This window comes from Thalassospira sp. UBA4513 (genome assembly GCF_002388495.1).
Classification (GTDB): Bacteria; Pseudomonadota; Alphaproteobacteria; order Rhodospirillales; family Thalassospiraceae; genus Thalassospira; species Thalassospira tepidiphila.
In genome coordinates, this window is record NZ_DGMR01000025.1 from 63,291 (window position 1) to 120,177 (window position 56,887).

The following is a 56,887-nucleotide window of genomic DNA, read 5'->3' on the forward strand; positions in this document are numbered from 1 at the left end:
GTGTAGCGAACACCAACGCCAAATCCCCATCCATCAAGAGGGCCTTGATTGAAGTTGTAGTTTGCCCAAGAGGATGCAGCCTTTTCCGGTGTCACAAGTGGGGTATTACCGCGATAGGAACCTTTGACGATTTTGGCATTGTTGTAGGCAAGGTTGCCAACCAGGCTAAGATTTTCAGTTACATTGGCACTGCCTTCAATCTCAAGTCCGCGCGATTCAACTTTGCCAATTGAGTCATAATACGAACCGATAGAGCCACTGTAGCCAGCATAGCGTGCGACGTTGTCCTCGGTCAGGCGATAGGCGGAAACCGTGAAGAAGCCATCAAACCCGACCGGTTCGAACTTGATGCCGGCTTCATACTGCTCACCCTCGGTCGGGTTGAGCATTTTGCCTTCAGAGTCCTGACTAGTGCTAGGCAAGAAGGATGTGCCCCAACTGACATAAGGCGAGATGCCATTGTCAAAGGCATAAAGGGCGCTAACGTTAAAGGTCGTTGCGGTATTGTAGTCGGTTGAACCCGTATTGGTTAGTCGGCTGATACGTTTGCGTTCTGCATAATCAAAGCGCACACCGCCATTAAGATGCCAGTTGCCAAGTTCAATCTGGTCCTGAACATAGATACCGGACTGATTGTAGGTTACGTCATCAAATGTTGTGTAAGCTGGTGTCGTGCCCGAAATCGACCGATTTGGGTCATTGAGATAGAAGATGTAATCACTGAGTACACCGCTTGAGCCAAAACGGTAATCCGACTTTGAATACATCAGATCAAGACCGGTCATTACTTCGTGTTTGGCGTCAGCGGTCTCGAAAGTCGTGATGACTTGGTTGTCGACCTGCGCGCTCCAGAGGGTTTCCTCAACAGCTTGTGCTGCGCGGTGATATTCCGTGTTTGAGTTCTTCCAGCCGCCGCCGGTCACGCCGCCAGTCAGGTACCGCGCTTCAAGATCGAAGTATCCAAACCGCGCCTTCTGGGCCAAGGTAACAGGCAGGTTGCTTAGATCATGGGTCAGATCATAGCCGACCTGAAACTGATCCTGTTTCTGATAGTCGTAATCCGCGTCGCTGGTGCGGTAATCAAGGATTTCGCCATTCAGGTTCAGAAGGGTTGCCGAGGCATCCGTTTCGTCATGCTGGAACAAGGTATAGATAGTCAGATCTGTATCTGCATTGGGTTGCCAACGAATTGTTGGCGCGAACATTTGCCGATCATCCTGAATTTCGTTGCTGGTTTCGCCAAAGCGGGTCATGCCAACAATGCGTGATGCCCAGGTCCCGTTTTCTGTCAGGCCGAGATTGTAATCAAACCCGCCTTCGTATGAGTCCGTGTTGGTGAAACGGCCATAGACATTGTTCTTTGCACCAAGATGAGGGCGTTTGGTAACGCTGTTGAGTAAGCCGCCTGGTGTTGATTGCCCGTAAAGTGCCGCTGTGGGGCCCTTTACGATTTCAAGCTGTTCAAGGCTGTAGGGTTCGGTGCGAAACGTTGCATAGACGCCTGTCATCTGGCGTAAGCCATCTCGGTAGTCGCCGTAGATATGTACCGGATAGCCCCGCACATAAACCTGATCAAAGCGCGGATCATATCCGTAATTGTTGGTTGCTACCCCTGCGGTATAAGCAACTGCATCTTCGATGCTCGCAACGGCGCGGTCCTCGATTTCCTGGCCGGATACGACGGAAATGCTTTTGGCCGTTTCAATCAGAGCTTTGCTGGTTTTTGTACCAGCACTGCTTCGCGTAGCGACATAGCCATGTGCGAGATCCTCTGAGTCCTGGGCGTTTGCCTCGACATAGAGCGGGTCAATGACGGTTGCTCCACTGCTGTCTGATATTTCTAGTTTGGTGAGGGAAACCGTGTTCTTGCCTGTAAAGCGATAGCTGACGCCACTGCCGGAAAGCAGGATACTCAATGCCTCAGCAGGGGAATGCGTGCCGATAAGGGCAGTGCTCTGCAATCCGGCAACCCGATCGACATCATAAAAGAGTTGCAGATTGGTTTGATTGGCAAAGGTCAAAAGCGCCTGGTTAAGGTCCTGTGCCGGGATGGAAAAATCGATTGCGGATGCTGCGTCACTTTGTGTTTCTGTATTTTGCTGTGCGGCTGCAGGCGTGGATACTCCAGCAACAACAATACCCGCAGCCAATGCGACCAAGCTGACACTATGTGCCAGACGATGGCCAAACACGTTTACCAATCCAGCTTTGCCGGTTTTTATTACCTGCATTACGCAGACCCCCATTCTCGAAAGTTTTTTCCAAAACGCAAATGATTGTCATTTGCTTGTGTTGGGTGAGACGGGATTTGCGGTCAGACTCAGTAAGATTAATTTCAGTTTTTTTGATTTTTGTGTCGGTAAGGACCGGAAACCGGAGAAATCCGGGCTTTTCAGATCGCTGCTATGCTCAGTAAATAACGGTCATTAGGGGGGTAATCGAGATATTTTGGACACCAAGTTCCCGTGAAATCAGTTCAAGTCCAGCCTGAGGATCGGTCATATCAAAGACACCACTGACAAGCTTGCGTGCCGCAGTCTCGTTCGCAATCATGATTTTGCCGCGCTGATACCGTGAGAACTCCGAGACAACTTCGCGCAGAGTAACGCGATCAAATATCAGCTTGCCTTTTTGCCAACTAAGCGCCCTTTCAGGATTGATTGTCGAAATTGGGCTGATTGAATGGCGGTTATAACGAGCGGCCTGATTTTCCGCCAAAATCGCTATTTGTTTTGATGTTGCCGAGTTCGGTTTGACTTCAACCTGATGTTCCAGCACGGCCACATTGGTGTGGCCATCAAAACTGTTAACGATAAACCGCGTGCCCAAAGCCTGCACCTGGCCATGCGGCGAGGTGACGGTGAAAACACGCTTGTCCGCATGTTCCATCGGGGCCGCTTGAAAGTCTGCAAGTCCGCTAATCAATGCGATATTTCGGGTTTGATCGGTAAACTGAACCGCTATTGCACTATCGGGTCCCAGGGTGACGATGCTACCATCCTCAAGTGTAATGGCCCGAACTTCCCCAACAGCAGTGTGGTAATCAGCACTTAGGAAAACGATCGGATCACCAACCATAACGCGGGTTGAAGCAATCGCCAGCAGAAAGCTTGCGGCAAGTGCGACATAGCCCCAGCGACGTTTCTTTGCCAGCGAGGCTTTGGATGGCGGTTTTGCCAGATGCTTAAGCTCAACAACCTCTGATGAAGGACTCTCGGTTGTGCGATCTGTCGATTTGATCGCATCATCCATTACAGCAAGCGCGTTATTGGCCTCTATGAAAGCTTGCTGGTTTTCCGGCGCTGCATCCAACCAAACATTGAGCTCTTCATGCTCAAATGCGCTGAGGTCACCATTGACCATTTTCGCAACCCAATTGGCCGCGGTCAGATCAATGTTTTTCTGTGTTTTTCGCATTTGGCTCACGTTACCAACCTGCACTTGCCGACAATTCGGACAAAGCGTCCTTATCTGTTGGACGATAAAACTGCAAGAAATGCGTAAAAACTTTGTGCAGTTTCATGACCGGCTTTCCCGCATGCGCTTCATCACATGGGCAATTGCGCGCGCGACATGTTTCTGAACAGAACTGTCAGAAATACCTAGTTGTTCGGCCGCTTCGCGATAGGTCAGCCCTTCAATGCGTACAAGAGTAAAAATTTCGCGCGTTTTGTCAGGTAGCTCATCAAGCGCGCGACGTACATATTCAAGTTCCGATTGCCCCCCAACGATCTGTTCTGGTGAGGGTGAATTATTGGGAATGACATCAAGGGGAATGTCTTTGGCGCCTGCGATTGGGTTTCGCTTTTGCGCCCGGACATGATCAATCGCAAGATTATGGGCAACGCGGTACAGGTAGGAACGGGCATAGGTGACTTTGTTTGCCTTATCGGGGCTGGCATGTTCCGACATACGCAAAAATGTCTCCTGTGTCAGATCCATTGCTGTATCCGCATCACGCAAAAGACGCGTCAGATAAATCTGCAATTCCCTTTGGTGAGACTGGAAGAGTTTTTTGAGGTCAGTTATTGCCAAGTCACATACCTGACTAAGGTGATGGGTTTTTAAGGGGTTATCAAAAATAATACTCATTCGCAATTAATTAGTTGTGCTGGGTATATGAAGTTTGCATCCTGCACCTGTGTACAGAGAATGTGTGTGGTTCCCTGAATGAAGCTTGGGAAAGCAACCGTTTGCGTCGGGCCATACAGAAGCAGTCTGAAAAGTATGAGGTTAAACACCATGTTTCCGGAAAGTTGCGTCGTGCGAAAACTGGTATTAACCCGGGATGGATCTTTCGGAAGCTTTGCAGCCACGGACATTTTGAAAGCAACCATTGCGATAATATACAGGCAACGCCTTGGTCAGGAGGAAACCGAAAGTCTGGCGAACAGATATCTGCACACACAGGAACAGAAAGTACGGCTGGGCTTCGAGTTTCCTCAACGACGCGACAGTTTCACGATAGGACGGTTGGCTGCGAAGCTTGCTTTGGAATGTCATCTGGATGATGTGTTACCAAATGATGTCGCCATAGGCAGTGGTGTCTTTCACCAGCCTATTATTATGGGCGCATCTGTCAGATGTTGTGAACTTGGTGTTTCGATTTCTCATTCGGACCAGATTTGTGTTGCCGTTATTCACCATAAAGGCCACCCGATCGGCGTTGATGTTGAAAACCTGGCTGAGGCCGATGTTGTGTCCGTGTTGAGTGATGTTAACGCGCGCTTAAGGCAGCAGTTCTTCAAACTGTCTCTGAATGAGTATGAGGCTGCATCCATACTTTGGGTCGGACGGGAAAGCTTGGGAAAGGTACTAACAACGGGTATGACTGTGCCGCTAAAACTGTATGAGCCGACGTCAGTATCGGAAGTGGAGGCAGGGTTCAAATTGAGCTACAAGACCTTCACGCAATACCAGACCCAAGTTATGGCAATTGACAAAGCATGGTTGGCGATGACGTTTCCGGCACAGACAAAAATTGATTTCGGTTGGCTGCGGGGCACTTAGTCATTGGCGTAAGCCTAATATCTCTTCCCGAAGCGCGAAACGGCTCCAGGCTGGAGGAAAGGTGCCAGACTTTATGGTACGTGACAGCAGTGTTTACAGAATGTCATCACTGCTCCATCGTTCTTCATCTTCCCCTCCAAAATCAGTCAGAAGTACTTACTCGCCTGAATTGTCATAATTCGGGGTATTCAAGCATTTTCTTCGGATTTCTCGACAGAATCGCGTTCTACCATAACGCATTCGACCTTGATCTGGTTTGGCGTTGCCAAAAGGCCGCCAACGCTGTCGATTAGCAGTTCGGCACTGATTTCGCCCATTTCGTAGTGAGGTAGAATAAGCGTCGTGAGGGCAGGGTGTGTGTGTTGGGCGATTTCGCGGTCGTCAAAGCCGATCACAGCCACATCGTCCGGTATACTTCTCCCCAGTTCGCGCAGCGCGTCAAAACAACCAAGCGCCATCAGGTCATTGGCACAGAAAATCGCGTCCGGTGGATTATCGAGTGCCATGAGCTCATGGGTCATCGAATAACCGGTTGAGGGCTCCCAGTTGCCTGGCCTGACAAGCGCCGGATCAAACGGTATATCGTTGCTTGAAAGTGCCTGACGGTATCCCTTGAGACGGTCGCGCGAGGCGTCGACACCTTTTTGCCCGTTAATGATCGCAATGCGCTTGCGACCGGCTTGTATCAGGCGTTCAGTTGCCGCCCGTCCCCCCAAAAGGTCGCCTGGCAAAACAGACGGGAGGGTGCGGGTGCTGTCGTAGCAATTGACAAGCACAGTGGGCTTTTTTGAAAGGATCGGAGGCAATTCCACCAGTCGGGTAAGAATTGTACCGTAAATGATCCCGATGACGTTCGAGTCTGCCAGCTGATTGACGATGCTGGCTTCGATGTTCGCATTGCCGTGGCTGACTGCGAGGCAAACATTGATCCCGTATTCGAGGGCCTTGTTGTGCGCCCCTTCAAAGGCCAGTGCCATCCATGGATCGGTGCTGATTTCATCTGCGATGAAGATAATGACGGATCGTGACTTGTTGCTTGGCGCAACCTGGTTTTCACGTCGAACAAGCTGATAGCCAAGTTTGTTCGCAGAATCGATCACGCGCTGACGCGTTGATTCAGTCAGTTTGGCCGGGCTCCCGTTCAGGACCAGTGACACTGTTGCCTGCGATACGCCCGCCATCGAGGCAACATCCATCATCGTCGGGCGATTTTTGCCACCGTAATGTTTCTTTTGCGACATTGAACTCGTTTTGCCTCTGGTCTTTTAGCCAACCGATATTTCGCAGTGATTGCGTCAGATGGTGCAAAAACGACCGATAGACAGCGTTTTCGCCCTTGGAGTTGAACAGGTTGGCGCACGTCTGAACCACCAAGCCGATATTGGTAATACCTTATTCAAGACGATCAAGACAAGCCGTCTGCCGCGCCTGCGGCATAATTAGTAATCATTCTTCCAGTTGAATTTATATCGGCATTCTATCCTGAGGTCACTTGACTCCATATTATTAATTAATATTATTAATTCAATAGGGAGGATAATTAATGAAAATTTTGATTACCGGTGCAACCGGTAAGGTCGGTAAGGCATTTTTGGCGGCATTTCTTGATAACCCTAGGTATGCACCGGCCAAGGTCGTGGCGCTGTGTCATAACCGCAAGATCGAAGCTGGTGAACGGGTAGAGGTCATTACGGGGTCTCTGTCGGACCCTGAAGCTGTTGCGTACGCGATGGAGGGGGTCACCCACGTTCTTCATATGGCGGCGGTGAAAGAAAGCCCCGATCTGGTCATTGATGTTGCAATCAAGGGGATGTTCCTGCTTCTGGAAGCCGCGCGCCAGTCATCGACGCTTAAGCAGTTCATTCTGATAGGTGGCGATTGCTCTGTTGGGCACATTTTCAAGGATTATCCGGCACCAATCACAGAAACCTCCCCGCGGCAGGCTTATAGCGGCTGTTATGCGCTGACCAAGGTGCTTGAAGAGGTGATGATCGAACAATATCAGATCCAGTATGGCCTGAATGGTACCGTTTTGCGTGCGCCCTGGATCATGGAAAAAGATGATTTCAAATATGCGCTTTCGTTTGGTCCGGACCAGTTTGGTGGTCCGGTCTGGGGCGACTTGATAAGCGCGGAAAAGGCTGCGCGCCTTGCCGAGGGCAGTTTTGTGCCGTTGATGCGTGATAAAAAGGGCGCAGCTCTTAAGCGTAACTTTGTGCATGTCGATGATCTGGTCGCTGCGTTGATGGCGGCCCTCGATCACCCTGCTGCGCTGCAGGAGCTTTTCAATATCTCTATGGATGAGCCGGTCGATTACGCGCAGGTCGCAGATTACCTGGTGCGAACGCGCGATATGGAACCCGTGGAAATCCCCACACCGTTTCACAGCAACTGGCTTGATAACACCAAGGCACGGCACGCACTAGGTTGGCGGCCGCAAGTAGATTTCGAGGAGATGATCGAGCGGGCCTGGGCATATGAAAGAAGCCCGAGCGATCCTCGGAAAATCTGGTATCCGGGGTAATCAATTCCGGGCCAGACCAACTAGGGAGAGCTAAACGTGAAACATAAAATGTTACTAACTCTCACATCTGCGCTCATTCTTGCGACAGGTGTTGGCGCTGCAAATGCCGATGGGAAAAAGACATTGGCCATTGTGGTGAAAGGCTTGGATAACCCGTTCTTCGAGCAAATCAATCTGGGTTGTCAGAAGTGGATGTCGGAGAACATGGACTCTGAATATGAGTGTTTGTACACTGGGCCTGCATCCAGTGCTGATGAGGCTGGTGAAGTTCAGATCGTCGATGATCTGTTGACCCGCGGTGTTGCCGCAATCGCAATTTCGCCGTCAAATGCGCCGGCGATGGCAAACCGAATTCGTCAGATCAACCCGAATGTTCCGGTGATGACGATTGATGCCGATTTCCTTGAAAAAGATCGCGACTTGCGTGCGACCTATCTGGGGACTGACAACTATCTGATGGGTGTCAAAATGGCCGAAGAAGCCATGATGCTTAAGCCGGATGGGGGAGCGGTATGTTTGCAGTTGGGGAACGTTGCGGCGGACAATATCAACGCGCGTGCTTCTGGCTTCCGCGACACGATTTCAGGGGCTAAGGGCACGGAGCGCCTTGCGAACAGCAATGGCTGGACGGAAATTGAAGGGTGTCCACTCTTTACCAATGATCAGGTCGATCTTGCCAACCAGCAGATGGCCGACACCTTCACGGCAAATCCCGATCTTGATGCCTTTATTCTGATTGGCGGCTGGGCACAGTTCGCACCGCAAGCCTATGCCCAGGTTACAGATCAGGTCATGGACCGGCTGAAATCCAAGGAGCTGATCCTGATTGCGGGCGATACACTTCCTCCGCAAACCCAGGCATTCCGCGACGGACGTAGTCATGCGCAGGTCGGTCAGCGTCCGTTTGAAATGGGGTATCGGGCACCTGATGTGATGATCGAACTTATCAATGGCAAAAAGGTAGATGATCCACTCTATACGGGGCTGGATGTTTGCAATCAATCGGATCCGGGTTTTTGCGCGGATAACTAATACCAATCCTTGATGAACTGGGCCGGATTTGTTGATCAGATCCGGCTCGATTTTTATCCGGACTTACACAGGGCGGAAGACAACGTGACAAAAACAAAAATCAACTGGGGCATTCTTTCGACGGCCAATATCGGCGTGGAGAAAGTTATTCCGGCAATCAAAAAATCACCCTCGTCGAATGTGCTGGGGATTGCATCGCGCAATGCAGGGCGATCGGCGAGGGTGGCCAATGACCTTGGAATTCAGAAGTCTTACGCGTCCTACGAGGCGTTGATTGCTGATCCGGAAATCGACGCGATTTACAACCCGTTGCCAAACCACATGCATGTCGACTGGACGCTGGCTGCGGCACAGGCGGGTAAGCATGTGCTGTGTGAAAAGCCTATCGGGTTGAATGCGCGCGATGCAGAACGGCTACGTGCGTGTCCGAAAAATGTGTCGGTCGCAGAGGCCTTTATGGTGCGCTACCACCCGCAATGGATACGTGTGCGCGAGATGGTCAGAAGCGGCGAGCTTGGTGAGGTCAGGGCGATCCAGGCGGCATTCAGTTACTTTAACGATGATGGCCAGAATATCCGCAACAGGCCAGAGGCCGGCGGTGGTGCCATCATGGATATCGGATGCTACCCGATCACGGCGGGCCGGTTTTTGTTCGAAGACGAGCCGGTGCGCGTCATGGCCCTGATCGATCGAGATCCCGCATTCAAAACCGATCGGATGGCGAGTGTGGTTGCGGACTTTGGCGGCGGCCGGCAATTGTCATTCATGGTTTCGACGCAACTGTGCCCGTATCAGACCTTGAATGTGTTTGGCACGAAGGCACGGGCCGAAATCATGATCCCCTACAATGCGCCGGCAGATAAAGAAACCGCCCTGATTGTCGATGCAGGCGAGAGCCTGGATGGCAGTCTGGCTGGCTGCGAGATCGTGCCTGCGTGTGATCAGTATACCGAACAGGCGGAAATGTTTGCGCAGGCCATTCTGACACGAAGAGGTTTGCCATACGGCATCGAGGATTCGATTGCCTCCATGCGTGTTCTTGACGCGGTTTTTGCGAGCGAAGAGCAAAAAACGTGGGCCAATCTGTGATTAAAACCATCAACTTACACAGCCGTGGGTGAAAAACGCTTGATCCAAAATTATTAATGATATTATTAATTATGAGCCGCACAGATAATTTATAAATACAGTCGTGCGGATTGTTAATCGGGAGGATTAAACGCATGAAATTTGCAACAACATTCGCAACCCTCGGCCTGTCAATGGTTCTGGCTGGCGGGGCGTTCGCACAAGAAAAGCAGCAGCTTGCATTCGTGGTGAATGCTGCTTCGGACTTTTGGAAACTGGCAGAAGCAGGGGTCGAGGCCGCACAGGCAGAACTCCCCGAATATGAGCTGCAGTTCCGGTATCCTGCACAGGGAACCGCAGCACTTCAGAATGCGCTGATGGATGATTTGGTCGCCGGGGGAACGGATGCGATAATGATTTCGTCGGCCGATCCAAAGAACTCTATTGATGCGTTCAATCGCATTGCGGCCCAGGTGCCGCTCTTTACCACCGACAGTGATGCCCCGCAAAGTGATCGCATCGCCTATCTTGGGTCATCCAACGTTGCTGCTGGCGTTCAGGCTGGTGAGATTGCCGTGAAAGCACTGCCAAACGGTGGAAAATGCATGGGCTTTGTCGGGTTCCTTGGTGCCGACAACGCGATCGAGCGTATCGCCGGTTTCCGTCAGGCGGTTGAAGGCAGCGGTATCGAGCTTGTCGATGTGCGTGGTGATGATGTCGACTTTGCACGTGCGCGGTCAAACGTCGATGACGTGCTTGCGGCAAATCCCGACATTGATTGCATGGTCGGGTTCTATTCCTACAACCCGCCCAAAATTTACGAAGCATTGCAGGCTGCTGGCAAATTGGGGCAGGTGACGGTTGTTGCCTTTGATGAAGACCCTGTAACGCTTGGCGCGGTTCGCGAGGGCAGCTTTGCTGGCACGGTTGTTCAGGACCCGTACCAGTGGGGTTATCAGGGCATGCACCTGATGGCGGATTATCTTGAGGGCGATATGTCGAAGGTGCCCGCAGATGGTTTGATCATCGTGCCGACCCAGGTGATCGACAAATCCAATGTCGATGAGTTCGAGGCTGTCGTTAAGGAAAGAATAGGCGGGTAATTTTCTTCCCCCTGCCTAGCGAGCGGGCGTGTGAAATCTGCGAGTGCGCCTGCTCGCACCTTTCCAACGATGTCGAATGGACATTGGGGAGCCGAGTATATGAGTGCAGTGCATGGGCTTGATCTGCGACTTGAAGGCGTCACCAAGGTTTATCCCGGTGTGGTGGCCCTTAATGATGTTTCATTGCAGATCAAAGCTGGCGAAGTTGTTGGACTTCTGGGTGAAAACGGGGCCGGAAAATCGACCCTGATGAAGATTCTCGGCGGGTTGATCGCGCCGACATCCGGGAAAATTATTCTTGATGGACAGCAGTATGACGCCTTTGACGTCAAACAGTCCCAACAAGCAGGGATCGCGTTCGTCCATCAGGAACTGAATGTTTTCGATAACATGGATGTTTCCGCAAACATCTTCCTTGGCCGGGAACTGGTGCGCGGGCCTTTGCGGCTGACGGATCGCAAAGCCATGAATAAAATGGCGGAGCCGCTGATAGAGCGTGTTGGCGCGCCGTTCAGGCCAGAAACACCGGTTTCCACATTGTCCTTGGCGGAGTGCCAGTTACTGGAAATCGCCAAGGCGTTGTCGATGAATGCGCGGTTGGTCATCATGGATGAGCCGACATCAAGTCTCACACTTTCTGAGACCAACATGTTGCTTAAGGTCATTGCCGACCTTAAGGCGCAAGGGATTGCCGTCATCTATATTTCACATCGCCTGAGCGAAGTGGAGGAATGCGTCGACCGTGCGGTTGTCCTGCGCGATGGCCATAATGTCGGGGTGCTTGAGCGTCAGGCAGTTACGCATGACGCGATGATCCGCATGATGATCGGACGAGAGCTCAAGGCTCTTTACACGCCACCTTCGGTGCCTGCGACCAAACCCGTTCTTTCCGTCAAAAATTTTGCGATCAAAGGCAAACCTGATCGCACGGCAAGCTTTGATGTGATGGCGGGCGAGATCCTTGGCGTTGCGGGCTTGATCGGGGCAGGACGTACAGACTTGGCCGAGGCAATCTTTGGTGTCGGTGACAAGCTTGGTGGCGAAATTCTGATTGATGGCAGAAAGACCGAGATCCATAGCCCGGCCGATGCCATCGCAGCAGGGCTTTATCTTGTGCCCGAAGACCGCAAGCGGGCCGGGTTGATCCTTGAATTTCCGACATTGGAAAATGTCACGATGGCCAACTTGCCGGCATACACATCACGCGGGCTTGTTTCCCAGAAGCGTCAGATCGCTGTGGCGGAATCCCAGCGCAGTGCGTTGGCGATCAAGACACATGATGTTCGCCGGGCAGCAAATGAAATGTCTGGTGGAAACCAGCAAAAGGTCGTTCTGGCAAAGTGGCTGTCCATGGATCCCAAAGTCATCATTTTCGATGAGCCGACCCGGGGGATCGATGTCGGTGCAAAAGCCGAGATTTATGGATTGATGCGATCGCTGGCCGATCGCGGAGTAGGGGTGATGATGATATCGAGCGATATGGAAGAGGTAATCGGGGTTTCAGACAGGATTGTCGTGATGAAAGACGGGCTGATTACTGGGGAATTGCCGCGCTTTCGCTTTTCCGAGAGCAATGTGCTCAATCTTGCCGTCGGTAAAGTGCTGGAAGAGGCCTGAGAAATGCAAAAAAAAGATATCGGTCTTGGCATTCTGATTATCGTGGTTGGCGCAATTGTTTATATGCGCAACCCGCTGTTTCTATCGCCCATCAACCTCGGCAATACCGCAAATCTTATCGGCCTGTTTGGGTTGTTTGCCATTGGACAAGGGTTTGTCATTATGACTGGCGGTATTGATCTTTCCGTTGGATCGGTGATCGCGCTGCTTGGTGTGTTGTTTGTCGACATGGTCGGTAAGTTCGGTGTTCCCTGGCCATTGGCCGTAGCGATCATCATAGGCCTTGGTGTTCTGATCGGACTGGCGCACGGTATCCTGATTACACGATTTAGGCTGCAGCCATTTGTCGTTACCTTGTGCGGGCTTTTGATTTATCGCGGCATCGCACGTGGATACACAGCGGAATCAACGGCTGGCTTTCCTTTTGGTTCCAGTTATCCTCAGCTTGAATGGCTTACAATCGGGCGGAGTTTCGGCGTCCCGCACTCGTTCGTCGCGATGCTGATTGTAGCGGCGGTGATGTGGGTTGTTTTGCATCACACAGTTTTTGGTCGTCATCTTTGCGCGGTCGGCAAGAACGAGGAAGCCGCACGCTTTTCGGGGATAAACACCCGTTTCGTCACGGTGATGGCATATGTGATCTGTGCCGTGCTCGCATCGATTGCGGCGATATATTTCGCAATGTTCACCAAGTCCGTCCAGCCGTCTTCGCACGGCAATTTTTACGAGCTTTATGCAATTGCGGCGGCTGTTTTGGGTGGATGTTCTTTGCGCGGCGGCGAAGGTTCAGTGATCGGGATCGTTCTTGGGGCCGTGTTGCTACAAGAACTGCAGAACCTGGTGAATTTGCTGGGTATTCCATCTTCGCTGAATTTCGCAGTGATGGGCGCTGTGATTTTGCTGGGTGTTCTGGCAGATCAACAATTTGCAGCCTATCGCACCAGAAAAAATACCGAAAGGGCGCTGGGCTTGCTGCAAAAACCATAAATCACAAAAGAAAACCGTCTGCTTGTTACCGCATTAGGTGGATCGGCAGATATGGGGGGTGTTCATGAATGTGCTTGAACTTAAAAACATATCCAAACGTTATGGTGCCATACAGGCGCTTGATAGCGTGTCACTTGCCATTGCGCCGGGCGAAGTTGTCGGACTTATGGGCGATAACGGTGCGGGGAAATCCACCTTGGTCAAGGTGATTGCGGGGAACTTTGCCCCGACGTCGGGCGATATCCTTATTTCCGATAAGAAAGTGGCATTTAACAAACCATTGGATGCACAGAAAGCCGGTATAGAGGTCGTTTATCAAGACTTGGCGATTTGCAACAATCTGAGTGCAGCGTCTAACGTATTTCTGGGACGTGAACCAACCCGCAGGATAGGGCCGATCAAGGTTGTGGATTATGCCTTCATGCGCAGCAAATCCGCCGAACTGTTTGCGCGATTGAAATCGGAAACCCGTCCCCGTGATCTGGTGCACAAAATGTCCGGCGGGCAGCGCCAGGCTGTTGCGATCGCACGGACCCTTTTGAGTGATGCCAAGATCGTTTTGATGGACGAGCCAACGGCTGCGATCTCTGTTCGGCAGGTGGCGGAAGTCCTCAACCTTATCCGGCAGCTTAGTGATCAGGGTATCGCCGTTGTTCTGATCAGCCACCGAATGCCCGATGTCTTTGAGGTCGCCGACAAGGTTGTTGTCCTGAGGCGCGGCGAACTTGTTGCAGACAAAAAAGCATCGCAGTCTTCGCCAGAAGAAATTACGGGCCTGATTACCGGCGCGATTGAGCACGCATGAGTGGACCTAAAAAAGGAAACAATGAACATGGCAACGCCGACTCTTGCTGAAGTCATCAATCGTTCTCAGCATCATGGGCTGATTGCACGGATCACAAGCCAGCAGATTTTTTGGGTGTTTATGGCGGCTGTCTTTGCCTGCTTGGCATTGACGATCCTGACCGACAGTTTCGCAACAGAGCGCAACCTGTTTAATGTCACCCGCAATTTTGCGTTTGTCGGGATCATTGCGCTTGGCATGACGGCGGTTATTGCATCCGGCGGGATAGACCTTTCTGTTGGCTCCACGCTGGTGATCTCCGCGATGACGGTCAGCGTCATCATGTCTGCGGGAATGCCATTTTGGCTCGGTTGTATTGCCGCACTTGGTGTCTCGCTGCTTGTGGGGGCGGTGAATGGCGTGCTGATTGCCTATGCGAAAATGCCGCCATTTGTTGTGACGCTTGGCATGCTGTCGGTCGCGCGCAGTCTAGCAATGGTGCTTTCTGATAACAAAATGATCTATGAGTTCGGGCCGGATCACGACTTTTTGCTTTGGCTTGGTGGCGGTTCAACCCTCGGTCTTCCGCATCCGTTGATCATCATGGTGATTCTGGCCTGCCTGACGGCGTTCGCGTTCAGACATTTGCGTTGGGGCCAGCACTTGTTCGCGATTGGCGGTAACGAAAATGCAGCGGTTCTGACCGGTATTCCCGTCGCGCGGATCAAAGTCAGCGTTTATATGTTTTCAGCCCTGATGGCAGGTATTACCGGGATCCTGGAAGTTGGCTGGCTCGGTGGGGTTACGACCAATCTTGGTCAGGCCATGGAGTTGACCGTCATTGCAGCTGCTGTCATCGGCGGTGCCAATCTTGCGGGTGGTGGTGGCACTGCGTTTGGTGCCGTGGTCGGTGCATTGTTGATTGAAGTGATCCGCAACAGCCTTATTTTGCTTGGTATAAGCACATTTTGGCAGGGAACTTTTGTTGGATCGTTCATAGTAATTGCCGTAGCGTTTGACCGTTTCAGGCAGAGAAAGTCATAGACCTGCAAAAGTACTTTGAGAGAAATGGCAGCTTTTTGAGGCAATCGGAAATGCCAAGTAATTGATTCTGCTGTATCTCGAATGTCACCTTTTGCGGCACGTGACAGCTATACCTCAGACAGCGAGACCCTTGTCCCGTCAGTCGCGGATTTCGCGATTGCATGAATGACCTTTTCGAATTCGTAAGCGTGTTCGAAATCGGGGTAGGCCGGACTGTCATCGCGGATCGCACAAAGCAGTGCGGCGGCTTCGATGACCTTGAGATCGTTAAAGCCAAGCTGATGTCCCGGTGCCGGGCAGAATTCGCCGTAGGGCGGATGTGCCGGGCCGGTCAGGATGGTGGTGAAACCCTGCTGCGCCTTGTCTCCTGAATTGCGATAAAGCTGCAACTCGTTCATGCGCTCCTGATCAAAGCAGATCATGCCCTTGGTGCCATGAACCTCCCAAGCCAGCCGGTTTTTTCGCCCCCATGCCGAGCGCGATGTCGAAAGGCTGCCCTGAGCGCCATTGGCGAACCGGACCAAGGCGGATGCCGTATCCTCGTTTTCGACCTTGGCCCGCCCGGTTCCATCAGGGAGAGGGCGCGTGGTGTGAACGGTTTGCATATCGGCAATCAAACTGTCGATTGGTCCGGCAAGGCCATATGCCATTGATACCAGATGGCATCCCATATCCCCCAATGCCCCAAGACCAGCATCGGCAATCTTGGCCCGCCATGTCCAGGGCAGTGCCGGGTCAGCCTGATAATCCTCGTCCACCCAGCCACGGAAATGGACGATCTCACCTATTTCACCGCCCTGGATCAGCCGACAGGCATGTGTGAATGCTGGGTTTTTGATGTAGTTGTACCCGACCATGGTTTTGACACCCGCTATGCGCGCGGCATCGCGCATTTCACGCGCCTGATCCAGCGTGAGAGCCAAGGGTTTCTCGCAATAAACATGTTTGCCTGCCTTGATGGCGGCAATAGCCATTTCGAAGTGAAGCGCATTCGGCGTGGTGATCGAGACGATATCGACATCCGGATCTGAAATCAGCGATGTCCAGTCGGCAGTACTTTTGGCAAAGCCAAACTGGTCGGCCATCTGTTTGGCTTTTTCGACAGGCGTATCACATAAAACCGCAAGATGAGACTCCGGCACATCGCCCATAACAGCCCGTGCTGCACCAAATGCAAGCGCATGCGCCTTTCCCATGAAACCTGTGCCAATCAGGCCAATGCCAAGAGATTTCATTTGCCGGAACTCCTCACCTAGTCAAAATAGAATTTTTGTTCTATTTAATGGATGATCATGGAACGCGCCGTGCGTCAAGCAGAAACAAAACAAGGAAGAATAAACGCCATGAGTGATCAGACCGCACCTGTTTCGCTTGAGGAATTCAATCACCGTCTGGCTGAAATATCGGAAACCATGCCCAAAAGACTGCGCCAATGTGCGGAGTTTGTTGCGCAAAATACGGACCGCATCGCTGTTTCCACAGTTGCCGAACTATCGGTCGGTGCAGGTGTGCAACCCTCGGCCTTCATGCGGTTCTGTCAGTTGATGGGATTTTCCGGATTTTCTGAAATGCAGAAAATGTTTCGGGAAACCTATGCGCAAAAATGGCCGGACTACGCCACACGGCTTGAGAACCTGCGCGCAACAGGGGATGACAGCCCCAGTGCCCTGCTGGCCGAGTTTGTCGAAGCCGGGCGGCTGTCCCTGGAAAATCTGGCGTCAACGGTTGATCTGGAAACGCTGGAAAAGGCGGTCGATGTCTTGGCTGAAGCCCCGATGATCCATGTGGTTGGTTTCAGACGTGCCTTTCCGGTCGCGAGTTATCTTTCCTATGCCTTTGAAAAGATGAACATTGCCGCCGTTCTACATGACGGTGTGGGTAACCTCAATCCACGCCACGCGATCCGCGAGGGTGATGTGGTGATTGCGATCACCTTTGCGCCCTATTCACAGGAAACGATTGATCTTGCAGCCTATGCGCATGACCTTGGAAACAAGGTTGTGGCGATCAGTGATTCGCTGAGCGGGCCGATGCGCAAAACAGAAGCCTTGATGTTATCGGTTTCCGAAGTCGATGTCGGGGCGTTCAGGGCACTTTCGGCGACAATCTCGTTGGCGATTGCCTTGGCCGTCTCTGTCGGGGCAAAGCGCGAGAAACTGATCGATGGAAAATAATTATTGAAAAACAAAAATAATGGAATAAAAATTCCATAGCGTATTCCAAGCAGAATATGCGTATCAGCATAAACGGGTGCGAGAGACATCCGCGTGATCATCCCGAAATCATCGATCTGCCAATTGGTCTGCCAGATTTTTGCTGGCGTGTTGCAGGCAATTCGGGCGGTCATCGTAAGTCAAGGCGGGAACGCCGAAGGGAAGGAACATCGGAATGCTTAAAATAGGTTTGCTGGGCGCTGGACGCATTGGGCAGGTCCATGCGGTGAATATTGTCGCGCACCCGCAAAGTGAACTGGTCGCGGTGTCGGACAAATTTGACGAGCCTGCCGAGAAGCTCGCCCAGATGCATGGCGCTGCTGTGCGTAGCAGCGAGGACATCATTGCCGATCCGGCGATTGATGCCGTGTTGGTCGCAACACCGACCGATACCCACGCGGATCTGCTGGAGGCAGCCACAGCAGCAGGGAAGGCGGTTCTGTGTGAGAAGCCGGTTGATCTTGATCTTAAGCGTGCCCTGGATTGTCTTGCGCGATGCGAGCCGCACGGCAAACCCATCATGGTTGGATTTAACCGCCGCTTTGATCCGAACTTTGCCCATCTCAAAGCGGCCTTTGATCAAGGCGAAATAGGCAAGGGGGAGCTGCTTTCGATCACTTCCTTTGATCCGGCACCACCGCCGGTAAGCTATGTGAAGGTATCTGGCGGGATTTTCCGCGATATGGCGATCCATGATTTTGATATGGCCTGCTGGATGTATGGGGCGCTGCCCGACAAAGTCACCGCCATCGGATCAAGCATTGTCGATCCGGAGATCGGAAAGGCAGGTGACTTTGATACTGCCGTTACCACGCTTGAGTTTTCTGGCGGGCGTATCGCCGTGATAAAAAACAGCCGTCGTGCGGCATATGGCTATGACCAGCGCATCGAGTTTCTGGGCTCGGACGGGTTGCTTGCCGCACATAACGTTCTGGAAAACACAATTGAGAAAATCACCGCGCAAGGTGCAACCAAAGCCAAGCCGGAGCATTTCTTCCTCGAACGCTATGCCAAGGCCTATCAAATTGAATGGAACTGTTTCATTGAGGGTGTGCAGGGGGCATCGCCCCTTCCGGTGACCCTGAAGGACGGGATCAATGCCCTGGTCGTCGCCGAGGCAGCCGCGCTTTCCGCGCGCGAGGGACGAAGCGTTGATGTCGCAAAAGAAATTCTGCCCTGATTAAACGCGTCCAGATCAGGGCTTGGACATTAACCGGCGTGGCCCATCAGCTGCGCCGGTTTTCTTTTGGCGATCAGGGATCTGTGCCATGCGAGTCGTCCCGAAAACTTAAAACGACCGATGGCGACTACCTTTATTTGCAAGGACGTTGTTGCCCATCGCATTTGGTTCGGGGTGGGGTGAGCGGCGGTTTCAGGTGGTTTGGCAAGGCCTTGTGGCAGCGACAGAGGGTTATCTTGCAGTGCAATAGAAAAAAAATGTTGATTTTGGTACAAAATAGAACAAAAATTCTATTCAACGGTTTCAACGGGTCATATCAACCCACGCCGCCAGAAGCAGAAAGGTTGCACAAAGACGACTGACTGCCAGAAGAACACATAAATTCAATGGGAAAATCCCAATATTTCAGCCGACTAGGGAGGCAACAGATGAAAAAGGCGCTTACTGCCATCGCGGCAGCAGCATTTGCATTTGCCGGTTTGTCCGCAACCGCATCCGCAGAAAATGAAAAATTCGTTCTCATCAGCCACGCACCGGATTCTGATAGCTGGTGGAACGTGATCAAAAACGCGATCAAGGTCGCGGGTGATCAGATGGGTGCAGAAGTCGAATACCGTAACCCGCCGACCGGTGACCTTGCCGATATGGCGCGTATTGTCGAACAGGCTGCTGCCACCAATCCGGATGGCATCATCGTGACCATCGCGGACTTCAACGTCCTTAAGGGGCCGATCACCGATGCCGTGGATAAGGGCATTCCGGTCATCACGATCAACTCCGGCACGCAGGAACAATCCGAAGAACTTGGCGCGCTGATGCATGTCGGCCAGCCGGAATATGATGCCGGATTTGGTGCCGGTAAACGCGCCGCCGCAGCGGGTGCGAAAAGCTTTGTCTGTGTGAACCACTACATCACCAACCCGGCGTCTGTTGAGCGTTGCCGTGGCTTTGCCGACGCACTTGGTGTCGAGCTTGGCAGCCAGATGATCGATAGCGGTCAGGACCCGTCGGAAGTAAAGAACAAGGTTAGCGCGTATCTCAATACCAATCAGGATGTTGATGCGGTGCTGACACTGGGTCCGAACTCTGCCCATCCGACCCTTGCAGCCCTGCGTGACGCCGGTCTTGCTGGCGAAATTATGTTTGGCACGTTCGATCTGTCATCCGAGATTGCCGAGGCCATCAAGGCTGGTGAAATCAACTTTGCCATCGATCAGCAGCCTTACCTTCAGGGTTACCTTCCGGTCGTCATTCTGACCAACTATGCGCGCTATAGCGTCCTGCCGTCCGGGCATATCAACTCGGGGCCCGGTTTCATTACCAAGGACAACATCGCGCAGGTCGAAAAATACGCCGGCGAATATCGTTAAGATTTCCTCCCGCCAAGGGCGCGCCTCAGGCCGCCCTTGGTACCCACCTGATAGTTAAAAGAGTGATGCCATGTCGGACGAGCGGCTCAAGCAAGTCTCAGCCATTCGCCGTGCCATGATCAGGCCCGAACTCGGTGCGATCTGCGGTACGATCCTGGTCTTTGTTTTCTTCTTTATGATTGCCGGTGATAGCGGCATGTTTTCCCCGGAAGGCATTCAGAACTGGGGTGTCGTTTCGGCCCAGTTTGCCATCATCGCAGTCGGTGCCTGCCTGTTGATGATTGCCGGTGAATTCGATCTTTCGGTCGGCTCAATGATCGGCTTTGCAGGCGTGGTGATTGCCATTCTGTCTGTTCAATGGGGCCTGCCGGTTTGGCTGTCTATTATTGCGGCCTTCATCGTATGTACGGCACTGGGCGCACTGAACGGTTTTCTGGTGATCAAAACCGGCCTGCCAAGCTTCATTGTTACCCTGGCATTCTTATATATTCTGCGTGGTCTGACCATCTGGCTTTCCATCCTGACAACCCGACAGACCATTATTGGCGGGGTTAAGGAAGTTGCCGAAGGAGACCCGCTTGCCTGGCTGTTTGGCGGCGTGATCTTCAAGGGCTTTTTCCAGTGGCTTGGCGATATCGGTGTCATTGATACTTTTACCCGTGGCTCACGCATCGGGCAGCCGGTCGTTGAAGGTCTGCCGATGCTGGTCATCTGGGCACTGGCATTGATCATTTTCGGTCATTGGCTTTTGACCAAAACACGTTTCGGCAACTGGATTTTCGCATCCGGCGGGGATGCGCAGGCCGCACGTTATGTTGGTGTTCCGGTCAATCGCGTTAAAATCCTGATGTTCATGTTTACCGCATTCTGCGCCACCGTATTTGCGACCTGCCAGGTCATGGAATTTGGTTCGGCTGCAGCCGACCGTGGTTTGCTCAAGGAATTTGAAGCCATCATCTGTGTGGTGATTGGCGGCGCACTTCTGACAGGTGGTTATGGTTCGGTCATTGGTGCTGCGCTGGGAGCTTTGATCTTTGGTGTGGTTCAGCAAGGCTTGTTCTTTGCTGGTGCGGAAAGTTCGCTTTTCCGGGTGTTCCTGGGCGGCATCCTGATCTTTGCTGTGATCATGAATACCTATATCCGCCGCATGATTACGGGAGAACGGTAATGAGCACGCCATTGATTGAAATGGACAATATTGAAAAGCATTTCGGACCGGTAATCGCGTTGGGCGGTGTTTCCTTCAATGTGATGGAAGGCGAGTGCCACTGTCTTCTGGGTGATAACGGTGCGGGCAAGTCGACCTTCATCAAGACCATGTCAGGCGTACACAAGCCAACCAAGGGTATCATGCGGGTCAGTGGTCAGGAGACGGTTTTCGACAGTCCGCGTGACGCGATGGAAGCCGGGATCGCCACCGTTTATCAGGATTTGGCGATGATTCCGCTGATGTCTGTGACGCGCAATTTTTGGATGGGGCGTGAGCCACGCAAAAGCTTTGGTCCGTTCAAATGGATCGACTTCAAGCATGCCAACAAGGTTACCTTGGATGAAATGGCATCCATGGGCATCAATCTGCGCGAACCTGAACAGGCGGTTGGCACGTTGTCGGGCGGGGAGCGGCAAACAGTTGCGATTGCGCGTGCCGTGTATTTTGGCGCCAAGGTCCTGATCCTTGATGAACCGACATCGGCACTTGGTGTGCGCCAGACGTCAAACGTCCTGGCGACCATCGATCGGGTGCGCAAAGCCGGAATTGGCGTCATCTTCATTACCCACAACGTCCGCCACGCCATGGCAGTGGGCGACAGGTTTACGGTTTTGAACCGCGGCCAAACCCACGGCACGGCGAAGCGGGGTGAAATCAAATCCGAAGAGCTTCAAGACCTTATGGCGGGCGGTCAGGAACTGGCCGAACTCGAAGGGTCCCTTGGAGGGACGATTTAATGAAGCGGCTTGATGTCATTACGATTGGACGATCATCCGTTGACCTTTATGGCACCCAGATTGGCGGGCGCCTTGAGGACATGGCATCGTTCAAAAAATATATCGGGGGTTCCCCGACCAATATGGCGTGCGGGACTGCGCGACTGGGATTGAAATCTGCGCTTATTACGCGGGTTGGCGACGAGCATATGGGGCGGTTCATCCGCGAAAAGCTGGTTGCCGAAGGCGTTGATGTTCAGGGTGTTATAACCGACCCTGAACGCCTGACGGCACTTGTGCTTTTGGGCGTGCGCAATAAGGAACAGTTTCCGTTGATTTTCTATCGCGAAAACTGTGCCGATATGGCGCTGTGTGAGGATGATATCGATCCCGATTTCATTGCCACTGCCCGCTGCGTCACGGTCACGGGAACGCATCTTTCCCATCCCAAAACCCGTGCGGCCGTTTTAAAGGCCGTCCGGCTTGCGCGCGAAGCCGGCTCCAAGACGGCACTCGATATTGATTACCGGCCGAACCTTTGGGGACTTTCCGGGCATGGGGATGGTGAGAACCGTTTTATTGCCTCGGACGCGGTCACCAAAGAATTGCAGGCGACCCTGCATCTGTTCGATCTGATCGTCGGGACCGAAGAAGAATTCCATATTGCCGGTGGCGTGACCGATACGCTTGAAGCGCTTGAAAATGTTCGGGTGATTTCGAATGCGACGCTGGTTTGCAAGCGCGGACCCATGGGGGCCGTGGCGTTTGCGGACAAAATTGGCAAAAGCCTTGATGACGGTATTTCCGGGCCGGGGTTTGCGGTTGATGTGTTTAACGTTCTGGGGGCGGGTGACGGGTTCATGTCAGGCCTGTTGAAAGGCTGGCTGTCTGATGCGGATTGGGAAACATCCCTGAAATACGCCAATGCCTGTGGTGCATTCGCGGTGTCGCGCCATGGCTGTACACCGGCCTATCCGAGTTGGGAAGAACTGCAATTCTTCTTTGATCGTGGCATTAAAACCCCGGAACTGCGCAACGATGCAGAGTTGGAGCAAATCCACTGGTCAACCAACCGTACCGGCAGTTGGCCTGAAATGCGGGTTTTTGCATTTGACCACCGGATGCAGCTTGAAGATCTTGCCGATGATGTTGGCGTTTCGCATGACCGCATTGGTCCGTTCAAGGAGCTGTGCCTGCGCGCGGTCCAGAATGTTTCCGGCGGCAGGGATGGATACGGCATCCTTTGCGACCGCCGACTGGGGCGTGATGCCCTTTATGCGGCGGCGGGAACCGGGCTTTGGATCGGGCGACCGGTTGAACTTCCGGGATCGCGTCCGCTTGAACTGGAAATTGGTCCCGATCTTGGCACGCAACTGGCCGAATGGCCGGTGGAGCATGTGGTCAAGGTTTTGTGCTTCTATCATCCCGATGATGATGATGTGACCAAGGCCGATCAGGAAGCCACCATCATTCGGCTTGCCAATGCAGCGCGCGGCAACGGCTTGGAATTCCTTCTGGAAGTTATTCCGTCAAAGGTTCGCGATTGTGATGATGAAACAACGGCCAAGGTGATCAAGCGTTTCTATGAAATCGGTGTTTATCCCGATTGGTGGAAACTTGAACCGATGAAATCGGATGCGGCCTGGCGCAATGCCTGCGATGCGATTGCCCAAAATGATCCCTATTGCCGGGGTATCGTCGTGCTTGGTCTTGATGCACCAGAAGCGGAGCTCGTGGAAAGCTTCGAGGTCGCAGCGCGCTTTAACATGGTCAAAGGCTTTGCTGTTGGGCGCACGATCTTTATCGATGTTGCGCGTGACTGGTTGCAAGGTACGATTGCCGATGATCAGGCCGTTACAGCAATGGCCCAAAAATATCGCGCCCTTTGTGATACCTGGGACGCGGCACGCAAAAAATCGGGAGGAGCGGCATGAAAACCGTTCGATTAACCGCTGCCCAAGCAATGGTGCGGTATCTCAGCGTACAGCGCAACCACGACGGCGAGAGCTTTTTCGGCGGCTGCTGGGCCATTTTCGGTCATGGCAATGTCGCCGGAATGGGCGAGGCGCTTCATGGTGCTGGCGACAGTTTTCCGACATGGCGTGGTCATAACGAACAAAGCATGGCACACGCGGCAATCGCCTATGCCAAGGCATCCAATCGCAAACGGGCCATGGCGGTAACAACGTCGATCGGGCCAGGTGCGACCAATATGGTGACGGCCGCGGCTCTGGCGCATGTGAACCGGTTGCCGGTTCTTATTATACCCGGCGATGTGTTCGCCAATCGCGCACCGGACCCGGTTTTGCAACAGATTGAAGATTTCGGGGACGGTACGATTTCGGCCAATGACTGCTTCAAACCGGTCAGTCGGTACTTTGATCGTATTACCCGCCCGGAACAGCTTCTGACAGCATTGCCGCGCGCAATGGCGGTTCTGACAGACCCGGCCGATTGTGGCCCGGTGACCCTGGGATTTTGTCAGGATGTGCAGGCAGAAGCCTATGATTGGCCGGAAAGTTTCTTTGCGCCAAAGACGTGGAAAAACCTGCGTCCCCGTGCGGACCTTCAACAGATTGAAGACGCGATTGGCGCGATCAGATCGGCAAAAAAACCGCTGATCATTGCCGGTGGTGGCGTGCATTACGCCCAAGCTTGCGGTGATCTGCGTAATTTTGCCCATCGTCACATCATCCCGGTGGCCGAAACACAGGCAGGGAAATCTGCCTTGCCGTGGGATGATGATCTCAATATGGGCTCGATTGGTGTTACCGGGGCAAGCAGTGCCAATGCCATTGCCGAGGACGCCGATCTGATCATTGCGGTTGGAACGCGTCTTCAGGATTTCACGACGGGCAGCTGGTCGCTGTTTAAGAACCCTGATCGTCGTATTCTTTCGATCAATGTCGCGGCCTATGATGCGCGTAAACATGATGCGATTTCGGTCGTCGGCGATGCGAAGGCCACATTGGCGGAGCTCACCAAGGAACTGGGCGACTATCGTGCAGGTGCGGTGGACCCGGCACTTAAGAAAAGCTGGATGGATGCGGTTGAGGGTGTCACCGCGGCGCCAACAGGAAACGCGTTGCCAACGGACGCACAGGTGATTGGTGCGGTTCAGCGCAGCACAGATGAAAATGCGATTGTTGTTTGTGCAGCAGGTGGGCTTCCTGGCGAACTTCACAAGCTTTGGAAAACTGCCCGACCCAATGGCTATCACGTTGAGTATGGTTTCTCGTGCATGGGATACGAGATTGCCGGTGGGCTTGGTGTCAAGATGGCCTGCCCGGATCGCGAGGTTGTCGTTATGGTGGGCGATGGGTCCTACATGATGATGAATTCCGAGCTCGCGACCAGTGTGATGCTGGGGCACAAGATCATCACTGTGATCCTTGATAACCGGGGATTTGGCTGTATCAACCGTTTGCAGATGGCAACCGGCGGGGAAAGCTTTAACAACCTTCTTGATACAGCGCGTCACGCGGTGCCCTCGGCAATTGATTTTGCTGCGCATGCCGGTGCGATGGGGGCGATTGCCGAAAAGGTATCCTCGATCACCGAGCTTGAAGACGCCATGGTGCGCGCCAAAGAGGCTGATCGATCCTACGTCATTGTGATTGATACCGATCCGTTGCCAAGCACGGAAGTCGGTGGTCATTGGTGGGATGTCGCCGTGCCGGAAGTATCGGTTCGCCCAAGCGTTAACGAAGCCAGAAAAAATTACGAAGCCGCGCTGAAAAAGCAGCGCCCGGGAGATTAAAATAATGATCCTTTACGGTACCAATCCGATCGCCTGGTCCAATGATGATGATCAGACCCTTGGCGCAGACATCAGCCTTGAAACCTGTTTGTCCGAGGCGGGAAAGATTGGCTTTGACGGCATTGAAAAAGGTCACAAGATGCCGACCGAGCCAGCGGCACTGAAAGCTGCCCTTGCGCCACATGGTCTTAAATTCGTTTCAGGTTGGCATTCGCTTAATCTTCTGACTCATTCGGTCGAGGACGAGAAAAAGGCCATTCAACCGCATCTGGATCTTCTGAAGGCGATGGGATGCAAGGTTTGCATTGTCTGTGAAACGTCCAACGCCATTCACGGCAATGATAAGGCAGCCCTTAATACCAGCCCGGTTCTCCATGCCGATCATTGGGCCAAGTTCGGTGCAGATGTCGAAAAAATCGCCGCCTATTGTGCCGATCAGGGCATTGATCTGGTTTATCACCATCACATGGGCACGATTGTCGAAACGGCTGATGAAATTCATGCCTTCATGAAAAATACCGGGCCGAAAACCAAGCTTCTGCTTGATACCGGTCATGCCTGGTTCGGGGGTGCTGACCCCGAAGAATTGGCGGCGCGTTACATGGATCGTGTTGGCCATATCCATTGCAAAAACGTGCGCCCGACTATTAGCAAACAGGTCCGTGAAGAAGGGCTTAGCTTCCTTGAAGGTGTGCGGCGCGGGGTCTTTACTGTTCCGGGTGATGTCGAAGGCGGCGTTGCGTTTGAACCGGTCCTGAAAATCGCAGCCGACCATGGATATTCCGGCTGGCTGGTGATCGAGGCCGAACAGGACCCGAACGTTCGCAACCCGTTTGAATATCAGTCCTTGGGGCTGAAATCGCTGCGCGACATGGCACGGAAAACCGGACTGGATAAAGGAGACGCCTGATGGCTGATCTGCTCAGAAAGCCGAATGGAACGACCGGGAAGGTCCACGATATCACGACGGATAGTGCCAATTGGGGTTATGTCGGGTTTGGGTTGTATCACCTGAAACCCGGCGAAACTGCCCGGGAAGCAACTGGCGACCGTGAGGTCATTCTGGTTTTGGTTGAAGGCAAGGCAAAGATTTCTGTCGATGATCAGGATTTCGGTGAACTCGGCAAACGCATGAGCGTGTTTGAGCGTATCCCGCCAGCCTGTGTCTATGCGCCCAATGATGCCAACTGGAAAGCTGTTGCGACCACCGATTGCACGCTTGCCGTCTGTACCGCACCCGGGAAGGGAAATTACCCTGCACGCGTAATCGAAAATATCGAGCTCGTAGAGCGTGGCAAAGGGGCGAATACCCGATATATCCACCCGATTGCGATGGAGGAAAAAGACATCGCCGATAGTCTTCTGGTGACCGAGGTCTTTACCCCGCAAGGCAACTGGTCAAGCTATCCGCCGCACCGTCATGACGAGGATAACTATCCCGACATGACCTATCTTGAGGAAACCTATTACCATCGCCTCAATCCCAGACAGGGATTTGGATTCCAGCGGGTCTTTACCGAAGATGGCGAACTTGATGAAACCATGGCGGTTTCAGACGGTGATGTTGTACTGGTGCCCAAAGGCCATCATCCATGTGGCAGCCCATATGGCTATGAGATGTATTACCTCAATGTCATGGCAGGGCCGGTGCGCAAATGGCGGTTCCAGAACCACCCGGACCATGACTGGATCTTCCAGCGCGATAGCAAGTGATGCCCTTGTTTGATCCAGGACCCAACAAGGCGCACAATTGCAACGTCGTGACACGCCTTGCGGTGCATGTTGTAATGGCTGTGCTTAGCGTGCTTGTGGTATTCTGGGTTAGTGCGGCTTTCTCTTCGTCGCCGTTGCTCAGCTCCGATATTCGGAACGAGGCGACCGAAGTTTCCCCTATTACGGGCATGGCCTGTCGAACCTGGCTCTTTAAGGGCCTGCCAGATTCCAAACAACCTGAACGCGGAAGCCCTGCAAACGCGCGTTCTTCAACGCCATGCGGGTGGTCGTATTAAAGCCGGATTTTGATTTCGGGTGAGGTTTGATGTCACCTCGCTTTACACACCAAAAGCCACCAGTGGTCTTGGTCGTCGCGGGGGTGAATAACCTTCAACTGCTTGCTTTGGCCGTCAATTTCGGCAAAGGCGCAGGACGTTCATGCCCTGTTGTGTGAAGAACTGTATCTGTTTGCTGATCGCAAATCCGGCGTCGGGTATTTCGACGTGTTTGTCGCTAGACGGACTCATGCTGATGAGGGTGGCATCCCGGCGGGCCAGGGCAAGGATGTCGGGTGCCACGTCCATGTCGTGGAAAATGATATCGGCTGTTTCAATGTTGCCGGCAACACCGTGCGGGATGTCATAGGCGTTATCGGCGCTGATCGTGACTTGCAAGGATTGGCCGGATGGCACGGTTGCGCTGCTGCCTTGCGGGACAAAGGTGCGGAGTTCATGTGCGAGGTCATCGGGCGTGACTTTGCCGGTGTTGTCCGCGCGCAAGGCGTTTTGGAAAAAACGGGTCCAGAAGCGCTGTCGTGACAGGCTGTCGCTTAAATGTGCGGCGACCGTTTCGCGGGCATCGCGGGCGATCTTGGCGAGGTTTGACAAGGTTGCCGGGAACACGGTTTCAAGCCGCTGGCGTAGCATGCGTGCCAGTGCCGGTGCACAGGCACCCGTCGAGATCGTGATCATGATTGGCGCGCGATCAAGAATGGCGGGCACAATGAAATCGCAATGCGCGGTCTTGTCGACGACATTAAGCAAGATGTTGCGTCGTTTGGTTGCCGCCTCGACCCGCTTGGTCAGGTGGGGATTGTCCGTCGCGTCAAACACCATGATCGCGCCATTAATCATGGTATCGACAAACGGGGCACGTTCCCAAGTGATCTGACCGTTATTGTGCATCTTTGCAACATCATCGCAGACTTCAGGCGCGATTACCGTGATGTCGGCATGACTGCGCAGCAGAAGGCGGAGCTTGCCCGCGGCAACTTCGCCGCCCCCAAGCACAACAACCTTCTTGTCCTGCACTTTCACAAATGCCGGGAAGTAGGCGAATTTTTCGTCCGGCTGATCGGTGGTTGCCCGAGGTGCCGTGGCGTTCAGAGTGCTATTCTGCGGCGCGCGGTAATACGTCATCGAGAATCTCCTTTATCTCCGGCACGCAGGATCCGCATCCTGTTCCGGCCTGAAGCAGGCGGCCGATGTCGGTCGCCGTCACGGCATTCTGTTCAGAGATGGCTTTGCTGATTGCGGCCAAGCCAACCGAGAAGCATGAACAAATCAGACGATCATTGATCGCCCCGGCATCGGGCATCCGCCCGGCCAAAAGCGCGTTGCGTTCAACCGGCGCGATGGCATCCGCACCAAACAGGTTTGAAACCCAGTCACGACCAAGTGCCGGGCGATCCGGGCCGACAAATAGCGCCCCGGTAATGCGATCCCCCTCGAGGCGGGCGAACCGATGGACACCCTTGTTGGCATCCGAGTATTCAATGATCTGCTCAACGTCCTTGCCTGCTGTGATAGGCAAAAGGGATTTAAACAGGATCGGGGCATCACCGGCGATTTCGTAAACCATGCTGCCCGGTCCGGTCGCACCGACCCAGTAGGGCAGTTTGGAAAGATCGACCGGTGTGCTTGAAAACAGCAGTCCCTGCCATTTGGCGTTAAATGGCTCAAGGGCGACAGGAATATGTTTGCTTTCGGGTTGGCCGGAGTGGGGGTCAACATTGGGGGGCTGTAGTCGACCAATCCCACCCGCGGCCGAGAAGACATCGTTCCAGTGCATCGGAACGAAAACCTGTCCTGGTGTTTGTGCATCCGTAATTGCCACCCGCATCAACGCAGTGCCATGCGGGCTTGTGATCCGGGCGATCCCGTCATCAGCAAGGCCGTAAAGCGCAGCATCCTTTGGGTGAATTTCAAGCAACGGTTCAGGGCGATGCGCGCTGAGCCGGGCGGCAGTGCCCGTGCGCGTCATGGTGTGCCACTGATCGCGGTAACGACCGCTATTGGCAATCAGCGGGTATTCCCGGCTGGTTTGAGATTGCGGGCCGCTGTGGGTAAGGCCAAGCATCTTGGCGCGACCACTTGATGTGGTGAAGATGCCATCGCCATAAAGGCGGGTTGCGCCATTCGCAGGCTGAGATTTGCGCGAAGCCGGCCATTGAAACGGTGCCATGCTGTCATAGGCCGATTTTCTGGCCTTGTGCCATGCACCGATATCAAAGGCACGTGTGCCATCATTTTCGAATTCTGACAGGGCGGCGTGCTCGGTAAAGATGTCGCTTGGGTCCTTGTATTTGAAAGCCTTGGCATAGCCCATGGCCTTGGCGACTTCGGACATGATCCACCAGTCCGGCTTGGCATTGCCAAGGGCCTCTCGGAAGGGGCGTTGGCGCGAAATCCGGCGTTCGGAATTGGTGACCGTGCCCGATTTTTCGGCCCAACCAGCCGCGGGGAGTTTGATGTCGGCATGGCGCAATGTATCGGTATCGTTCACCACATCTGAAACAATCACCAAAGGGCAGCGCGAAAGCGCAAGCCGGACGCGATCGGCATCCGGAAGACTGACTGCCGGATTGGTCGCCATGATCCACACAGCCTTGATTTCCCCACGCTCAATGGCGCGGAACATATCAACCGCCTTGTATCCTTCGCCCTGTTCAAGAACATCGGATTTCCAGAACCGACGCACGCGATCAACATCAATCGGGTCTTTGGGGCTCATGTGGGCGGCCAACTGATTGGCAAGCCCGCCAACTTCGCGTCCGCCCATGGCATTGGGCTGGCCGGTGACGGAAAACGGGCTTGAACCCGGCTTTCCGACGCGCCCCGTTGCCAGATGGCAATTCAGGATCGAATTGACCTTGTCCGATCCGCTTGAGGACTGGTTTACCCCTTGCGAGAACACCGTGACGGTGCGTTCAAAGGCGGCAAACCAATTAAAGAACGTTTCCAGTTTTCCCAGACCCGAGCCGAGTTCATCAGCGCTTTTATGGGTGTCGAGCCCGCATTTTTCTGCGGTTGTCTCGATATCGGGGCAGTCAGCACGTGCTTCTGCCACGGCGTGTTCGTAGCCGGTCACATGACGGGCTACGTAACGAAGATCGGTATTGCGGGTTTGATCAAGCCAGGCCAGCAACCCGTTAAAAAGGGCAACGTCGCTGCCCGGTTTGATCGGCAGGTGCAGATCGGCAATATCGCAACTTGCCGTCCGCCTGGGATCAATCACGACGATCTTTGTGCCGCGCTTCTCCTTGGCCGCACGCAGGCGCTGGTTCAGCACCGGGTGACACCATGCCAGATTTGATCCGGTCAGAATGACCAGATCGGCGATTTCAAGATCCTCGTAACAGCCCGGCACAACGTCCGCGCCAAACGCCCGTTTATGTCCCACCACGGTCGAGGCCATGCATAGCCGGGAATTGGTATCGATATGCGGCGATCCGATGAAGCCCTTGATCAGCTTGTTGGCGACATAGTAGTCCTCGGTCAGAAGCTGACCCGAGACATAAAACGCCACCGATTTCGGACCATGCTGTTCGATGGTATCGCGCAGGCGCTTTGCCGTTTCGCCAATGGCATCATTCCATGCGACCGGCTTGCCATCGACTTCGGGTTCCAGCAGGCGAATATCGCGCTGTTCCTCGGCCATGATAGTATCGATCAGCGCAGCACCCTTGGAGCATATCCGCCCGAAATTGGCCGGATGATCCGGATCACCGCCCACAGCCCATCCGTCACGGGTTGGCGAAATGATCAGGCCACAGCCAACACCGCAATAGGGGCAGGTTGTTTTGACCTCATCCTGCATGGCGCAATCCAGCTTGCAGTTCGGTCAGGCCAACACGGACAATCCCATCAACGACCTTGCATTCCACCTTGGCAGCACAGCCGTCATCCGGTCCCTGTGCCTCGCCGGTTTCAAGCGAGAACACCATGTTATGCAACGGACAGGTCACGAAATGGCCATGGACGATGCCTTGTGCCAGCGGCCCTTGTTTGTGCGGGCAGCGGTCTAGCAGTGCAAAGATCTGATCATCAAGTGTTCTGAAAATCGCAATGCGATCCGTTTCGGTTTGAAGGGTGCGTGCCCCTTGCTGCGGGATGTTGGCAGCGGGTCCGACTTCTACCCATGTCAGATTGTTGCTCATCTGTCTTACTCCGCTGCGACCATCGAAAGGGGGGTGAATTCGTGCGCGTCAACGCCTTCGGATGCGCGTTCTGCCCATGGATCAATCTGCGCTGTTTTCTGACTGATCATGAAGCGTTCAAACAGTGCCTTGCGGTTGGCTTCGTCATCGACGACCCGTTCCTGAACATGTTTCAGGCCAACCCGTTCGATCCAGGGGGCCGTGCGTTCAAGATAGCGCGCCTCTTCCCGGTAAAGCTGAATGAAGGCGCCGCAATATTCCTTGACCTCGTCGTCAGAGGTGACCTTGCACAGAAGATCGGTCGCACGAACATGAATGCCGCCATTGCCACCAACATGCAGGTCCCAGCCCCCATCGGTGGCCACAACGCCGAAATCCTTGATGGTTGCTTCGGCGCAGTTACGCGGGCAACCCGATACGGCCATTTTGAATTTGTGGGGCATCCATGACCCCCAGGTCATTTTTTCCAGTTCGACGGCCATGCCCATCGACATCTGGGTGCCAAAGCGACACCATTCCTGCCCGACGCAGCTTTTGACCGTTCTAAGCGATTTGCCATAGGCATGACCCGATACCATTCCCGCGGCATTCAGGTCGGCCCAGACGGCCGGCAGGTCTTCTTTTTTGACCCCCAAAAGGTCAATGCGCTGACCGCCGGTAACCTTGACGGTGGGGATTTCGAACTTGTCGGCAACATCGGCAATCGCACGCAGTTCACGCGGGTTGGTCAAGCCTCCCCACATGCGCGGAATAACCGAATAGGTGCCGTCTTTCTGGATGTTGGCGTGAACGCGTTCGTTGATAAAGCGTGATGCACCGTGATCGACATATTCACCCGGCCACGTCGCCAGCAAATAATAGTTCAATGCCGGGCGGCAAACATGGCAGCCATCGGATGACTTCCATTCCAGTTCCTGCATGACAGCTGGCATGGATTTCAGGTTTTTGGCAATGATCAGGCGACGGACACTGTCATGATCATGATCGGTACAGGTGCAGATCGGCTTGACCGTCGCGGCCTGATAATCGCCGCCAAGGGTTGCGGCCAACAGGTTTTCGACAAGGCCAGAGCAGGATCCGCAGGATGCCGATGCCTTGGTGTGGCCTTTGACCTCATCAAGGGTGGTCAGGCTCTTTTCATTGATCGCGGCAACGATCGATCCTTTGCAAACGCCGTTACAGCCACAAATTTCTGCATCGTCTGGCAGGGCTGCAACGGCATCAAGAGGGTTTCCAGAAGATCCCCCCGCAAATGCCTGACCAAAGGCAAGTGTGTCACGCAGTTCGGTGACGTCTTCGCCGTCTTTCATCAGCTGGAAATACCAGCCGCCATCGGATGTGTCGCCATACAGGACCGCACCCTTGATCTTGCCTTCTTCAAGTACGATGCGCTTGTAAACGCCGCGACCGGCATCGCGGAAAACGATTTCCTCTGTCTCGCCGCCGCCGGAAAAATCACCTGCGGAAAAGACATCGACGCCTGTCACCTTAAGCTTGGTCGAGGTGACTGAGCCGGTATAACCATCAGTGTCTATTTCGGCCATGTGATCGGCCAGTGATTTGGCCATTTCAAACAACGGGGCGACAAGGCCATAGCATTGACCACGGTGCTGAACGCATTCGCCAACGGCAAAGATCGCCGGATCACTGGTGGTCATGACATCGTCAACAACGATGCCGCGTTCGACTGCAACACCCGCGTCTGCGGCAAGGCGCCCATTTGGGCGAATGCCAACAGCCATAACCACCAGATCAGCCGGGATCATGCGTCCGTCTTTAAGGCGAACGCCGGTAACTTTTTCACTGCCAACGATTTCGGCGGTATCTGCCTCGGTAATCACCGTGATGCCGCGACGTTCCAGTTCTTGCGCCAGAAGATAACCTGCCGACGGGTCAAGCTGGCGTTCCATAACATGGCCTGCCAAATGCAAAACCGTGACATCCATGCCGCGCGATTGCAGGCCAACGGCCGCTTCAAGGCCCAGAAGGCCGCCGCCGATGACGACTGCCGGGCCGCCCTTGGCAGCAGCACCCAGCATGGTGTCGACATCATCGACATCGCGGAAGGTGACAACGCCGTCAAGCTTGTGACCGGGAACCGGAATGATGATCGGATCAGAACCGGTTGCCAGCAAAAGCTGGTCATACTCGGTTTCGGTTCCGCTTTTGGAAATCACCACTTTGCGGTCGCGGTCGATCTTGACCACCGGGTCGCCGGAATAAAGATGGATGTTGTTTTCGGTGTACCATTCCGGGGTGTTGATCACGATTTCGTCGAAATCCTTTTCGCCAGACAGCAGTGGCGACAGCATGATGCGGTTATAGTTCACGCGCGGCTCGGCACCGAAAACGGTGATGTCATATTTGTCTGGTGCGCGGTTCAGGATTTCTTCAACGGTCCGCATGCCGGCCATGCCGTTGCCGATGACAACCAGGCGGGCTTTGGCGGTTCGTAATGCAGCAGTGACGTGGTTCATTTGTCTCTGGCTCCTCGTCGCGGGATGCGAATTGGCACAAAAAAAACGCCCGATGCGGCCTGTCCTCAAAAGAGGCATTTCGCAACGGACGTCGTTATCCGGTGAACCCGTCTTTGGATTCTTTATATATACAATCGGCTTTTCCGCCGGAGCCGCAGGCGGCACTGCCCGCGCTCTTGCTTCAATATATTCAAGTGCCGTGCCAGAATTGAAAATTGAGAAAATTATCTTTTAACAAACTGAAAATATTGATGAAAAGACTTGTACGGCAGATTGTTGAATTTGGCTGGGCTTGCCGAAATGATTAAAAAATAACCATCAAGAAAAGTGAGTGATTTAAATTTGTGCAAAAAATAGTCATTTTGGCAGGCTGAAAAACATCCTGTGCAGATGCGGTAGTCAAATTATGATTATTTTCAACCATTTGATGGAATTGTCCCGCATCGCGGAAGAACTGGCGCGGTGTTTGCAATACCGGTTTCGTGTGAGCAGCTTTGACGAAAGCATGCCCAATGACGGGTGGCTCACAGTTCTTCGTCCAACGGCGGACGATCAGACGTTTGGAACAGCAGCGCGATGAGCGCGCAGCCTTTCCGATACGAATGACGGGCCGCCTGCGGACATCTTCCAGATGAAGCATGAGGCCCATGGGGAAAAACCGTCGGTCGTACAAAGCAAACATCAAGCTCTGCGCGACCTAAACGAAGGGCTTCAATGTTATGGAAATCAAGAACAAGGCTACACGCATAAATCTATTCAGTCTCAAGACTGTCCAGATGCGTACTTTTCACCTCACCTGGCTTTCATTTTTCCTGTGCTTCTTTGGCTGGTTCGGGATCGCACCGCTGATGCCGCTGGTGCGCGATGATCTGGGTCTTAGCAAAAGCGAAATCGGCAGTACCATCATTGCCTCTGTCGCGATTACGGTTCTGGTCCGACTTTTGATCGGACCGCTCTGCGACAAGATCGGCCCGCGCAAGACCTATACCGGTCTTCTGGTGCTTGGGTCGCTTCCGGTCATGCTGATCGGCCTTGCTGACAGTTATGAAACCTTCCTGCTTGCCCGTTTGGCCATTGGCTCAATCGGCGCATCCTTTGTCATCACGCAGTATCATACCTCCATGATGTTTGCGCCAAACGTTGTCGGTACGGCCAATGCCACGACGGCGGGTTGGGGTAACCTTGGCGGTGGCGTGACCCAGATGGTAATGCCAGCAATCCTTGCGATGGTTCTTGGTTTTGGCGTGGCTGAAACCATGGGCTGGCGTCTGGCGATGGTGTTCCCGGGTGCGATCATGCTGGTTGTTGCCGTGCTGTACTGGGTCTTCACCACCGATTGCCCGGAAGGCAACTATGCCGACATGCGCAAAAGTGGCGCGCTTAAGCCGGAAGACGATACTGCCGGTGCCGCCAAGGGCATGATGGCAGCCGTTTCCGATTACCGTGTCTGGGCATTGTTCCTGGTGTATGCCGCCTGCTTTGGTGTCGAACTGACGATCAACAACATTGCTGCGATCTATTTCTTCGACAAGTTCGAGCTTTCATTGGCAACCGCTGGCATGATTGCCGGTCTGTTTGGTTTGATGAACATCTTTGCCCGTACGCTGGGCGGTGTGTTCTCTGACAAATTTGCTGCCAAGGGCGGCCTTTCGGGTCGTGTGAAATTCCTGTTCATGGCACTGTTCATCGAAGGCGTCGCACTTGTTGCCTTCTCGCAGATGGAAGCACTGGTTGTGGCCGTTTCGGTGATGATCGTCTTTTCGCTGTTTGTTCAGATGTCAGAAGGTGCAACCTTCGGGATTGTGCCGTTTGTCAACCGCAAGGCGCTTGGCTCTGTTGCCGGTATTGTCGGTGCGGGCGGTAATGCTGGCGCGGTCGCAGCGGGCTTCCTGTTCAAGTCCGAAGCACTTACCTATCAGGAAGGTCTTCTGTATCTCGGTCTGGCCGTGATCATCTGCTCGTTCGCAGCTTTGGCGGTGCGTTTCTCGGCGGAAACCCAGGCCGAAGAAAAGGCGCGTTTCGATGCGGCACAGTCAGAACGTTTCGGGACTTCGGGTGCAGCGCAGCCGGTTCCGGCTGAATAAGATACGCTGTTTGATATGATCTTTTCGGGATGCGGTTCCGACCGCATCCCGAAACCAGTAATCCGGACCCGCAAACGGGGCGGAGCATATAAAAAGATACGTCAGAGAGGCGCAGCCATTTCAGGCTGTCAGGGAGTTAGGGTTAGTTGGTGAAGCTGGAAGAATTCAATATTCTGGTGATTGACGAAAATCCGGACCGTGCGGCGATTGTCGAACGTGGTCTGGTTGAAAGCGGCTATACCCGCGTGGCCCGTATTGGCACGTCCCACAATCTGGTCGAACGTATTCAGGCGTTGGCACCAGACATCATCATCATCGATCTTGAAAACCCCGACCGCGATACGCTTGAACAGATGTTTCAGGTGTCACGCGCCATTGCGCGCCCGATTGCGATGTTCGTTGATCAAAGTGATGCATCCATGATCCACGAGGCGGTGTCGGCAGGCGTCAGTGCCTACGTGGTTGATGGCCTGCGTCAGGACCGCATTCGCCCGATTGTCGAAATGGCGATTTCACGGTTCAACGTCTTTGATCAACTGCGCCGCGAACGTGATGAAGCGCAGGCGAAGCTCAATGAACGCAAACTGATTGAACGGGCCAAGGGCATCCTGATGAAAGAAAAAGGTCTGTCCGAAGAAGATTCTTATGCGCTGCTGCGCAAAAACGCCATGAAGCAAAATCGCAAGATTTACGAAATCGCGCAAAGCGTCATCACGGCGTTTCAGTTGGAGTTTTGATGGATGGCTAACAAGGTTCGTCTTGGTTTTGTTCCACTGGTCGATTGTGCCATTCCGGTGGTGGCGCGTGCTATGGGCTTTGCCCAGCAGGAAGATATCGATCTGGAACTGGTCCGTGAAATGTCGTGGGCAGCCATTCGTGACAAGCTTTCCTTTGGCATGTTTGAGGCAGCCCACCTTTTGGCAGGAATTCCGATTGCGGCACGGCTTGGGCTTGGCGGACTGCCGGTTCAAAATATCGTTGTGCCGATGGCGTTGGGGCGTGGTGGTAATGCGATTACGGTCTCGACCCAGCTTTATCAACGTATGTTGGAGGCCGACCCGAATGCGATGCTTGGTCCGCGCGGTCGGTCGGCCAGGGCGCTTAAAAAGGTCATTGATGAAGACAAGGCCGAAGGGCGGCCGATCCTGTCTTTTGCCACCGTGTTTCCGTTCTCAAGCCATAACTATGAGCTTCGCTACTGGATGGCGGCAGCCGGGATTGATCCGGATATGGATGTGAATATCGGCGTGATCGCGCCGCCGCGGATGTTTGACAGTCTGCGTAATGGCTGGGTGGATGGTTATTGCGTTGGTGAACCATGGAATCAGCGCGCGGTGTTTCACGGTGATGGTGTAATTGTTGCGCTTAAGGACGATATCTGGTCACGAAGCCCGGAGAAGGTTCTTGGTCTGCGGGAAGACTGGGCGCAAAGCAATCCGGAACTTGTTTCTGCGCTTGTGCGTGCACTTGTCCGGGCTGCTGAATGGGCAGACCAGCCGGGGAACCGTGTGGAGCTGGCCCACATACTGTCTGAGGAGGCCAATGTCGGCGCGCCATTCGAAGTGCTGAAGGCATCGCTGAGCGGTAAACCGGTATTACGTCCGGGGGAACCACCCATTGATCTTCCTGACCGTCACGTTTTTTACCGCTACACCGCAACTTTCCCGTGGTTGTCGCAGGGCTGCTGGATTGGTGAACAAATGAAGCGTTGGCGACAAATTCCCCAAGACACGGATCTTAAAGCCGTCATTCCCGATGTTTTCCGACCGGACCTTTATCGAATTGCGGTTGCCGGGTTGGATGTTCTGGTTCCGCAGGATGATTGGCGCGTCGAAGGTGCCGCAGATGCACCGGATCGATCACTTGTCGGTATGGATCAATTCCTTGATGATACGATTTTCAAGGCAGAGTTCTGAGTCCAAAGGTGGGTTTGTTTGCCCTGAAAATCTTATGAATGCCGCTGATCTGTTCAGGGTGCAAAATTGTGCCGTGCGTAGAACCGGTTGAGTTCGCTTTGCGTCGGGGCCTGGCCGCAGAATGTTTCGACATAGCCCGGAATGCGTGCCATGCGCACGGCCAGATCTTCGTTTGCTTTCATCGAGATATAGCCGATCTGTACCAGATAGATCGCACGGGCACGGACATCGGCCATGCGTTCATCCTGTCCGAAATGGATGAACAGTTTGGCAAGCGCATCAAGGCGTTGCTGATCGGCCTTTTCAATTTCGGCCCTGACATCGTCGGACTGCATTGACCAACTGCGCACGGCAAATTCAAGGCGCGAGTCAAACAGGTCGGGCATCAGCCAGCAATCGATGATGTTCAGCATCGCCTCCGAGACGGTTTCGGCATAGGCCTCTGTCTGTTTGATCAGATTGCCGGTGTTCTTTTCGCGCCACAGATCAAGCAGGGCACCCAGCAACTCCTTCCGGTCCTTGAAAAACCAATAGAAGCTGGTGCGTGACAGGTTCAGGCGTTTTGCCAGTGGCTGGATCTTGACGCCATCGACACCGGTTTCTAGCAGGGCGTCATAGGCCGCGTTCAGCCAAATCTCGGCCGACCCGCGCCAGCCGCTATTTTGTCCGACGCTGTTTTGCTCGGCGATATCTTCAATCTGTTCTTCCATGGACGTTTCCTTAGCAAACTGCCCGGATCGCGACAAGCAGAGTGTACATGAATGAATTCAAAATATACATCAGTGAACTTAAAATTGACATAACTGTACATTTCTGAATATCGTCATGGGCAGAGAGTCCAAACCCGGAGCCCCGCACATGTCCAACGACCCGCTTCTTCAGCCTTATCAGCTTAAACATCTGACGCTGCGTAACCGCATCATGATGACGTCGCACGAACCGGCCTATCCCGAGGACGGCATGCCAAAGGACCGTTATCGCGCCTATCATGTCGAACGCGCCAAGGGCGGTGTTGCCATGACGATGACGGCGGGGTCGGCTGCGGTATCAAAGGACAGCCCGCCGGTTTTCAACAACCTTCTGGTCTGGAAGGATGAAGTCGTTCCGTGGATGAAGGACCTGACCGACGCGGTGCATGAACAGGGTGCCGCGGTTATGATCCAGCTGACCCATCTTGGCCGTCGCACGCGTTGGGACAAGGCAAACTGGTTGCCAGTGGTATCCCCATCGCACAAGCGTGAAGCCGCCCACCGGGCCTTCCCGAAAAAGATGGAAGACTGGGATATCGAACGCATCATCAAGGATTATGCCGATGCGGCCGAACGCATGAAGGCGGGCGGTATGGACGGGATAGAGCTTCAGGCCTATGGCCATTTGATGGATCAGTTCTGGTCGCCGCTGACCAACGAACTTGATGGTCCTTATGGTGGCAGCATCGATAATCGCCTGCGGTTCACCTTTGATGTGCTGACTGAAATTCGCAAGCGGGTTGGGCCCGACTTTATTGTTGGTGTGCGTTATACCGGTGATGAAGACCTTGAGGGTGGCTTGACCAAGGAAGACGGCCTGTCGATTTCCAAGCGTCTAAAAGACAGTGGCATGGTCGATTTCCTCAATGTCATTCGCGGGCATATCGATACGGATGCCGGTCTGACCGATGTGATCCCGATCCAGGGCATGGCGAACTCGCCGCATCTGGATTTTGCCGGTGAAATTCGTGCCGCCACAGATTTCCCGACATTCCATGCTGCCAAAATCCCGGACGTTGCAACCGCACGCCATGCGATTGCATCGGGCAAGGTTGATATGGTTGGCATGACGCGCGCGCACATCACCGATCCGCATATTGTCCGCAAGATCATTGAAAAGCGCGAAGACGAAATCCGCCCGTGCGTCGGGGCGAACTATTGCCTTGATCGCATTTATCAGGGCGGGTCGGCCTATTGCATCCATAACGCTGCCACCGGGCGCGAACTTTCGATGCCCCAAATCATCGAGGCGGCAGAAACCCGCAAGAAGGTCGTGATCGTCGGATCTGGTCCGGCGGGCATGGAGGCCGCCCGTGTTGCTGGCGAACGTGGTCATGAAGTTGTTGTCTATGAAGCCGCCCCAAATCCGGGAGGGCAGATCCGCCTGACCGCACAGAACGAACGCCGCCGCGAAATGATCAGCATCATTGAATGGCGCATGGCCGAGTGCACCCGACTTGGCGTGAGTTTTCATTTCAATACATGGGCCGAGGCCGACACGATTACGGCCGAAAATCCTGACGTGGTGATCATCGCCACCGGCGGCATGCCCGATACCGAAGTCCTGTCAAAGGGCAATGATCTGGTCGTGTCGACCTGGGATATCATTTCGGGTGACGTCAAACCGGGCACCAATGTTCTGGTTTATGACGATGCCGGGGATCATGCCGGTTTACAGGCAGCCGAACTGATTGCCAAATCAGGGGCCAAAGTCGAAATCATGACCCCGGATCGGTCATTCGCGCCCGAAGTCATGGCGATGAATCTTGTGCCCTATATGCGCAGCATGCAGAAGCTTGATACCACCTTTACGGTGACCTATCGCCTTGAGGCGGTGGAAAAACAGGGCAACCAACTCATCGCGTATGTTGGCAGTGATTATGGCGGGGTTGCCAAGCAACGCATCGTTGATCAGATCGTGGTCAACCACGGCACCATTCCGCTTGATGACATCTATTTTGATCTCAAGCCGGGCTCATCGAACCATGGTGAAATGTCGCATGACGACCTTTTGGCCGGAAAACCGCAATCGGTCGTGCGCAACCCCGACGGTGCCTATCAGCTGTTCCGGATCGGGGATGCGGTATCGGCACGCAATACGCACGCGGCGATCTATGATGCGTTGCGTCTGTTAAAAGACGTCTGATCTGTGCGGCAAGTGTGGCGATGTGCTGCGCTTGCCGTTTCCCGTTATCTCAGGCGGCGTCGATCAGCCAGTCGACAAATATGCGGGCCTTTTCGGATGCGCGCGGATGGACGCGTAAATAAAACCCCATCGGCGAGGGGATTTCGTCAGGCACAAGTTTGATCAGGCGCCCGTCTTCCAGCAGCGGCCCAACCAGTTCGTCCCAGCCAAGCACCGCACCGACGTCATCCTGTGCGGCCTGTAATGCAATCGTGTAATTGTTGAGCTTGAAGCTGCGGCCCTTTGGGGCCGGACGTCCCAATGCACGGAACCAGTCGGTCCATGTTGTCCAGTCGGTTTCCTCGTTATGCAGGTGGATCAGGGGCGCACGCAAAAGATCATCAATCGTTTCGATGTTTTGTTCTGCCTTAAACGCCGGTGTGCCGATGGCGGCCACGCGATCCTGAAACAGTTTGTAGTATCCCTCCGCCCCATCATCAGGGTTGCTGTAATGGATGCTAAGATCACAATACCCGGTCATGCCGGGCACATCCGAGACAATTTGCGACACCGTGATATTGGGATGAATTTTCCAAAAGGCGGCAATTTTTGGCGTAAGCCAAAGTGAACTGACGGCTGTTGTCGTGCGGATTGTGACATCAACCGTTTCGGGTTGATCGCGCAATTGGATGACCGTATCGGAAATGGTTTCAAAGCCCCGTTGCAGGGCGACGAGAAGGAACGCGCCTTTCTCGGTCAGCTCCACCCCGCGGTTGCGGCGAATGAAAAGGGCGCTGCCAATATCGGCCTCAAGTGCCTTGATCTGGTGGCTTACAGCCGCGGGCGTGACATTAAGTTCTGCTGCCGCATCCTTGAAGCTCATATTGCGTCCCGCCGCCTCAAAGCAGATCAGGGCGTTTATTGAAGACAGATCATATGGGCGGGCCAACGGCCTCTCCTGAAAACAATACAGGGTAACTTGTGTGAGTTTTTCAGATTAGTTCAACTAAACCAAGATGAAAATTAATGCCGTTGTAAATCGTGGCGTGAGGTTCACACTTTTGGTTGCTTCCAACCATCAAGAAACGGATTTCCGCCATGCCCGTTATGCCGCATTCAGTCCAAGAGCTTTTGGCGCGTCGTGTTCCCGGATATTCCCTGGAACAGCCGTTCTATACGGATCAGTCGATCTTTGAACTCGACCTTGAAAACATTCATTACAAGGAATGGCTGTTTGCGGTCCCGGCATGTGAAATACCCAAGGCGGGCGATTACGTTATTTATGAAGTCGGTGCTTATTCCGTCGTGATCGTGCGCGGCAATGATCAGGTGGTGCGTGCCTTTCACAATTCATGCCGTCATCGCGGCTCGGTTCTGTGCAAAACCAAAAAGGGCCGAAATCCAAGGCTGGTTTGCCCGTATCATCAGTGGACCTATGACCTTGATGGCAAGTTGCTTTGGGCGCGTGACATGGGGCCGGATTTTGATAACTCAAAATTCGGGTTAAGCCCGGTTCATTGCCAGGTGATCCACGGCTTGGTCTATATCTACCTGGCTGAAAATGCGCCGGATATCGAACCGTTTGCCAAGGCCGCCGAACGCTATCTTGCGCCACACGATCTGGAAAATTCCAAGGTCGCGTTTGAAAGCAAGATTATCGAAAAGGCCAACTGGAAGCTGGTCTGGGAGAATAATCGGGAATGCTATCACTGCGGGGGGAATCACCCATCGCTGTGCCGGACCTTCCCGGAAGATGCGCGCGCGATTGGCAGCACGTCCGATGGTGTTGTGGCCGGTGTGCTTGATGATCATGTGGCCCGCTGCGAGGCGGTCGGCGCGCCATCTGCCTATCAGATGGCCGATAGTGGTGAATGGCGTCTGGTGCGTGTGCCGCTTTTGGGGGAAGCAGAAAGCTACACGCTTGATACCAAGGCGGCTGTCAGTCTGCCGAACTCCAACATCCCGTTTAAAAATGCCGGATCGCTTTTGAAGTTTCATTATCCGTCAACCTGGAACCATTTCCTGTCGGACCATGCGCTTGTTTTCCGTGTGACGCCGATCAGCCCGATGGAAACGGAAGTCGTCACCAAGTGGCTTGTGCACAAGGACGCGGTTGAAGGCCGTGACTATGATCTGAAACGTCTGACCGAAGTCTGGCTTGCGACCAATGCCGAAGACAAGGAAGTGGTCGAAAACAATCAGCGTGGCATTGCGACACCAGCCTACAAGGTCGGTCCGTATTCCGAAATCCACGAAGCCGGTGTTGCCCAGTTTGGCAACTGGTATGCGAAAACCCTGTCTGACAGGCTGGCCGAAACCAGATTGATCGCGGCGGAGTAGGGCGATGTCTGTGATTGAAAAACCAAAGCTTGCCTTCTGGTCGGACGCTGAGGAACTGGAATGTGTTTCGTTCCTGCCAGAAGCCCCCAATGTCATGACATTTTGCTTCCAGTCGGTATCGGGCGCGTTGTTCAGCTATGACCCGGGGCAGTTTTTGACCCTGGAGCTGCCGGTGCCGGGTGGGCCGCTTTATCGGACCTATACCATCTCGTCCTCGCCATCGCGGCCGACATCCTTGACCGTCACGGTCAAGGCGCAGGCAGGCTCGGTCGGTACGCGCTGGATGCTGGATAATTTGCGTCCGGGCATGCGCATTCGGGCCAAGGGACCGTCTGGCAGCTTTTCACTGGTTAATCATCCGGCGGATAAATATCTGTTCATTTCGGCGGGCTCGGGCATCACCCCGATGATGTCGATGACGACCTATCTTTATGACGCCGGGCGTGATCCCGACATTGTCTTCGTTAATTGTGCGAAACGCCCGTCCGAGATCATCTTTCGCGAACGTTTGGAACACAGCGCGTCGCGGATCAATGGCATTGCCCTGAAATGGGTGGTGGAGGAAGCCGATCCCTACAAGCCGTGGACCGGGTATTTGGGGACATTCAATCAGCTGATGCTGGGTCTGATGGCGCAGGATTATCTTGAACGTGAAGTGTTCTGTTGCGGTCCGGAACCGTTCATGCAGGCGGTGCGCGAAGTTCTTGTAGGGCTTGGTTATGATATGGATCGCTACCATCAGGAAAGCTTCCACGCGCCGACGTTGGAAGCAGAAGACGTACCAGATGATGTCGTGCCTGATGAGGACAGCAAGGCTGTCATCGCATTCACCGCATCTGGCATCACGGCAAATTGCACCCAAACCGATACCGTCCTTGCCGCGGCGCGCACGGCAGGCCTTGTGATCCCGTCAGGCTGTTCGATGGGGATTTGCGGGACGTGCAAGGTGCGCAAGACCGAAGGGCAGGTTCATATGGTTCATAATGGCGGGATCACGGACGACGATATCGAAGAGGGCTATATCCTTGCCTGCTGCTCGAACCCGATCGGGCAGGTCACCATTGATGCCTGATTACGGCTGGGCCGTCGGGACCGTGTTTCGGTATTCTGACGGGTTCATGCCGATTTCGGCCTTGAAGGCGTGAATGAAATGCGATGCGTCACAAAAACCAGTGCTTAGCGCGATCTGGGTGGTTGTTTTTCCCGTTTCGCCCAGCAGCTTTTTGGCGGCATCAAGCCGGATGCGCAGGGCCGCTCGTGATGGTGAAATGCCGATGTCGGCATTAAACGCCCGTTCGAGCTTACGGCGTGTGACGCCAAGTTTTTCGGCCATTTTGGCGACGGTTTCGGGCGATTCAATATTCTGGCGCATGCGCAAAAGCGCCTTTTTGACCAGTGCGTCTCTGGCAACCAGATCGGTCTGAAAGCCCGGCTGCGGGTTTTCGCCGGTCATGGCCTCGTTGATGATCATGATGCTGAGACTCTTGGTCGCCGCCGTGCGCCCGATGTGCTTTTCCACCACCCAGGCCGCCAAATGCGCGGCCCCATGCCCACCCGAACAGGTCAGGCGATCCCGATCCACGACAAAGATTTGATCGGAAACCGGTTGGGCGGCTTCGAACCTTGCGACAAATTCGTCATGGTGAAACCAGCTAACACAGCATCGGTATCCTTCAAGCAACCCCGCTTCATACAGCGCGAACACCCCGGTACACAACCCGATCAGATTTTTGCCCTTGGCGGCAGCCGCCTTGAGATAGGCAATGCAATCAGATGAAAACCCGCCTTGTTCTTGAATAAGGCCGCCGACAACCACGATATAGTCGTAGTCACCGGCATTGCGCAGACGCGTGTCAGGCTGCACCTTGACCCCGCAACTTGAACGCACCGGATTCATGGTATCAGACAGCACCGTCCAGTCGCAATGAATGGGCCGCGAACGGTCGGCTTCATCGGCCGAAAGACGCAAGACATCGACAAAACTGGCAAACGCTGTCAGCGTGAAATTGTCTGCCAGCAGAAAGGCGACGCGAAGGCGCTTTTTTGCATTGGGTTTGCCGGGGTTTGATCCCGGGCTCGAAAAAGAGTTCATGGCAAAAATATACAATGAAATTGTCGCAATTATCCAGTCCGCAGAGCATGGACATTGATAGAGTTCCGGCAATGGTAAATCGGGGGATCGTATAATCATGACCCATTTTTCTGCGCTATCGCTTATCAAAAATGCCCTTAGCGGCCAAAAAAACTGGGAGCCGCAATGGCCCGACAGTGAGCCGAAGGCCGAATACGATGTCATCATCGTCGGCGCGGGTGGTCATGGTCTTGGTGCGGCTTATTATCTGGCCAAGGAACACGGCATCACCAATGTTGCCGTGATCGACAAGGGCTGGCTTGGCGGTGGGAACACCGGCCGTAACACGACGATTATTCGGTCGAACTACCTCTATGACGAAAGTGCCAAGCTTTATGACCACGCGCTTGATCTGTGGGATGGCCTGAGCCAGGAGCTGAACTACAACGTCATGTATTCGCAGCGCGGCGTTCTGATGCTCGCGCACAATGTCCATGACGTTCAAAGCTTCCAGCGCCATGTGCATGCCAACCGCCTTAACGGTGTCGATAACGTCTGGCTGTCGGCCGAGGAAGCCAAGGAATTCTGCCCGCCGCTCGATATTTCGCCCACTGCGCGCTATCCCGTCGTTGGCGCGGCGCTTCAGCGTCGCGCGGGTACTGCACGCCATGATGCGGTGGCATGGGGTTATGCCCGTGGGGCGGCGGCACGTGGTGTCGATATCATTCAGAACTGCCCGGTAACCGCCATTCGCCGTGGCCCGGACGGCCGTGTCACCGGTGTTGAGACTGCCAAGGGCTTTATCGGAGCGAAAAAGGTTGCTGTTTCGGCTGCCGGTCATACCTCGGTCGTGATGGATACGGCCGGTGTTCGCATGCCGCTTGAAAGCTATCCGCTGCAGGCGCTGGTGTCCGAGCCGATTAAGCCGATCTTCCCCTGTGTTGTCATGTCCAACAGCGTGCATGCCTATATCAGCCAGTCTGACAAGGGCGAGCTCGTGATCGGGTCGGGAACCGACCAGTACACCAGTTATTCCCAGCGTGGCGGGTTGCCGCTGATCGAACATACGGTTGCCGCGATCTGCGAGATTTTCCCGATCTTCAACCGCATGCGCATGCTGCGTAAGTGGGGTGGTATCGTCGATGTGACCCCGGACCGTTCAGCCATCCTTGGCAAGACGCCGGTACCGGGTCTTTATGTCAACTGTGGCTGGGGTACCGGCGGGTTCAAGGCGACCCCGGGTGCCGCGCACACACTGGCATGGACCGTCGCCAAGGATGATCCCCATCCGGCCAACGCGCCCTTCACCCTTGAACGTTTCAGCACCGGCCGTCTGATTGACGAAGCCGCTGCTGCCGCTGTTGCGCACTAAGGAGACCGGACATGCTTCTGATCCATTGCCCCTATTGCAATCAGACCCTGCCGGAACTGGAATTTACCTATGCCGGTGAAGCGCATATTGCACGCCCGGCCGATCCGTCGTCGGTCAGTGACGAAGAATGGCGTGATTTCCTGTTCATCCGGACCAACGTGAAGGGCCCGCATTATGAACGCTGGCGCCATTTCCATGGCTGCGGTCGATATTTCAACGCTGTACGTGACACGGTTAGTGACCGGTTCCTGATCACCTATAAAACCGATGATCCTCGTCCTGAACTGTCCAAATTGTTGGAGAAATCGAAATGAGCAGCTTCCGCGTTTCCGGGCGTGGTCGCATCGATCACACCCAACCCATCCAGTTCACCTTTGACGGCAAGAAGATCAAAGGTTTCAAAGGCGATACCATTGCATCGGCATTGCTCGCCAATGGTATTCACCTGATGGGTCGTTCGTTTAAATATCACCGCCCGCGTGGTGCCGTGACCGCCGGTTCCGAAGAACCGAACGCACTGGTCGGCACGCGCCGTGGTCCGGGCCGGTTTGAGCCGAACACCCGTGCAACCGTTCAGGAAATCTGGGACGGTCTTCAGGTCAACAGCCAGAACCGCTATCCCAGCCTGTCATTCGACGTTGGTGCGATCAACGACAAGGCCTATATGCTGTTTTCGGCCGGGTTCTATTACAAGACCTTCATGTGGCCGAAATCCTTCTGGGACAAGGTTTATGAGCCGTTTATTCGTGCGGCGGCCGGTCTTGGCGTTTCGCCGACCGAACCGGATCCGGATCACTATGCATCGCGTTATCTGCATACCGATGTTCTGATCATTGGTGCCGGTCCTGCCGGTCTTGCTGCTGCCCTAACGGCGGCGCGTGCCGGATCGCAAGTGACCCTTGTTGATGAAAACCCCGAAGCGGGTGGGTCGCTTCTGTCTGAGCCATCAGTGATGATTGAAGACATGCCGGCATGGGATTGGGTTGACAAAACTGTGGCGGAGCTCAAAGAGCTTGGCGTCAAGGTCATGACTCGCACGACCGCGATTGGCTATTACCATCAGAACATGGTTGGTCTGTGTGAAAAACTGACCGACCATCTTGCTAGCCCGGATGCGGAAACGCCGCGTGAACGCATGTGGCGTGTCCGCGCCAAGCAGGTTGTTCTGGCGCAAGGCGCGCTGGAAAAGCCACTGGTGTTTGATGGCAATGACCGCCCGGGCGTGATGCTGGCTGGCTCGGCCCAGACGTACCTCAACCGTTATGGCGTGCGGGTTGGCAACAAGGCCGTCATCGTTACCAGCCATGACAGCGCGTGGTACGCCGCCTTTGATTTGGCCGATGCCGGTACCACCATTGCTGCCATCGTCGATACCCGTTCCGAACCGAATGCCGATCTGATTGCCGAGGCCACCAAGCGTGGCATTCGCATCATGGCCGGTCATACCGTTACCGGGACCGAAGGCCGCCTGCGTGTCAAATCGGTTCGGGTCAATCCTGTGACCGGATCATCCGTTGGTGCAGCCGAAATGATCGGTTGTGATTGCCTTCTGATGTCGGGGGGCTGGACGCCGTCGCTGCATCTGTTTTCCCACACCAAGGGAACGCTTAAGTGGGACGACGAACGCCAGACCTTCTTGCCCGATCACAAGGCAGAGGAATGCGAAATCGCCGGTGCAGGCCGTGGCTTGTGGGGCATTGAAGCGGTCCTGAATGACGGGGCTGAAATGGGCGCGGCTGTGGCCAAAAGCCTTGGCAAAAAGGCCAAGGCGGCAAGCTACGGCGTTGCCAATGACCGTCCGGGAACCGGTGTCAGCCACAAGGAACTGCCGACCGATCTGGATGCTGGCAAGGCACGTGCCTTTGTCGATTACCAGAACGACGTGACCGCCAAGGACCTTCGTCTGGCGGTACGCGAAGGCATGCGTTCGATCGAACATGTCAAACGCTACACCACCAACGGCATGGCAACCGATCAGGGCAAGATGTCGAACATCAACGGCCTGAACATTGCCTCTGACGCATTGGGTGTGCCGCAGCCGAAAGTTGGTCTGACGACTTTCCGTCCGCCTTACACCGCGACGACCTTTGGCGCCTTCTGTGGTTATCACAAGGGCAGTCACTTCGAAGTGACGCGTAAAACCCCGATTGACAGCTGGGCCGAAGAAAACGATGCGGTTTATGAGCCGGTTAGCCTGTGGCGCCGTGCCTGGTACTTCCCGAAAGACGGCGAAGACATGCATGCCGCCGTGTCGCGCGAATGCCGTGCGACGCGTGCAAGTGTCGGCATCTTTGATGCATCGACCCTTGGCAAGATCGAGGTGGTTGGCCCGGATGCGGTGGAATTCATGAACCGCATGTACACCAACCCCTGGACCAAGCTGGCACCGGGCCGGGCACGTTATGGCCTGCTTTTGGGTGATGACGGGTTTATTCGTGATGACGGCGTGATTGGCCGTCTGGCCGATGATCGCTTCCATGTCACCACCACGACCGGTGGTGCGGCACGTGTTCTGAACATGATGGAAGACTACCTTCAGACCGAATGGCCTGACCTTGATGTCTGGTTGACCTCAACGACCGAGCAGTGGGCGACCATTGCGCTGAACGGCCCGAATGCCCGAAAGGTGCTTGAGCCGTTTGTCGAAGGTCTTGATATGTCTGATGAAGTCTTCCCGCACATGTCAGTTGCCGAATGCCGCGTTGGCGGCTTCCCGGCGCGCCTGTTCCGCATCAGCTTTACCGGTGAAGTCGGCTTTGAGGTCAACGTTCCGGCCCATGCCGGTCGGGCACTTTGGGAAATGCTGTTCGAAGCAGGCAAGAAATACGATATCTGCCCCTATGGGACTGAAACCATGCACGTGCTGCGTGCCGAGAAGGGCTATATCATTGTCGGTCAGGACACCGATGGCACGGTCACCCCGCATGATGCGGGGCTCGGCTGGGCAATCGGTAAAATGAAACCTGATTTCGTTGGCAAGCGCGGTCTGGCGCGTCCGGATCTGGTTGCCGAGGGCCGCAAGCAGTTGATCGGTCTTCTGACCGAAGATGGCAAAACCAAGCTTGAGGAAGGGGCACAGATCGTTCTTGATCCGAACCAGCCCAAGCCGATGAGAATGGTCGGTCATGTGACATCAAGCTACCACAGCGATGCGGCAGGTCGCCCGATTGCCATGGCGCTGCTTGAAGACGGTTTCAATCGTATGGGTGAAACCATTTACATTCCGATGCCTGATCGTGTGATCAAGGCGACCGTCACCGGGACCGTGTTTTACGATCCCGAAGGCGAACGGTTGAAACTTTAGGCGGGGAACAGAAAAATGACGGTACTTACACACGCATTTACGCCGGGTCCGATCGTTGCTTCCGGACCGGTTAAACTGACCCTGATGGCACCAGTTGCCCGTTTCTCGCTACGTTTGCGGGCGGCCAACATTCCGGCCGTATCCAAGGCGATTGGTGTTGATCTGGCAGCCACGGTTGGTGCACGTGCGGCCAAAGGCACGACTGAGTCCATCTGTCTTGGCCCGGATGAATGGCTGATCATTGCCAAGCCGGATGATGCCGACACAGTGACCAAGGCGTGCGCGGATGTCTATGCATCGGCAACCCACAGCCTGACCGAGGTGTCGGCCCGCGAAGTCACGGTCCGCATCGAAGGCGAACGTGCTGCCGAGCTTCTGACAATCGGTTGCCCGCGCGATATCGACAGCATCCCGGTTGGCGGTGGCTGCCGTACGGTGATTGATGGTGTGACGGTTGTTCTGTGGCGGGATGCCGAGCAAAGCTTCCGCATGGATATCTGGCGTTCTTTTGCCCTGCACATCATTGATCTGCTGTGCACCGGCTGCAAGGAGTTCGCGGCAGAATAATCTGCATTGGGGCGGGGATTTGGCGATTGCCATTCCCGCCCTTATTGTGTCCAGGCAAATGTATTGGGTTGAATGTGGTTTCCTGGCGGTATGAAACTGCGCATCAACTTGTCTCAGGTGATTGAGGCGGCTAGTCTTTGGGGCACACGCAGCCACCGAAAGACGCCCCAATGATACGTTCCGTCCTTGCCCTTCTTGATATCCGCCCCGTCTATACGGCCATGTTGGCAGAACGCCACGATCTGCATCGTTATGACCTGATTGAGAACAAGCAGAAATTTCTTGATGAAATGGGCGATCAGATCAGAGCAGTTGTGACATCCGCGCGCTTTGGTGTTCCGGAAGACTTGCTGGCGCAACTGCCGAACCTTGAAGTGATTACAAGCTTTGGCGTTGGGCATGATGTCTTTGATCTTAAGGCACTGCGTGACCGCGGTATTCGTCTTACAACCACACCTGACGTTCTGACCGATGATGTTGCTGACACGGCGATCATGTTGATGCATGCCACCTTGCGGCAGCTTGTTTTGGGCGATGACTGGGTACGCAGTGGAAAATGGGCCGCAAACGGCCCGATGGCACTGACCAGAAGTGTGCGCGGCAAGAAGCTTGGCATTGTCGGGTTGGGCCGGATCGGAAAGGCAATTGCATCACGCGCAGTGCCAAGCGGGGTCGAGGTCGGCTATTTTGGACGCAACAAGAAAGATGTCGCGTACCGGTTCTTTGATGATCTGATGGCACTCGCGACATGGTCGGATATTTTGGTGTTGTCCTGTCCCGGTGGGGCCGCGACCAACGGGATCGTCAATGAAGCGGTGCTTGATGCCCTTGGCAAAGATGGTGTTTTGATCAATATCGCACGGGGATCGGTGATGGATGAACCGGCTTTGATCCGGGCGTTGCAGCATGGGTTGATTGCCGGCGCGGGACTTGATGTTTTTGAAAATGAACCTGATATCGATCCGGCATTTGCCAATCTTGATAACGTTGTGCTCTATCCGCATCTGGCGAGTGGGACAATGGAAACCCGCGATGCCATGGGCCAACTGGTTGTCGATAATCTTGAAGCGTGGGACGAACGCCAAGAATTGATCACACCGCTTGTTTAGTTGTTCGTATGATCTGCCAGTCAGCCCTGTTGAAACAGGCTTGTGTCAACAGGTCACTGTGCCATTCTGTCGCCCATCTATTTTCCTGTTATCGAGGCCACCCCATGACTTTCAAGCCCCAGCATAAAACCCCAACAGACGCCGCAGAGCGTCGCGCAATAAAGCCAGTTGTTGTTTATCCCAACGGAACCTTGCCTGAGCCCGACTTTGCGACGCTCGCCGAATTCAAGGCATCAATGAAGAAAGTGAACGAGGTTATCGTCCCGCCGCGCGATGCCCGCACGTTTCATGTACCCAAGGGATACTTTTTCCGCATTGTCAGTGTCGATGGGCCGCAGGTTGGTGATTTGAACCTTTGGAATGCCAATGACCTGAAGGAACGGTTTTTCAGCGGTAAGACCCGTGCCCTGCATCGGACCCACCTGACCACAGGTGACCGTTTGTGGTCCAACATGCCCTATCTGCGTTCGATGGCGCTGATCAGTGAAGATACGCTGGACTGGTATGGTTTTGATGAGGATGGCGGCAGTGTCCATGACGTGATTGGTACCCGCTGCGATCCGTTCACCAACCGGTTGCTGTCAGGCAATGATTATCACCATTGCTGTCATTCCAACCTGTGCCGGGCTTTTAGTGATGAGACCGGCATGTCGATGCAGGAAGCCGATCACTATGTGCATGATGTGTTGAACGTCTTCATGTGCACCGGCTTTACCAAGGACACCCATCAGTATTTCATGAAGGCAAGCCCGGTACGCCCGGGGGACTATCTTGAAATGTTTGCCGAGATTGATTTGCTGGGCAATCTGTCGACCTGTCCCGGTGGGGATTGCAGCACCGGTCATTCAAGTGATGAAGCCGCCTGTTATCCGTTAAAGGTCGAGATCTATGAAACCGATCCGGCCTTGCAGGATAAATGGGATTGGCCAGCACCCAGTGCCTATCAGCATCCTTAAGCCTTAAAACAAACCCCCGTCGAAGATACCGGCGGGGGTTTGCCGTTTCCTGGTGTGTCAGTTTTAGCGATCGCGCAACTGCCCATTGACAGTGACCGATTTGATCACGGCAAAGACTTTTTGATGGGGCTGCAGTTTTAAGCGTGATCCCGACCATTTCGTAATGCGGGCATGAATTTTGGGACGGCCACTGGTTTCGGCCAAAAGGGTGGCATCCGCATCCTGACCAAAGCACATTGTCACATCGATGGTGTCACCGGGCTCGTCACTGATTTTGGTGACGGTGACGGGAATGATGTTGTTCGCACTGATATCGTGCGGCGGGGTACGGGCAATCATGACATCACGGGCGCGAATATGCAGTCGGACACGATCACTTTTCGGACGGCCCAGATAGGGCACGACAAGTCGTTGCCCGCCACATTCAAGGAAGCTGACCTCGGCCTTGGGGTCACGGCTGACAATCCGGGCGGCCAGAACCGTTCCGGCGTCAAAGCGCCCGGCAAGCGGCGCCAAGTCCGTGCGGCCCAGCATTTCAAAAACGGAGCCAGTCGCAAGTGTTTTGCCCTGATCAATGATAACCATGTGGTCGGCAAGGCGGGCGACCTCGTCAATCGCGTGGGTGACATACAGGATCGGTATCTTCCTGTGGTCACGCAACCATTCGAGATAAGGCAGGATCTCCTGTTTGCGGGCGTGATCAAGGGCCGAAAGCGGCTCATCAAGTAGCAATACATCCGGATTGGACAAAAGTGCACGCCCAAGTGCCACCCGTTGCTTTTCCCCGCCAGACAGAAGGTTGGGTCGGCGATCCATCAGATCCCAGATATCAAGCATCTCGAGGATGGCCTGTTGTTCATCCTGTGGCAGTTTGTGGGGATTGCGGCGCGCCCCGTAAAACAGGTTGTCGCGCACCGATTTGTGCGGGAACAGGCGATTATCCTGAAACACGCAGCCAACCCGACGCTTGCGAGCCGGAAGGTTGATGCCACGTGAATGTTCAAAAAGTACATGATCGTTGATTTGAATATGGCCGCGATCCGGGCGGACCAAACCGGCAATCATGTTAACAAGCGTCGTCTTGCCGCTGCCTGAGGGGCCAAACAGGGCGGTTATACCCGGTTCAGGAATATTGAATTCGGCGGAAAGCCTGAAAGTCTTGAGACTGCGTTCAACATTGACACCGATGCTCATGACGCGGCCCTCTTGCGAATACGACGGAGCGCCAATTCAGACAGAAGCAACCCGGCAAAGGCCAGCCCGATTGAAAGGGCTGCCAAGCGCGCCGCGGCCAGTTCGCCGCCCGGTGTCTGGATCGCAGTATAGATCGCCAGTGGCAAGGTACGGGTTTCACCGGGGATGTTCGAGACGAACGTGATGATCGCGCCGAATTCGCCAAGGCTTGCGGCAAAGGCGGTAATGGCACCGGCAATGATACCCGGAAGTGCCAAGGGCAATGTCAGCGAAAAGAACCGGTCAATCGGCCCAGCGCCAAGGGTTTCGGCAGCCTGATAAAGACCCGGATTGACGTTTTCCAGGCTCAGTCGAATGGCGCGGACCTGAAACGGGAAGCTTACGATCGCCGATGCCAGTGCCGCGCCCGTCCAGCTAAAGACAAAACGCTGATCGAATGTTTCATACAGCCAAGCGCCCAACGGTGCCCGTGTGCCCAAGGCAATCAGCAGCAAATAGCCCATCACAACCGGTGGCAGGATCAGCGGTAGATGCACAATCGCATCAAGAATAAAGCGCCCTGGAAACCGACCGAGGGCAAGCGCAGTTGCGACGATAATCGCAAAGGGCAGTGCACAAGCAACAGCAACGCCTGAGATGCGGAAGCTTAGCAGAAGTGCCTCGATTTCGGCGGGGGTTAAGCTGATCATTTTCCGGGTACGTTGGCTTGCGTTGTTGCAACGGGTTCAAAGCCATAGTCGGCAAAAATGCGGCCCGCGTCATCCCCCAAAAGCCATAGCAGGAATTTCGTGGCTTTGCTTTCGGACGGATCACCCGTCAGGGCAACAGGATAGGTAATGACCGGGTGACTGTTTTCGGGAAAGGTGCCGATGATTTTGACGTTATCGGAAATACCGGCGTCAGTTTGATAGACGATGCCAATCGGTGCTTCGCCCCGTTCAACCAGCGCCAAGGCCGCACGAACATTGTCAGTACGCGCAAGTCTTGGTGCAACCGTTTCCCACTGCCCCAAAGATGTCAGTGCCTGTTTGGCATAAATGCCGGCCGGCACATGGTCCGGGTCGCCGACTGCAATGCGATCACTGGGTCCGATCAATGCTGTCAGGTCTGAAGTATCGCCAATTTTAATCGGGCTAAGATTGCTATCTTTGGGGGCGACAATAACCAGACGGTTTGTCAGCAGGTCATGACGACTGCCGGGGACAAGCAAACCCTGATCATTTAACCAGGTCATCCATTTTTCGTTGGCAGAGATAAAGATGTCGGCCGGCGCGCCTGCGGCAATCTGGCGCGCCAGTGTCGAAGAACTTGCCACTGACAGGCGTATTGTATCACCGGTTTCCTTTTCATAGGTGGCGGTCGCAGTTTCAATGGCGTTGGTCAGGCTTGTGGCGGCAAAGACGGTGATATCGCGCGCGCGAGCCGCCGTTGAGATGCTGCCGACAAATACAACCGCGATCAGAAAGAAGGCGACTGTAGATGGCAATGGGGATCGAAAATGGGGCATATGGACCCGTAACTTAGGAAAAAGGGCGCGTTTGCATCACTATAGCCGAAATCAGTTTTGTTGCCACACATGACAAGGCCCGCCACAGGGCGGGCCAAAGGTTGTCCGATTTCGCGATGGAAACAGCGTTCAGGAACAGACCGCCGCGCGCAGGGGGTCGTCGGCATCCATATCAAACCATTCATTCATCGCGGTCGGGAAACCGTTGCTGTCGAGTGACGTATCGGGTGTGATATAGCCACGCCGTCCTTGCGCGCAATCAACAAGATGGGTCAGGGCAAGGGTTTCGCCGCCCTTGCGCAGCAGCAGGGTCATGACGCGTTTTTCATCGGGGTTTTGGGGATTGGATACCAGTTTTTCGCGATCAATCGCCGTAAAGCGGTTGGTCGGTGCGGAAACCAGTGTCCAGGGCGCGAAAATGTTTTCGTCAGTAAAGGTCTGAATGACGCTGATGGTCTGAGGCAGGCGGGCCTCGTAGCGATCAAACCATGTGTATTCATCCCAGATCATGTAGCCAAACATCGCAATCGCTGCGACGAGCGGAATGACATATTTCGGTGCCTTGCGGCCCCAAAGCCGGAACAGCAACATGACCACGCCAGCCGACGCAAACCCGATAACAACGGTTGAGAAGATAAACACGTACATAGGCTGGTGGCTCCCGATCTGCTGTTATTATTGGTGGGGCATTTTTTGAGCCCTGGTAATCGATTAGCGCAGTATCCGGTCGAGCTCAAGTTCGCCTTTCGGATCACGTTTGGCGATTTGGGCCAGAAACAGGCCCGATGCGGCAATCGCGTCAGACAATGCGTTATGGGCCCGGAAAGGGGGCAGGTTATGATTTCGGCGCAATGTATCAAGCCTGAGCGCCCCGGATTTCATGGTTTCACCGCTGCGCCGGATGTCACGCAGAGCCAAAACCAGGGTATCGACCGTCGGGATTTGCAGTGGCGCGCCAAAGAACTGTTTGCAGGCCTGGCCAAGGAATCCCAGTTCAATCGGCGCATGGTGGGATAGCAGAACCCGGCCAGCCATCTGGGGCAAAAGATGCTCAAGGGCTGCTTCAATGCTTGGGGCATCGGCGACATCGCTATCAAAGATCCGGTGGACCACGACCGAGCTTTCGCTAAGCTCCTTGGTTGGCCGCACCAGAATATGTTCGCAACTTGAAAAATCGACCGAAAGCTGACGGATAATCACCCAGCCGAGGCTGACGATTTCGTCCTTTTTGGGATCAAGGCCGGTGGTTTCAAGATCAAGAGCGATGAATTCGGTTTCCATCACGGATCTTTCAGGATCTGCAGGCGGCACATCGTAATAGGTTCGCAAAGGCCCGGTTGCCTTGCG

General features: G+C 54.3%; 48 protein-coding genes. 30 read left to right on the top strand and 18 right to left on the bottom strand.

Annotated elements, in window-relative coordinates:
* The 3 genes from B2T33_RS10410 to B2T33_RS10420 all read right to left on the bottom strand — a co-directional run.
* A partial coding sequence (locus B2T33_RS10410) for a TonB-dependent siderophore receptor (protein WP_286791952.1) occupies window positions 1–2,231 on the bottom strand: 2,231 nt, incomplete at its 3' end.
* Window positions 2,232–2,409: 178 nt separating this feature from the next.
* Complete coding sequence (locus B2T33_RS10415; RefSeq protein WP_197145699.1) at window positions 2,410–3,441, bottom strand: FecR family protein; 1,032 nt, start codon at window positions 3,439–3,441, stop codon at window positions 2,410–2,412.
* A gap of 78 nt (window positions 3,442–3,519) precedes the next feature.
* Window positions 3,520–4,092: an RNA polymerase sigma factor gene (locus B2T33_RS10420; RefSeq protein WP_197145697.1), complete on the bottom strand. Its 573-nt coding sequence runs from the start codon at window positions 4,090–4,092 to the stop codon at window positions 3,520–3,522.
* Between the two features lie 150 nt (window positions 4,093–4,242).
* Here B2T33_RS10420 and B2T33_RS10425 point away from each other — a divergent pair, with 150 nt between their 5' ends.
* Window positions 4,243–5,010, top strand: coding sequence for a 4'-phosphopantetheinyl transferase family protein (locus tag B2T33_RS10425; protein WP_286791953.1), 768 nt, complete (start codon window positions 4,243–4,245; stop codon window positions 5,008–5,010).
* A gap of 188 nt (window positions 5,011–5,198) precedes the next feature.
* Here B2T33_RS10425 and B2T33_RS10430 read toward each other — a convergent pair whose 3' ends face one another.
* Window positions 5,199–6,251: a LacI family DNA-binding transcriptional regulator gene (locus B2T33_RS10430; RefSeq protein ID WP_197145694.1), complete on the bottom strand. Its 1,053-nt coding sequence runs from the start codon at window positions 6,249–6,251 to the stop codon at window positions 5,199–5,201.
* A 302-nt stretch (window positions 6,252–6,553) separates the two neighbouring features.
* Between B2T33_RS10430 and B2T33_RS10435 the strand changes: the two genes are divergently transcribed.
* The 8 genes from B2T33_RS10435 to B2T33_RS10470 all read left to right on the top strand — a co-directional run bounded on the left by B2T33_RS10435 (window position 6,554) and on the right by B2T33_RS10470 (window position 15,169).
* The gene (locus B2T33_RS10435) at window positions 6,554–7,534 is read left to right on the top strand and encodes an NAD-dependent epimerase/dehydratase family protein (protein WP_197145692.1); all 981 of its coding nucleotides are present in this window, start codon (window positions 6,554–6,556) and stop codon (window positions 7,532–7,534) included.
* A gap of 48 nt (window positions 7,535–7,582) precedes the next feature.
* A complete protein-coding gene (locus tag B2T33_RS10440; protein ID WP_197145690.1) occupies window positions 7,583–8,566 on the top strand; it encodes a substrate-binding domain-containing protein in 984 nt (327 codons plus the stop codon).
* 84 nt (window positions 8,567–8,650) lie between these two features.
* Window positions 8,651–9,655: a Gfo/Idh/MocA family protein gene (locus tag B2T33_RS10445; RefSeq protein ID WP_286791954.1), complete on the top strand. Its 1,005-nt coding sequence runs from the start codon at window positions 8,651–8,653 to the stop codon at window positions 9,653–9,655.
* A 134-nt stretch (window positions 9,656–9,789) separates the two neighbouring features.
* Complete coding sequence (locus B2T33_RS10450) at window positions 9,790–10,737, top strand: sugar-binding protein (protein ID WP_083952669.1); 948 nt, start codon at window positions 9,790–9,792, stop codon at window positions 10,735–10,737.
* Window positions 10,738–10,836: 99 nt separating this feature from the next.
* Entirely contained in the window at window positions 10,837–12,354 is a 1,518-nt protein-coding gene (locus tag B2T33_RS10455) for a sugar ABC transporter ATP-binding protein (RefSeq protein WP_286791955.1), read from the top strand.
* 63 nt (window positions 12,355–12,417) lie between these two features.
* On the top strand, window positions 12,418–13,341 hold the full coding sequence (locus B2T33_RS10460; RefSeq protein WP_286791956.1) for an ABC transporter permease: 924 nt from the start codon (window positions 12,418–12,420) through the stop codon (window positions 13,339–13,341).
* A gap of 64 nt (window positions 13,342–13,405) precedes the next feature.
* Entirely contained in the window at window positions 13,406–14,146 is a 741-nt protein-coding gene (locus B2T33_RS10465) for an ATP-binding cassette domain-containing protein (RefSeq protein ID WP_064779987.1), read from the top strand.
* A 27-nt stretch (window positions 14,147–14,173) separates the two neighbouring features.
* Window positions 14,174–15,169, top strand: coding sequence for an ABC transporter permease (locus B2T33_RS10470; protein ID WP_286791957.1), 996 nt, complete (start codon window positions 14,174–14,176; stop codon window positions 15,167–15,169).
* Window positions 15,170–15,276: 107 nt separating this feature from the next.
* On the opposite strand, the gene B2T33_RS10475 is transcribed toward B2T33_RS10470, so the two are convergent.
* Window positions 15,277–16,404, bottom strand: coding sequence for a Gfo/Idh/MocA family protein (locus tag B2T33_RS10475; protein ID WP_286791958.1), 1,128 nt, complete (start codon window positions 16,402–16,404; stop codon window positions 15,277–15,279).
* 108 nt (window positions 16,405–16,512) lie between these two features.
* Between B2T33_RS10475 and B2T33_RS10480 the strand changes: the two genes are divergently transcribed.
* The 9 genes from B2T33_RS10480 to iolB all read left to right on the top strand — a co-directional run bounded on the left by B2T33_RS10480 (window position 16,513) and on the right by iolB (window position 27,331).
* The gene (locus tag B2T33_RS10480) at window positions 16,513–17,343 is read left to right on the top strand and encodes a MurR/RpiR family transcriptional regulator (protein ID WP_063088781.1); all 831 of its coding nucleotides are present in this window, start codon (window positions 16,513–16,515) and stop codon (window positions 17,341–17,343) included.
* Between the two features lie 214 nt (window positions 17,344–17,557).
* Window positions 17,558–18,562 (top strand): inositol 2-dehydrogenase, encoded by a 1,005-nt coding sequence (iolG, locus tag B2T33_RS10485; protein ID WP_286791959.1) that lies wholly within the window; start codon window positions 17,558–17,560, stop codon window positions 18,560–18,562.
* 428 nt (window positions 18,563–18,990) lie between these two features.
* The gene (locus B2T33_RS10490; RefSeq protein WP_286791960.1) at window positions 18,991–19,932 is read left to right on the top strand and encodes a sugar ABC transporter substrate-binding protein; all 942 of its coding nucleotides are present in this window, start codon (window positions 18,991–18,993) and stop codon (window positions 19,930–19,932) included.
* 70 nt (window positions 19,933–20,002) lie between these two features.
* A complete protein-coding gene (locus B2T33_RS10495; protein WP_063088784.1) occupies window positions 20,003–21,100 on the top strand; it encodes an ABC transporter permease in 1,098 nt (365 codons plus the stop codon).
* Window positions 21,100–21,879, top strand: coding sequence for an ATP-binding cassette domain-containing protein (locus tag B2T33_RS10500; RefSeq protein WP_286791961.1), 780 nt, complete (start codon window positions 21,100–21,102; stop codon window positions 21,877–21,879). The genes B2T33_RS10495 and B2T33_RS10500 overlap by 1 nt, the downstream gene beginning before the upstream one ends.
* Entirely contained in the window at window positions 21,879–23,792 is a 1,914-nt protein-coding gene (locus B2T33_RS10505; protein ID WP_286791962.1) for a bifunctional 5-dehydro-2-deoxygluconokinase/5-dehydro-2-deoxyphosphogluconate aldolase, read from the top strand. Before B2T33_RS10500 ends, B2T33_RS10505 begins: the two co-directional genes overlap by 1 nt.
* Window positions 23,789–25,618, top strand: coding sequence for a 3D-(3,5/4)-trihydroxycyclohexane-1,2-dione acylhydrolase (decyclizing) (gene iolD, locus B2T33_RS10510; RefSeq protein WP_286791963.1), 1,830 nt, complete (start codon window positions 23,789–23,791; stop codon window positions 25,616–25,618). Before B2T33_RS10505 ends, iolD begins: the two co-directional genes overlap by 4 nt.
* 4 nt (window positions 25,619–25,622) lie before the next feature.
* The gene (gene iolE, locus B2T33_RS10515; protein WP_286791964.1) at window positions 25,623–26,528 is read left to right on the top strand and encodes a myo-inosose-2 dehydratase; all 906 of its coding nucleotides are present in this window, start codon (window positions 25,623–25,625) and stop codon (window positions 26,526–26,528) included.
* The gene (gene iolB, locus B2T33_RS10520; RefSeq protein ID WP_197145653.1) at window positions 26,528–27,331 is read left to right on the top strand and encodes a 5-deoxy-glucuronate isomerase; all 804 of its coding nucleotides are present in this window, start codon (window positions 26,528–26,530) and stop codon (window positions 27,329–27,331) included. The genes iolE and iolB overlap by 1 nt, the downstream gene beginning before the upstream one ends.
* A 410-nt stretch (window positions 27,332–27,741) precedes the next feature.
* On the opposite strand, the gene B2T33_RS10525 is transcribed toward iolB, so the two are convergent.
* The 5 genes from B2T33_RS10525 to B2T33_RS10545 all read right to left on the bottom strand — a co-directional run bounded on the left by B2T33_RS10525 (window position 27,742) and on the right by B2T33_RS10545 (window position 34,928).
* Window positions 27,742–28,749, bottom strand: a complete 1,008-nt coding sequence (locus B2T33_RS10525; protein WP_197145651.1) for a siroheme synthase — start codon at window positions 28,747–28,749, stop codon at window positions 27,742–27,744.
* Complete coding sequence (locus B2T33_RS10530) at window positions 28,721–31,429, bottom strand: nitrate reductase (RefSeq protein WP_197145649.1); 2,709 nt, start codon at window positions 31,427–31,429, stop codon at window positions 28,721–28,723. The genes B2T33_RS10525 and B2T33_RS10530 overlap by 29 nt, the downstream gene beginning before the upstream one ends.
* Entirely contained in the window at window positions 31,419–31,769 is a 351-nt protein-coding gene (gene nirD, locus B2T33_RS10535) for a nitrite reductase small subunit NirD (RefSeq protein ID WP_197145647.1), read from the bottom strand. Before nirD ends, B2T33_RS10530 begins: the two co-directional genes overlap by 11 nt.
* A 5-nt stretch (window positions 31,770–31,774) precedes the next feature.
* Window positions 31,775–34,246, bottom strand: a complete 2,472-nt coding sequence (gene nirB / locus B2T33_RS10540) for a nitrite reductase large subunit NirB (RefSeq protein ID WP_286791965.1) — start codon at window positions 34,244–34,246, stop codon at window positions 31,775–31,777.
* Window positions 34,247–34,550: 304 nt separating this feature from the next.
* Window positions 34,551–34,928 carry a hypothetical protein gene (locus B2T33_RS10545; protein ID WP_197145644.1) on the bottom strand — a complete coding sequence of 126 codons (378 nt, stop codon included), beginning with the start codon at window positions 34,926–34,928 and terminating at the stop codon, window positions 34,551–34,553.
* A 94-nt stretch (window positions 34,929–35,022) separates the two neighbouring features.
* Here B2T33_RS10545 and B2T33_RS10550 point away from each other — a divergent pair, with 94 nt between their 5' ends.
* The 3 genes from B2T33_RS10550 to B2T33_RS10560 all read left to right on the top strand — a co-directional run bounded on the left by B2T33_RS10550 (window position 35,023) and on the right by B2T33_RS10560 (window position 38,246).
* Window positions 35,023–36,330: an MFS transporter gene (locus B2T33_RS10550; protein WP_252723971.1), complete on the top strand. Its 1,308-nt coding sequence runs from the start codon at window positions 35,023–35,025 to the stop codon at window positions 36,328–36,330.
* Window positions 36,331–36,479: 149 nt separating this feature from the next.
* Entirely contained in the window at window positions 36,480–37,067 is a 588-nt protein-coding gene (locus B2T33_RS10555; protein WP_008889538.1) for an ANTAR domain-containing response regulator, read from the top strand.
* 3 nt (window positions 37,068–37,070) lie between these two features.
* Window positions 37,071–38,246: a CmpA/NrtA family ABC transporter substrate-binding protein gene (locus tag B2T33_RS10560; protein ID WP_197145642.1), complete on the top strand. Its 1,176-nt coding sequence runs from the start codon at window positions 37,071–37,073 to the stop codon at window positions 38,244–38,246.
* Window positions 38,247–38,299: 53 nt separating this feature from the next.
* Here the strand turns inward: B2T33_RS10560 and B2T33_RS10565 are convergent, their stop codons facing one another.
* The gene (locus B2T33_RS10565) at window positions 38,300–38,956 is read right to left on the bottom strand and encodes a TetR/AcrR family transcriptional regulator (RefSeq protein WP_197145641.1); all 657 of its coding nucleotides are present in this window, start codon (window positions 38,954–38,956) and stop codon (window positions 38,300–38,302) included.
* Window positions 38,957–39,104: 148 nt separating this feature from the next.
* On the opposite strand from B2T33_RS10565, the gene B2T33_RS10570 reads away from it, so the two are divergent.
* A complete protein-coding gene (locus B2T33_RS10570; RefSeq protein ID WP_197145640.1) occupies window positions 39,105–41,141 on the top strand; it encodes an NADH:flavin oxidoreductase in 2,037 nt (678 codons plus the stop codon).
* 49 nt (window positions 41,142–41,190) lie between these two features.
* On the opposite strand, the gene B2T33_RS10575 is transcribed toward B2T33_RS10570, so the two are convergent.
* The gene (locus tag B2T33_RS10575; RefSeq protein ID WP_197145639.1) at window positions 41,191–42,069 is read right to left on the bottom strand and encodes a LysR substrate-binding domain-containing protein; all 879 of its coding nucleotides are present in this window, start codon (window positions 42,067–42,069) and stop codon (window positions 41,191–41,193) included.
* Window positions 42,070–42,218: 149 nt separating this feature from the next.
* Here B2T33_RS10575 and B2T33_RS10580 point away from each other — a divergent pair, with 149 nt between their 5' ends.
* On the top strand, window positions 42,219–43,460 hold the full coding sequence (locus B2T33_RS10580; RefSeq protein ID WP_197145638.1) for an aromatic ring-hydroxylating oxygenase subunit alpha: 1,242 nt from the start codon (window positions 42,219–42,221) through the stop codon (window positions 43,458–43,460).
* A gap of 4 nt (window positions 43,461–43,464) precedes the next feature.
* Window positions 43,465–44,532 (top strand): hybrid-cluster NAD(P)-dependent oxidoreductase, encoded by a 1,068-nt coding sequence (locus B2T33_RS10585; RefSeq protein ID WP_286791966.1) that lies wholly within the window; start codon window positions 43,465–43,467, stop codon window positions 44,530–44,532.
* Here B2T33_RS10585 and B2T33_RS10590 read toward each other — a convergent pair whose 3' ends face one another.
* Window positions 44,533–45,552, bottom strand: coding sequence for a GlxA family transcriptional regulator (locus B2T33_RS10590; protein WP_252723970.1), 1,020 nt, complete (start codon window positions 45,550–45,552; stop codon window positions 44,533–44,535).
* A 97-nt stretch (window positions 45,553–45,649) separates the two neighbouring features.
* Between B2T33_RS10590 and B2T33_RS10595 the strand changes: the two genes are divergently transcribed.
* From B2T33_RS10595 to B2T33_RS10620, 6 genes are all read left to right on the top strand, one after another.
* Window positions 45,650–46,903 (top strand): sarcosine oxidase subunit beta family protein, encoded by a 1,254-nt coding sequence (locus B2T33_RS10595; protein ID WP_008889546.1) that lies wholly within the window; start codon window positions 45,650–45,652, stop codon window positions 46,901–46,903.
* Between the two features lie 11 nt (window positions 46,904–46,914).
* Window positions 46,915–47,217 carry a sarcosine oxidase subunit delta gene (locus B2T33_RS10600; protein ID WP_008889547.1) on the top strand — a complete coding sequence of 101 codons (303 nt, stop codon included), beginning with the start codon at window positions 46,915–46,917 and terminating at the stop codon, window positions 47,215–47,217.
* On the top strand, window positions 47,214–50,207 hold the full coding sequence (locus B2T33_RS10605) for a sarcosine oxidase subunit alpha (protein ID WP_197145636.1): 2,994 nt from the start codon (window positions 47,214–47,216) through the stop codon (window positions 50,205–50,207). Before B2T33_RS10600 ends, B2T33_RS10605 begins: the two co-directional genes overlap by 4 nt.
* 15 nt (window positions 50,208–50,222) lie before the next feature.
* Window positions 50,223–50,774: a sarcosine oxidase subunit gamma gene (locus B2T33_RS10610; protein ID WP_197145635.1), complete on the top strand. Its 552-nt coding sequence runs from the start codon at window positions 50,223–50,225 to the stop codon at window positions 50,772–50,774.
* Between the two features lie 170 nt (window positions 50,775–50,944).
* Window positions 50,945–51,883 (top strand): 2-hydroxyacid dehydrogenase, encoded by a 939-nt coding sequence (locus B2T33_RS10615; RefSeq protein ID WP_197145634.1) that lies wholly within the window; start codon window positions 50,945–50,947, stop codon window positions 51,881–51,883.
* Between the two features lie 104 nt (window positions 51,884–51,987).
* Window positions 51,988–52,839, top strand: coding sequence for an urea carboxylase-associated family protein (locus tag B2T33_RS10620; protein ID WP_286791967.1), 852 nt, complete (start codon window positions 51,988–51,990; stop codon window positions 52,837–52,839).
* A 63-nt stretch (window positions 52,840–52,902) separates the two neighbouring features.
* On the opposite strand, the gene modC is transcribed toward B2T33_RS10620, so the two are convergent.
* The 5 genes from modC to B2T33_RS10645 form a co-directional block, all read right to left on the bottom strand.
* Window positions 52,903–54,033, bottom strand: coding sequence for a molybdenum ABC transporter ATP-binding protein (gene modC, locus B2T33_RS10625; RefSeq protein WP_286791968.1), 1,131 nt, complete (start codon window positions 54,031–54,033; stop codon window positions 52,903–52,905).
* Entirely contained in the window at window positions 54,030–54,722 is a 693-nt protein-coding gene (gene modB / locus B2T33_RS10630) for a molybdate ABC transporter permease subunit (RefSeq protein ID WP_286791969.1), read from the bottom strand. Before modB ends, modC begins: the two co-directional genes overlap by 4 nt.
* Window positions 54,719–55,519 (bottom strand): molybdate ABC transporter substrate-binding protein, encoded by an 801-nt coding sequence (modA, locus tag B2T33_RS10635; RefSeq protein WP_286791970.1) that lies wholly within the window; start codon window positions 55,517–55,519, stop codon window positions 54,719–54,721. The genes modB and modA overlap by 4 nt, the downstream gene beginning before the upstream one ends.
* Before the next feature lie 150 nt (window positions 55,520–55,669).
* Window positions 55,670–56,188 carry a hypothetical protein gene (locus B2T33_RS10640; protein ID WP_008889555.1) on the bottom strand — a complete coding sequence of 173 codons (519 nt, stop codon included), beginning with the start codon at window positions 56,186–56,188 and terminating at the stop codon, window positions 55,670–55,672.
* A 63-nt stretch (window positions 56,189–56,251) separates the two neighbouring features.
* The coding region (locus tag B2T33_RS10645; RefSeq protein WP_286791971.1) for an exonuclease domain-containing protein at window positions 56,252–56,887 on the bottom strand (636 nt) is incomplete at its 5' end.

Excerpts from the sequence above, each read along its gene's own strand:
- B2T33_RS10590 (WP_252723970.1), bottom strand. The coding sequence starts at position 45,552 with ATGAACTCTTTTTCGAGCCCGGGATCAAACCCCGGCAAACCCAATGCA.
- B2T33_RS10460 (WP_286791956.1), top strand. The coding sequence starts at position 12,418 with ATGCGCAACCCGCTGTTTCTATCGCCCATCAACCTCGGCAATACCGCA.
- B2T33_RS10605 (WP_197145636.1), top strand. The coding sequence starts at position 47,214 with ATGAGCAGCTTCCGCGTTTCCGGGCGTGGTCGCATCGATCACACCCAA.
- B2T33_RS10450 (WP_083952669.1), top strand. The coding sequence starts at position 9,790 with ATGAAATTTGCAACAACATTCGCAACCCTCGGCCTGTCAATGGTTCTG.
- B2T33_RS10480 (WP_063088781.1), top strand. The coding sequence starts at position 16,513 with ATGAGTGATCAGACCGCACCTGTTTCGCTTGAGGAATTCAATCACCGT.
- B2T33_RS10620 (WP_286791967.1), top strand. The coding sequence starts at position 51,988 with ATGACTTTCAAGCCCCAGCATAAAACCCCAACAGACGCCGCAGAGCGT.
- nirB (WP_286791965.1), bottom strand. The coding sequence starts at position 34,246 with ATGAACCACGTCACTGCTGCATTACGAACCGCCAAAGCCCGCCTGGTT.
- modC (WP_286791968.1), bottom strand. The coding sequence starts at position 54,033 with ATGAGCATCGGTGTCAATGTTGAACGCAGTCTCAAGACTTTCAGGCTT.
- B2T33_RS10425 (WP_286791953.1), top strand. The coding sequence starts at position 4,243 with ATGTTTCCGGAAAGTTGCGTCGTGCGAAAACTGGTATTAACCCGGGAT.
- B2T33_RS10525 (WP_197145651.1), bottom strand. The coding sequence starts at position 28,749 with ATGACGTATTACCGCGCGCCGCAGAATAGCACTCTGAACGCCACGGCA.
- nirD (WP_197145647.1), bottom strand. The coding sequence starts at position 31,769 with ATGAGCAACAATCTGACATGGGTAGAAGTCGGACCCGCTGCCAACATC.
- B2T33_RS10600 (WP_008889547.1), top strand. The coding sequence starts at position 46,915 with ATGCTTCTGATCCATTGCCCCTATTGCAATCAGACCCTGCCGGAACTG.
- B2T33_RS10570 (WP_197145640.1), top strand. The coding sequence starts at position 39,105 with ATGTCCAACGACCCGCTTCTTCAGCCTTATCAGCTTAAACATCTGACG.
- B2T33_RS10440 (WP_197145690.1), top strand. The coding sequence starts at position 7,583 with ATGTTACTAACTCTCACATCTGCGCTCATTCTTGCGACAGGTGTTGGC.
- B2T33_RS10455 (WP_286791955.1), top strand. The coding sequence starts at position 10,837 with ATGAGTGCAGTGCATGGGCTTGATCTGCGACTTGAAGGCGTCACCAAG.
- B2T33_RS10595 (WP_008889546.1), top strand. The coding sequence starts at position 45,650 with ATGACCCATTTTTCTGCGCTATCGCTTATCAAAAATGCCCTTAGCGGC.
- modB (WP_286791969.1), bottom strand. The coding sequence starts at position 54,722 with ATGATCAGCTTAACCCCCGCCGAAATCGAGGCACTTCTGCTAAGCTTC.
- B2T33_RS10500 (WP_286791961.1), top strand. The coding sequence starts at position 21,100 with ATGAGCACGCCATTGATTGAAATGGACAATATTGAAAAGCATTTCGGA.
- B2T33_RS10545 (WP_197145644.1), bottom strand. The coding sequence starts at position 34,928 with ATGTTTGCTTTGTACGACCGACGGTTTTTCCCCATGGGCCTCATGCTT.
- B2T33_RS10640 (WP_008889555.1), bottom strand. The coding sequence starts at position 56,188 with ATGTACGTGTTTATCTTCTCAACCGTTGTTATCGGGTTTGCGTCGGCT.
- B2T33_RS10585 (WP_286791966.1), top strand. The coding sequence starts at position 43,465 with ATGTCTGTGATTGAAAAACCAAAGCTTGCCTTCTGGTCGGACGCTGAG.
- B2T33_RS10490 (WP_286791960.1), top strand. The coding sequence starts at position 18,991 with ATGAAAAAGGCGCTTACTGCCATCGCGGCAGCAGCATTTGCATTTGCC.
- B2T33_RS10615 (WP_197145634.1), top strand. The coding sequence starts at position 50,945 with ATGATACGTTCCGTCCTTGCCCTTCTTGATATCCGCCCCGTCTATACG.
- B2T33_RS10565 (WP_197145641.1), bottom strand. The coding sequence starts at position 38,956 with ATGGAAGAACAGATTGAAGATATCGCCGAGCAAAACAGCGTCGGACAA.
- iolB (WP_197145653.1), top strand. The coding sequence starts at position 26,528 with ATGGCTGATCTGCTCAGAAAGCCGAATGGAACGACCGGGAAGGTCCAC.
- iolE (WP_286791964.1), top strand. The coding sequence starts at position 25,623 with ATGATCCTTTACGGTACCAATCCGATCGCCTGGTCCAATGATGATGAT.
- B2T33_RS10550 (WP_252723971.1), top strand. The coding sequence starts at position 35,023 with ATGCGTACTTTTCACCTCACCTGGCTTTCATTTTTCCTGTGCTTCTTT.
- B2T33_RS10610 (WP_197145635.1), top strand. The coding sequence starts at position 50,223 with ATGACGGTACTTACACACGCATTTACGCCGGGTCCGATCGTTGCTTCC.
- B2T33_RS10580 (WP_197145638.1), top strand. The coding sequence starts at position 42,219 with ATGCCCGTTATGCCGCATTCAGTCCAAGAGCTTTTGGCGCGTCGTGTT.
- B2T33_RS10495 (WP_063088784.1), top strand. The coding sequence starts at position 20,003 with ATGTCGGACGAGCGGCTCAAGCAAGTCTCAGCCATTCGCCGTGCCATG.
- B2T33_RS10475 (WP_286791958.1), bottom strand. The coding sequence starts at position 16,404 with ATGAAATCTCTTGGCATTGGCCTGATTGGCACAGGTTTCATGGGAAAG.
- B2T33_RS10435 (WP_197145692.1), top strand. The coding sequence starts at position 6,554 with ATGAAAATTTTGATTACCGGTGCAACCGGTAAGGTCGGTAAGGCATTT.
- B2T33_RS10430 (WP_197145694.1), bottom strand. The coding sequence starts at position 6,251 with ATGTCGCAAAAGAAACATTACGGTGGCAAAAATCGCCCGACGATGATG.
- iolG (WP_286791959.1), top strand. The coding sequence starts at position 17,558 with ATGCTTAAAATAGGTTTGCTGGGCGCTGGACGCATTGGGCAGGTCCAT.
- B2T33_RS10505 (WP_286791962.1), top strand. The coding sequence starts at position 21,879 with ATGAAGCGGCTTGATGTCATTACGATTGGACGATCATCCGTTGACCTT.
- B2T33_RS10470 (WP_286791957.1), top strand. The coding sequence starts at position 14,174 with ATGGCAACGCCGACTCTTGCTGAAGTCATCAATCGTTCTCAGCATCAT.
- B2T33_RS10530 (WP_197145649.1), bottom strand. The coding sequence starts at position 31,429 with ATGCAGGATGAGGTCAAAACAACCTGCCCCTATTGCGGTGTTGGCTGT.
- B2T33_RS10560 (WP_197145642.1), top strand. The coding sequence starts at position 37,071 with ATGGCTAACAAGGTTCGTCTTGGTTTTGTTCCACTGGTCGATTGTGCC.
- iolD (WP_286791963.1), top strand. The coding sequence starts at position 23,789 with ATGAAAACCGTTCGATTAACCGCTGCCCAAGCAATGGTGCGGTATCTC.
- B2T33_RS10420 (WP_197145697.1), bottom strand. The coding sequence starts at position 4,092 with ATGAGTATTATTTTTGATAACCCCTTAAAAACCCATCACCTTAGTCAG.
- B2T33_RS10465 (WP_064779987.1), top strand. The coding sequence starts at position 13,406 with ATGAATGTGCTTGAACTTAAAAACATATCCAAACGTTATGGTGCCATA.